This is a genomic window from Pseudomonas sp. BS3767 (assembly GCF_900099665.1).
In the GTDB taxonomy this organism is placed as follows: domain Bacteria; phylum Pseudomonadota; class Gammaproteobacteria; order Pseudomonadales; family Pseudomonadaceae; genus Aquipseudomonas; species Aquipseudomonas cerasi.
Genome location: NZ_FNCX01000006.1, coordinates 173,015 through 230,685 on the forward strand (window position 1 = coordinate 173,015; position 57,671 = coordinate 230,685).

The following is a 57,671-nucleotide window of genomic DNA, read 5'->3' on the forward strand; positions in this document are numbered from 1 at the left end:
ATTATCGTCAGCTGCTGGAACAGGTGGCGCTGAACCCCAAGCAGCCTGTCGGCGCACTGACGCTGATCAGCGATGCCGAACGTGAACAGATTCTGAATGAGTGGAACAGCCCGGCACCGCTGGCCCAGCCCGCCGACTGCGTGCATCGCCTGATCGAGGCTCAGGTCACGCGTCGGCAGGCCGAGTGTGCGGTCATCTTCGAAGGTCGATCGCTGAGCTACAGCCAGCTCAACAGTCAGGCCAACCGCCTGGCGCATCACTTGCTCACCCTCGGCGTCGGCCCGGACGTGCGCGTGGCGGTGTGTATCGAACGTTCGCTGGAACTGCCGGTGGCCTTGCTGGCGGTGCTCAAGGCCGGGGGCGCCTATGTGCCGCTGGACCCGGATTATCCGTCAGGGCGCCTGCGGCATATTCTCGATGACACGTCCCCGGTAGTACTGCTTGCCCAAGGGCCGACGCGCAAGATCCTGCGCGAGGCCCTGCAAGGTGCGGATTTCGAGGTGCCGATCCTCGACGTGCAGGCCGATGCCGTGCTCTGGGCCGAGTGCCCGTCGGACAATCCGCAGCCGCAGCGTGTTGCGGTGAACGCCGACCATCTGGCGTATGTGCTGTACACCTCCGGCACCACGGGGCTGCCCAAGGGGGCGATGGTCACGCATCGCGGGCTGAGCAACCTGCTGCTCTGGTGTCAGCGGTTCTGCGGCGAACGCGGGAGCATGCTGCACAAGATTCCATTCGGTTTCGACGCTTCGGCCTGGGAGATCTTCTGGCCGTTGCTCACCGGGGGCAGGCTGGTCATCGCCCGTCCCGGCGGGCATTTCGAGCCCGGTTACCTGGCGCAGGTGGTACGTGAACAAAGCGTCACCGCGATGGTGTTCGTGCCGGCCATGTTGCAACTGTTTCTGGAGGTCGAAGAGGTCAGCGCCTGTCACACCCTGAAGGATGTGTTCAGTGGCGGCGGGGAGCTGTCACCCGCAGTGGCCAGGCTGTTTCAGGCGCGTCTGCCACATGCCCGCCTGCATAACGTCTATGGTCCGACCGAAACCACAGTGATCAGCAGTGTCTGGACGCTGGAGCCCGGTGCCGACGTTCCGCCGCGCCAATTGCCCATTGGCCGGCCCATCGCCAACACCCGTTTTTACGTACTCGACGAGCGTGATGCGCCGGTGCCGGCCGGGGTCACCGGTCAGTTGCACATTGGTGGTGTCGGCGTTGCACGGGGTTATCTGGGGCTGGACGAGCTGACTGCCGCACGGTTTATCGATAACCCGTTCGTTGCCGGTGACCGGTTGTACCGCAGCGGCGATCTGGCGCGTTATCGTCCGGACGGTCAGTTGGAGTTTATCGGTCGCAACGACTTTCAGGTCAAGTTGCGCGGCATTCGCCTGGAACTGAGTGAAATCGAAGCGCGGCTCGACCTGTTCCCCGGTATTCGCACCAGTGTGGCGTTGATCGTCGGTGACAGCGCGCAGAACCAGCGCCTGGTGGCGTGCTGCGTCACCGACAGCGCAGTGGACGAATCCGCACTGCGTGCGCACCTGGCAACGACCCTGTCCAGCGCCGTCATGCCCAGCGCTTATCTGTGGCTGGACGCCTTGCCGCTGACGGTCAACGGCAAGATCGACCGTGCCGCCCTGGCGGCACTGGCCGATCAGGATCTGGCCGACCGGCAGGTCAACCTCGGCAGCCCCAGAGACCATATCGAGCTGACCCTGTATCAGATCTGGAAAGACCTGCTGCTGGTGCCGCAGATCGGCATTCGCGACAACTTCTTCAACGTCGGCGGGACATCGATTGCGGCTATCAAGATGGCCTACGAAATTGGCCGGGCGTTCAGCGTCGAGGTGCCTGTGCGTGTGATCCTCGGCCACCCGACCATCGAGGCGCTGGGCGGCTGGCTGCGTACCGGCGCCAGCCTGGCCGCGGCGCAGGACAACCTGATCGAATTCCGGCGCGGTGCCGGGCAACGCAACGTGGTGTGCATTCACCCGGCGGGCGGCACGGCGTTCTGCTACCTGTCGCTGGCCAAGGAGCTGCCGGAAAGCATCGGTGTGTACGGTGTGCAATCGCCGGGGTTGAACCCTGGAGAAAGCACCGAGCCGAGCGTTGAAGCGATGGCCGACGCCTATCTGCGGCGGATCGCGGCGTTGACCTCACAACCGCTAGTGCTCACCGGGCTGTCGTTCGGTGGTCTGGTGGCATACGAAATGGCCCGGCGTCTGACGGCTGCCGGCCATCGTCAGGTGACGGTGGTGCTGCTCGATACCCAGGGCTCGGATGACCCGGGGTTCCGGCAACAGATCGGGACGGTGGACATGGCTGAGTTCCGCGACAAGCTGGTGCGCTTCAACGGCATGTACCCCGGCATCGAAGACGCGCAGGTCGAGCGGTATTTCCATCTTTACAACCACAACCGTCTGGCTATGGCCGCTTACGAGTGTGCGCCACACGCCGGACGCATCGTGTTGATTCAGGCCCGTGAAGGCTTCAGCCGCACGCAGTTGCATGAGCTGCGCAGCTTCTGGCGTCGCCGCGCGGGTGACGGTTACAAGGCCCGGCTGGTGCACGGCGGGCACTGGGACATGCTGGAAAGTGCCGAGGTGCATCGTGTCTCGCAGACGCTCAGGCAAGAGCTGCAACGTTTCGACACGCAGGAGGCGCAATGATGAGTCGGCACGAGGAGAATATCGCCCGCAACTCCATGACCCTGCTGTCGCGTTTTGCCGAGCAGGTACGCCGTGATCCTCAGGCGCTCGCCGTAATCGACCGGCAGGTACGGCTGACCTACGCGCAATTGGCCAGCGCCAGTGAACGCATCGCCAAAGGGCTGCTGGCACAAGGCGCAGGCCCTGCGGAGCCGATTGCCCTGTGCATGCCGCGCGGCTGGCAATGGGTCGCCACGATAATCGCCGTGCTGAAAGTCGGGGCTGTGGTGGTGCCGCTGGATCGGGCCAGCCCGGCCCGGCGTCGACAGCTGATGCTCGACGACGGGGGTTGCGTCGGGCTGGTGACCCTCGGCGAAGACGCGGACACCCTGGCAGCGCCACAACGTGGCTGGTACGTCAGCGTCGAAACCCTGCTGGAATTCCCCGATCAACCGGCACTGCCGCTGCCCGAGGATTTCGCTGCGTCGAGTTTCCTGTTCTACACCTCAGGCACCACCGGCACCCCGAAGGCTGTGGAGGTGGGCGAGCGCGGCCTGTTGCGTCTGGCCCGGACCGACGGCTGCCTCGACATCCGCGCAGGCGAGCGCGTGGCCTGCCTGTCCAACCCGGCGTTCGATGCCTGTAATTTCGAACTGTGGGCACCGCTGCTCAACGGCGGTTGCTGCGTCATCATTGCCGACGCAGACCTGCAGGACGCGCAACAGCTGGCCAGCGTGCTGGAAACGCAGCAGGTCGACAGCCTGTTCATGACTGTTTCGCTGTTCAACACCTTGAGCGCAGATAACCCCACCTGTTTCGCCAGCCTGCGCCAGGTGCTGATCGGCGGTGAGCAGGTCAGCGCCGCGGCGGTGCGTGCCTGGTATCAGGCCAATCCCGACAGCCGCTGCCGGATTTTCAACGCCTACGGACCCACTGAATGCACCACCTTCGCCGTGTGCTATCCGATCCCCCGCGACTTTTCCGGTGATGCGGTGCCGATCGGTCGGCCATTGCCCGACACCAGCGTGCAAGTGCTCGACCCGCAACAGCGCCCGGTTGCTCAAGGCGAGGCGGGTGAGCTTTACCTGAGCGGCAGCGGGGTCGCACGCGGTTATCGCAACCGTCCCGCAGAGACCGCGCAGCATTTCCTGCGCCTGCCGACAATCGAGGCCGGTGACGTGCTGCATTACCGAACCGGCGATCAGGTGCGGGTCAATGCCGACGGGCTGATCGAGTACCTGGGGCGGATTGACCGTCAGGTGAAGGTCCGTGGTTTTCGCATCGAGCCGGGCGAGGTCGAGCAGCGTATTCTGGAGCACCCGAAGGTGGCGCAGGTGCATGTCTGTACGCGCAGGCAGGCAGCTGAAGACCACCAGTTGCTGGCCTTCATCGTGCCGCGCGAAGCGCTGGACTATCGCGATTTCGATCAGCACCTGCGCGAAAACCTCGCGGTATGGATGCGCCCGCATCAACTGTTTGTGCTGCAGCGCCTGCCGTTGACCCGCAATGGCAAGATCGATCAGCGTGCGCTGCTGGAACAGCCCTTGAAGCCGTGGCGACCACAGGCCGGTTCACGTCCTGACGAGCAACACTCGCCCACGCTGGACTGGCTGCTGACACAGGCCCGCAGGTTGCTGGCGCAACCTGAGCTGAACGGCGAGGATGACTGGCTGGGCAGCGGCGGCGACTCGCTCAAGGCCATGCGTTTGCGCTCTGCAATCCGCACACACTGGCGCCGGGAAATCACCCTGGGTGCGCTGCTGAGCGAATCGTTTTCGGCACTGGCCGAGCGCCTTGGCGATGATCAGGGTGCGGAATCTGCCTACCCGCCCGCGCCGCCCGTCAACCGTTCAGGGCGTGCGCCGGCCACTGCCGAGCAAAGTCGCCTGTGGTTGATGCAGCAGCGCGCGCCGCAGGCGACGGCCTACAACGTGCCAATCATCCTGCACCTGGCGGCAGGCGTGGAGCTGAACGCATTGGCCGACGCCGTGCAGCGCCTGCTGACTCGGCACAGCGGGCTGCGCACGGCGTTCGTGTCCGCTGCTGAAGGGCTGCATCAGCAGGTTCACCAACGGGACGCGGTGTGCCAGACCTTTGCCACAGGAGCGTTCAGTGAACAGACCTGGCGCAGCTTTGCAGCCCTGGTCTTCGACACACCGTTCGATCTGGCAACATCGGCGCTGTGTAAGGCCTGGTTGCTGCCGTTTGCCGATGGCAGCTGTCGCTTGCTGCTGAACCTGCACCACGTGGCCATCGACGGCTGGTCGATGAACCTGTTGTTCGATGATCTGGTGCAACTGTACGACGATGCGCTGCAGGGGCGGCCGAGTGCCGAAACCTCGCCCGGTCTGGGCACGCTGGAGTTCGCACTCTGGCAACGGCAATGGCGTGTCGACCCGCGTTACCGCGATCAGCGCCGCGCCCTGGCCGGGTTGCACCGTCAGCACCCGGCGCCTTCGCCCGCGCTGCTACCGGTTCGTGAGCCAGACCCGCAGGCACGGCTCTATCGTCAGCCGCTGGGAGCCACGCGCAGTGCTGCACTGGATCGGTTTTGCAGCCGCCAGCGTGTCACTCGTTATGAGGTGCTGTTCAGCGTCTATGCCTGGAGCGTGTACGCCCTGACCGGCCTCGAGCGGCCACGCATCGCCAGCCCGGTATCCAACCGTCCGCTGAGCGAATTCGAAGACGCAATCGGGATGTTCGCCAACACCGTGCTGATCCCCACGGCGTTCGACGGCGACAAGCCGCTTGACCAGCAGATGCATCAGCAAACCGCCACGGTGCGTGAGGTGCTGGCCTTGCAGGACGTCGCTCTGGCGGACCTGGTGGAAGACCTGCGGCTGTCGTCGAGCAGTGCGCTGTTCGATTTCATGTTCGTGCTGGAAAACACCGACTATGCCAGGCTGGCCCATACCGGCCTGCGGGCCACGCTGGAATTCAACGAGACGGTGCAGGCCAAGTGCCCGCTGACCTTGCTGGTGGTCGATGCCGGGTCCCAACTGGAATGCTGGTGGGAGTACCAGTGCAGTTATTTCGATGCGGCACAAATGATCGCCGTCAATCGGCTGTTGCAACAGGGGCTTGATCTGCTGCTGGAGAAGCCGTCGGCCACCCTTTATGCGCTGCTCACGCCTTACCGCTTCAGCCTGCCGCCCGCCAGTGAGGGCGACAGCGCTGAGCCGCCGTTCAACACCGTGGCCGACTGGTTCGCCTATCAGGTGAGTTGCACGCCGGATGCTCCGGCGCTGGTCGCCGATCAGCAGTGCATCAGCTACGCCGAACTGGATGCACTGGCCGACACGCTGGCGGCCACCCTGATCGAGCAGTGTCCGCTGCCGGAGGAAAATGGTGCGCCGCTGCAAGTGGTCCTGTACCTCGAGGCGTCGGTCGAGCACATCGTGGCCTTGCTGGCGCTGGCCAGGCTCAACCTGACGGCTGTGCCCCTCGATCCTGGCTATCCGCTGGCGGTGCAGCGTCAGGTCATGCAGCAGGCACAACCCGGCTGTGTGCTGTACAGCGCGGCCACCGAGGCGGCACTGGAGCAATTGAACGCAGACCGGCAGATCTGTCATCGGGTCGACCTGAGCGCTGCGGCACGACCGTTCGAGCGTCGCCGTCACGCGGGGCAACGACCGTTGTACACGCTGTTCACGTCCGGTTCGACGGGGACCCCGAAAGGGGTTCAGGTGCCGGACCGGACCCTTTGCAATCTGTTGCACTGGCAGCGCAATGAGGGGCAGTTGCCAGCGAAGTCAGTGACCCTGCAATTCTCCATGCTGTCGTTCGATGTGTCGTTTCAGGAGATTTTCAGCACCCTCTGCGGCGGGGGCTGTTACCACCTGATCAACCCGCGCTGGCGGCAGGATGCCCAGGCATTGCTGAGCTATCTGGTGCAGACGCGCATCGAGCGGTTGTTCCTGCCATGCGTGGCCTTGCAGCATCTGGCGCAGACCGCTGTCAGCCAGGGCGTGTATCCGCAGGCGTTGCGCGAAGTGATCACGGCGGGCGAGCAACTGCTGTGCACCGAGGCATTGCGCAACTGGTTCGGCGGCATGCCCCAGACACGGCTGTTCAATCATTACGGCCCGACCGAAACCCACGTGGTCAGCGCCTGGCGCTTGCCTGCGGCGGTTCAGGACTGGCCGCTGCGCGCGCCGATCGGGCGTGCAGTGAGCAATGCACGTCTGCTGCTGGTGGATGAACACGACCGGCCGGTGCCGCGTGGCAGTCAGGGCTATCTGCTGGTGGCAGGGCCGATGATTTCGCGCTGCTACCTCGCTGACCCGGTGCTGAATGCCGCGCGCTTTGTCGAGTTGCCGCAAGCTGAGGGCATGACCCTGTTCTATCGCACCGGGGATCTTGCGCGGGCTGATGAAAACGCCTGCCTGCACTACCTGGGTCGGGACGATCAGCAGATCAAGATCAGTGGCCAGCGTCTTGAACTGGGGCAGATCGAGGCCGCGCTGATGCAGGTCGCTCAGGTGAGCAACGCGGTGGTGGCCACGCAGGGTGAGCCGCCCCGGCTGGTGGCCTGGTTGCACAGCGAGGGTACGCTGCCCGATGCACAGCAGTTTGACCGACAGATCAGCCTGCAGCTGCCGGCGCATGTGCGTATCGACGAGTACCGGCGGGTTGTCACCTGGCCGCGCACGCCGAGCGGCAAGATTGATCGCAGGGCGCTGGGAGATCTGGGCGAAGTGTTGCAACGGCAGCGCACCGGGCTGCCTGCGGCGCCGTTGAGCGCACTTGAACAGCAACTGAGCGAGTTGTTCGTGGCGGTCATCGGTCGCGACATCGAGCCTGAGCAGACCTTCTTCGAAGCCGGCGCCACCAGCCTTGGCCTGATGCGCCTGCACGCCCGTTACAACGAAGCACTGCCGCAGCCGGTGGCAATGGCAGCGTTGTTCGAGCATGTCAGTGTGCGTCGCCTGGCGCAGCATTTGTCCTTACCAGCAGGGCAAATGCCCGCGGCTGCTGAGGGCAATGAGCGAGGTGCCAAGGCTGGCGAACAACCCATGGCGATCATCGGCATGTCGGTGAATGTGGCCGGGGCGAGCAACCTCGCCGAGTTCTGGGCGATGGTCCAAGGAAACGGGTTGGGCATCGAGCAGTTCGACGCCGCCGAAGGGCTGGTCGGAGCGCGCAGTCAACTGACCGGCCTGCTGGATTTCGATCCCGAGTATTTCGGCATCAGCCTGCAGGAAGCACGGTTGATGGACCCGCAACAGCGGCACCTGCTGATGGGCTGTGTGCAGGCACTGCAACATGCCGGGCTCACGCCCAAAGCCGACGGTCCGCGCATCGGCCTGATCGCCAGTTGCGGCGAAACCACGTATTTCCAGCAAATGCTGCGCGAAACTGCTGAGGGTGATCTGCCGGACGGCTTTCAGATGGCGCTGCACCACGACAAGGACTTTCTGGCCACCAAGGCGGCTTACCACCTCGACCTCGGCGGCCCGGCACTCAGCGTCCAGGCGGCATGCGGCAGCTCACTGATTGCCGTGCACCTGGCGGCGGCGATGCTGCGTCAGGGCGACAGCGACGTGATGCTGGCCGCCGGGGTGTTGATCGACCCGACTCTGACCGATGGCTACCGCTATCGTCCACAGCACATTTTTTCCCGCGACGGGCTGTGTCGCCCGTTCAGTGACGACGCCAGCGGCACCATCGGTGCCAGCGGTTATGGTGTGGTAGTACTCAAACCGCTGGACCGTGCACAGGCCGACGGCGACCGTATCTACGCACTGGTCGAAGCCTCTGCGCTGAACAACGATGGCCGCGCCAAGATGAGTTACACCGCGCCGTCGGTGGCGGGGCAGAGTGCTGTGATCAGCGAGGCGTTGCGCAAGGCCGGGGTCAGTGGCGCCGACATGGGCTACATCGAGGCCCACGGTACCGGCACACTGTTGGGCGACCCGATTGAAGTGGCTGCCTTGACCAAGGCGTTCGGCGCGGCGCCGGCCGCCAGTTGCGCACTGGCTTCAGTGAAAAGCCAGGTGGGTCATCTGGGCGCGGCTGCCGGCGTGGTCGGGTTGATTCGCGCGACGCTTGCCGTGTTCCACGGAGTGATCCCGCCCAACCTCGGCTTTGCCCGAATCAATCCGCAAATCGATCTGCAGCGCTCGCCATTCTACATACCCAGCACCTCACGGCCCTGGCCCGAGGGGCGTCGGCGTCTGGCCGGGGTCAGCAGTTTCGGCATCGGCGGCACCAACGCGCATGTGATTGTCGGCGCCGCGCCGCAGCAGACAGACCGCGTCGAGGATTGCCCGGCGTGCCTGCTGCTGTCAGCGCACAGCCGTACTGCCCTGGAGCGGGACATGCTGGCGATTGAAGCCTGGCTCAACGCCTTTCCCGAGCAGCAGGCCGCGTTGCTGCGTTACCTGCAAAACGGTCGACGCGCGTTGCCCTGGCGCTTCGCGATGATCTGCCCGCCCGGTCAGACGCCGCGCCTGCAAGCCTCGTCGATCCAGGAGGTGAAGCTTTCTGACGTGCGAGTAAACGCCAGCGAGCATTCGCCGCAGGCCCTGCTGGACGCCTGGTATGCGGGGGCCAGTATCGAAGGGTCGACCGGTTCGGCGCCGCCACCCTGGGACTTGCCACCGTCGGCATTCGATCTGCAGACCTTTCGCTTCAAAGCGGCCGCTCGCACCGAACTGCAGAAATCGTCAGTCGTCGAGCGCCAGCCGCTGGCGGACTGGTTCTATCAGCGTCAGTGGCAGCGGGTAAACCGTCTGCGTACAAACCCGACTGGCGAGGGTCGTGAAGTGCTGGTGGTGTGCAGCCATGAGCGTCTGGATGCCACCACGCTTGGCAGCCTGCAGAGCGTCTATCGGCACGTCATTGAGGTGCAGGCCGGCAATGGCTACCAGCAGCTTGGCCCGAATCGTTATGAGCTCGACCCGCTGGACCCTGTGGCGTTGGGTCGATTGATCAGTGCGCTCGATCAGAGTGGGCAGACGGCGAGCGAACTGGACTGGCTGCATGCCTTGCCGCTGTCGGTGGGCGGGGCGGTTGACGAGCAAAGCCTGGCGGCCGCGCAATGGGCCTGTCTGGATACGCTCAGCGCGTTGTTGCAGGCCTGGGGGCAGAACGCACAAAAGACCGCCCTGCGGCTCTGGCTGCTGTCCTGGCGAGCGTGCCCGGTGAACGGCCAGGTCATGCGTCCGGAACTGGCGGCGCTGGCCGGTATCACCGAAGTGGCGCCGCAGGAATACCCAATACGCTGTCACTGGCTGGACCTGCCCACGGCGCAGTTGAGCACCCAGGCTCCGCACCTCGCGGCGCTGCTTGCCGAACCGGTGTTGCTGCCGCGGCGCATGGCCATTCGTGACGGTTATCTGTGGCAGCCTCAGCTGCTGGCCAGTCCGCTGGCAGCTCCAACGGCGGCTTCGAATCTGCTGCCGGCGAACGGCACGTTCCTGGTGCTGGGCGGTACAGGCGGCATCGGTCGTACCTTGTGTGAACACCTGCTGCGATCCAGCCAGCGCCGGGTAGTGCTGCTGTCGCGAGGTGGCGGGTGCCCGAAAGAACTGGACGCCTATGCTTCGCGCATCGACAGCATCGCTGCGGATATCGCCGACCTGGCGCGCTGGCCCACGGTGCTGGAACACTTGCGTGAGCGTTATGGGCACTTTGACGGCGTGATTCACGCGGCTGGCACCGGAGCGGGCAGCCTGATCCGTCAGCGCGATGCTCAGGTGCTGTCTGAGGCGATGGCCAGCAAGACCCGCGGCATGCTGGCGGTTGAAGCGTTGATCGAGCAGATGACGCCGGGGTTCGTGCTGTACAGCTCTTCGATGTCGGCACTGTTCGGCGGCGCCGGGCACCTGGACTATGCCGCCGCGAGTGCCGTGCTTGACGGTTTCACCCACTACCGTGCACACGCCGAAAATGGCTGTGTGCGTCTGGGCATCAACTGGGACATCTGGCGCGATGTCGGCATGGCCGCTGCCAGTGGCGTCGGGGATGACGCGCATCAGCGACACCTGGCGGTCGGCATGTCGGCACAGGAGGGTTGCCGGGTGTTCGATGCAGCCATGACGGCTCAACTGCCGCAACTGCTGATCTCGACCACCGATCCGGACACGGCGCGACAGTTTTACCCGGTTCGCCACAGCGCAGGTTCGACGCTGGCCGATACTGCGCCAGTGCTGACGGCAGACACTGCAGCGCCGGACCGTCTGCCCGAGCATCTGCATGACTGCCTGTGCAAATGGCTCGGCGTGAGTGCGCTGCAGCCGGATGCCTCGCTCTATGAGCTGGGCGCCGATTCTCTGACCCTGCTGGACCTGATCGACGAACTGCAGGCCGCGACTGGCGTGGTCTTCCAGTTGTCGCAGTTCAGCCACAAGGTCAGCCTGGCCGAGGTGCTGGCGCTGGTGCGGACGTCAGTGCCCGAACCGGCTGCGGACGAAAACCAGTGGGCTGATGCAGTGAGGATCGATCAGTGGCATGCGGGCGCGGGCCGCGAGCGCCTGTATCTGATTCACCCGGTGGGTGGCGACGTGCAGGCGTATCGCGAGCTGGCCTCGGCGCTGCACCCTGATCTGGGCGTGTGGGTGATCGCCGATCCGGCCTTGCGCCTGCCCGAACTGCCGAACATCAGCGTGGATGAGCGCGCGCAGCTGTATCTCAAGGCGTTGCAGGCCCATCACCCCGACGGCACGGCATGGCGTCTGGCTGGCTGGTCGTTCGGCGCATGGGTGACGCAGGCGATGTGCAGCCTGCTGACGGAGGATTGCGAGCAGCCGTTGTTGTACCTGATCGATCCCCCCGCGCCGGATGCGGGTAACGAGCTGGCGCAGATCGGTGAAGCGCAGATTCAGCAGGTCTTCCAGCGCGAGTTTTCTGCACGGCGCGGCCTCAACACAGCCACCGGCACGACCAGCGAAGACACATCGCGTTACCTGCAAAGCCTGATTGTCTGCTGCCAGAACAACATGGCGAGCATGGCGGGCCACCGGCCCGTGGCGTTGTCGCGCACTCCCGTGCGGCTATTCATTGCCACGCAGCCCAATCCTTATGGCATGGGCAGCGCCTGGCGGATGGCCGATCTGCAGCGGGCCTGGCAAGGGCTGTTGCCGCACCTGCTGAGCTGGCAAGCACTGGACACCGATCACTACGGCATTGTCGCAGCGCCCTGGGCGCAGGTGATGGCCGAGATGATCAATGCCGATCTGTCGGCGGAGCAGGGCTGAACGTCAGCGGCAGGCTTTTCAGGCGGGGCTTATGTCCCCGCAAACGAACCACGGGCATGGTGATCGGCCATGCCAACAACCTGAAGGTGAGGGATCATGGATCAAATGGCACTCAAGGCCATAGAAGGCATCGCAGGCGCCGTGCGTGCGCCGTATCAGAGCATCACGGTCGACCGCCTGACACCGATCATCGGTGCCGAGGTCAGCGGTGTCGATCTGTCGCAGCCACCCAGTGCGGAGCAGTTGACAGAAATTCGCCGGGCCTTTCTGGAAAATCATGTGCTGGTGTTTCGCGATCAGCACCTGACGGTCGAACAGCACAAGGCGTTCGGTCGACTGTTTGGTCCGTTGCGCGCCTTGCCGGTGGACAGCATCGATGGCGATGACCCGGAACTGGTCGTGGTGCGCGCCAACGCGCAATCGCGTTTCGCTGCGGGCGAGCTATGGCACACCGACGGCACCGCTGATCTGGAGCCGTCGATGGGCTCGATGCTGTACGTCAAGGAAACCCCCGCCATCGGCACCGGCGGCGACACACTGTTTGCCAACATGCACCTGGCCATTGAAATGCTCTCGCCGGCGATGCAGCAGTTTCTCGGCGGGCTGACAGCCATTCACGATGGCGAGATTCCGTGGAAAGGCTATCAGCCGCCCGCCAACCTTCCGAAAAGCGAACACCCGGTGGTGGTTCGCCACCCTGAAACCGGGCGCCGCAGCCTATTCGTGAATTCCGGGTTCACCTCGCATATCGTGCAACTCTCGCCCGGCGAGAGCCGCACCGTGCTGAATATGCTGTTCGATCTGATCGCCCGCGAACCCTGCCTCAGTTGCCGCGTGCGCTGGGAACCGAACACGCTGGTGTTCTGGGATAACCGCTGCACCCAGCATCACGCGGTGTGGGATTACTTCCCGCACTCGCGCTATGGCGAGCGAGTGACGATTCTCGGAGGGCGGCCCCAGGCCTGAAGGTGTTTGCGATTGACCGGCGAACGCCGGTCAGTTGCTTCATCAGCGCAGTGGCAGGTGGTATATCAGGTCGTCGAACCACTGATCGCCGATTTGATAGGCCTGCGGGACACGGCGCTCGAAGGTAAAGCCGCATTTCTCCAGAACCTTGCAGGAAGCGATGTTGCCGTCGGTCACGGTCGATTCCAGTGAATCCAGGCCGATGGCAGTTGCGTAGTCGATGATTGCGCGGCGTGACTCGGTGCCGAAGCCCTTGCCTTGATGTTCCGGCAGTAACAGACAGCCCACTTCGGCATGACCCGGCGACAGGATGCGAAAGCCGCTGACCCCCAGCTCTGCATCGTTTTGTGTGTCTGTGACCACTAGGCACAGCCAGTGATCGGACTCCGGCGTCCAGTCGGGGAGGCGATGATCGAAGCCTTTGCGGATCTGCGCTTCTTCGATTTCTCCGAATACGTAGCGCATGGTCTCGGGCTCGGAGTGCAGCCTGAAAAACAGCGGCCAGTCGCTGGCGAGCAGGGTCCGCAGATAAAGTCGTTCGGTGTGTAGTTCCAGCATCCGTTGCTCCCGGGACAATCAAAAAAGGCACAGGGTTTTGTACCCGGCCTGCGGCCAATGATCAATAATGCACGCGCATTTCATTGCCATTGCTCACGGCAATCGTGGCGCAACGAGGCAGGGTCACATCCTTCTGCAGGTCAGGGACGAGTCAATGGCATTTCGCGTATTGGTCATCGGCGGCTACGGCAACTTCGGCAGCCTTATCTGCAATCATCTGGCGATGATGCCGGACATCGAACTGGTCATCTCCGGTCGCGACCCGCGCAAGCTGGCGGAAAAGGTTGCCGCACTGCAAACACTGGCTGGCAGATTCTGCGAGAGCTGGTGCGTGGACATCATGCAGGACGGCGCGGGCAGTGAGCTGGGTGAATTGGGCATTGATCTGCTTATCCACACGGCGGGGCCTTTTCAGGGGCAGTCGTATGCCGTGGCCCGGCATTGCATCGAGGCGGGTGTAAATTATTGCGACCTGGCGGATTGCCGGGCGTTTGTCGCCGGTATCGCCAGCCTCGATGCCCAGGCGCGTGAGGCAGGTGTCAGCGTGTTGAGCGGTTGCAGCTCGGTGCCGACGCTTTCGGCGGCCATCATCGATCAGCATCGCCAGCGTTTTCTGCGCATCGATTCGATAGAGCATGGCATCTCCTCGGCAGCGAAAATGCCCGGTCTGTCGACCGTGCGTGGCGTACTGGCCAATGCCGGGCGGCCGATCAGGCAACTGCGCAACGGCAAGGTCCACGAAGTCCATGGCTGGATGGACCTGACCCTGCGCCGGATGCCCGGCATGGGCACACGGCTGGTGGCCAATGTCGACGTCCCGGACCTGGATGTATTCGCGACACGTTATGCCGCGCAGCATCTGAGCTTCAAGGCCGGCTCCGCGCTCAAGGCCGGCGGCATCGCGACCTGGCTGCTGGCGCTGGCGATTCGCTGTGGGCTGCTGCGCGATCCTGCGTCGTGGGCCGAGCGCCTGTACCGTTGGGGCGCGCGCTTTGAACAGTGGGGTGATCGAAAGAGCGCGATGTACATCGATGTCGATGGCGTCGACCTCACCGGCCAGCCGTTGCACATGCGTGCGCAATTGACTGCACTGAACGAAAAGGGCCCGGAGATCCCCGGCAGTGCTGCCGTCGCGCTGAGCAGCAAAATGGCCGGTGGCTATCGCCCACAACCGGGCGCACGGGCCTGCGTCGGAGAAATCACCGTAGACGAGTACCTGGCAGCGATCAACGAGCCGGAAAACATCCGGCTGGATGTTCATTTCACCGACCGCAACGTCTGACGCTGTTGCCAATCTCCGATGGCTCCGTACAGGCGAAGATCAAGGCAGTTTCATTGCGTGATCTTCCGGTTTCGCGCGGTGCCAATCATCGGAAAAATTCTGCTCAGGCGATTTAAATAAATATTCATCATCGCGCGCCGGCCCCGTAATTCATGGGCTTCAGGGTGCCTTCGATTGGCGCGTGCGTGATTCCGATAACGTTAACTATCAAGTTAAATCTTTCAGCGCCGACTCACGGGTATTCCGAAAAATCAAAGGCACACATGCAATGAGCGCAAAATGGTTGGACAATCTGAAAGTCAGCAAGAAGCTCGGGGTGGGCTTTGCCGCTATTTTGCTCGGAGTACTGACCGTCACCGTCATTGGCTACTCCAGCACCAACCTGCTGATCGAGCGCATGGGCAAAAGCAGCAAGGTCGCCGAGATCAAGGCTGACGTCCTGAATGCCCGGATTGCTGCGCAAGCCTATGCGACCGGCCCTACCGCCGCAGGTGTGCAGAATTACGCCAGCGCGCTGGATACCTTGAGCCGCAGTGTCGATCAGGGCCTGCAGGTGTTCGTGATCTCGAGCAACCTCGCCAAGCTGCGCGAGATCAAGGAGCAGGTGGGCGGTCTGAAGCAGACCTTCGACCAATTGGTCGGCATCAATCAGAAAGTCGACGAGGCGTTGAAACCGATCATCAAGGTGTCCGATGACGTCAGCGCGACCTTCGAGAATCTGCTGAACAAGACCATTGACGACACCTTGCGCTCGCCAAATGAAACCGGCATCAGGCAGGTCAAGATCGCTGGCGACCTGCGTAACGGCATGACCAATTTCCGTCTGGTGTTTCGCCGCTATCTGAGCGTTCCGAATGCCGACAACCGTCAGGCCACCTATAAGGCCGCCGACGCCCTGATCGCACAAGTGGACGCCGCTCGCAGCCAGTTGCCTGTCGAGGCAAATGCTGCAGTGGATGCCGCGCTGGTGGCGTTGAAACAATACAAGGTCCTGATGTCGTCGATTTCGGACATGCTTCAGCAGACCGAGCAGATCCGCAACGATCTGCAACAGCAATCCGTAGCGACCGCAGCCCGTGCCGATGATCTGGCAGCGCTGCAGGTCATCAGTGCCAAGAAGGAACAACAAACCGCTGTGGTGCAATTGCTGAGTGTGGCGCTGGTCGTGCTGCTGGTCGGCATCTTTGCTGCGTTCCTGATCACGCGTCAGATTACCGTGCCGTTGAACAGCACCGTAATTGCGGCGCGCCGGATTGCCGACGGTGATCTGACCCATGACAGCAGCACCACCCGCCAGGACGAACTGGGCCTGCTGCAGAACACCATGCAGCACATGACTGTTTCGCTGCGCGGCCTGATCGGTGGCATCGGCAACGGTGTTACGCAGATCGCCACGGCGGCCGAACAATTGTCTGCCGTCAGCGAGCAGACCAGCGCGGGTGTCACCCTGCAGAAAAACGAAGTCGATCAGGTCGCCACTGCCATGAACGAAATGGCCTCTACCGTACAGGAAGTGGCGCGCAACACCGAAGACGCTTCGCAAGCCGCCAAACAGGCCAGCGAGCGCGCTGCTCACGGTAGCAGTGTGGTGCAGCATGCTACGCGCGAAATCGGGCAATTGGCCGGTGAAGTGCAGCAATTGGGTGAAGCCATGCAGCGTCTGACCGAAGACAGCGGCAAGATCGGCAGCGTGATTGACGTGATCAAGGCGGTCGCCGAGCAAACCAACCTGCTGGCGCTCAACGCAGCCATCGAGGCCGCAAGGGCAGGCGAGCAGGGTCGCGGTTTTGCCGTGGTGGCTGACGAAGTTCGCTCGCTGGCTCAGCGTACGCAGAACTCCACAACCGAAATCGAAGCGCTGATCCAGGCGTTGCAAAAAGGTACAGGCGCCGCCTCGGGCCTGATGGACGCCAGCCTGCAGCGCACTGAAGGCACCGTGGTGCTGGCTCGTCAGGCCGAACAGGCGCTGGTGGAAATCAACCAGTCCATCGGCACCATCGAACAGATGAGTCAGCAGATTTCCGCCGCGGCCGAGCAACAGAGCGCCGTGACCGAAGAAATCAACCGCAGCGTACTCAGCGTTCGCGACATTGCCGATCAGTCCGCTTCTGCCACTGAGCAAAGTGCTGCGTCGACTGTCGAGCTGGCCCGTCTGGGCAGCGATTTGCAGAGCATGGTCGCGCGTTTCAAGATTTAACCTGCGCCAGGCTCTGTACGAAAAGTCGGCGAGCGAAGGTCAGGCGAGGCAAAAACAGGCGAGGAACGGCCGGGGTCGCGTTCGACTCTACGTGTTGTAAATGAGCATTCCGATTGGACTCGCCTCCGAGCCTGTTTTTAACGAAGCATCACCGAGCGCAGCCACTTTTCGTACAGAGCCTAAGCAAAGTCGGCCTCCTGACCCCATCAGGAGGCCGACTGCCGTTGTTCCGCCCGCACCACCATCCACACGCCGATACCTGACACCGCCATGCCTGACGCCATCTGCCAGGACAGCGGTTCGTCGAACATTGCCCAGGCCCAGAGCATCGTCACCGGTGGGCTGAGGTACAGCACGCTGGCGACGCGGGTCGCCGTCGCGCGGCGCAGACACACCCAATACAGTCCGTACCCGCCCAGGGTTGCCAGCCCCACCGTCCATAGCACGCTCAGCGCAAAGCCGGTACTGGCTACAGGCGCCAGGCTGCCCTGTGTGCCCTGAATAATCGCGAAGGCCATGCTGGAAACAGCGCATTGCAGCCACAGGTTAGGCAGCAGTGCCATAGGCTGTGCGGTGCTGGACTGTTTCTGCCACAGCGTCGCGATGGCCAGTGACAACATGCCCAGCAGCGGCAGGCCGTAGGCCCACAACGGTGCGTCACCTACCGCCAGCGCGCTGTAGGTCACCAGCACTACACCGATCAGCCCGACCAACAGTCCCGCCCAGATTTGCCAGGCCAGCCGTTGTCCGAGCACCACTGCCGCCAGGAGCGCCATGCCCATGGGCAACAAATCGGCAAACAGTGCGGCGAGTCCGGCGGGCACGCCCAGCGCAATGCCCTGCGTGACACCGGCGACGTAGCCGGCCATGGCCAGCAGGCCGATACCTGCGTTTTTCAGCAGCGTGGCCGGCGCGATCGATCTCAGTTGCCTGGCGACAAAAGGCAGCAGGATCAGGGTGACCACCACACAGCGCCAGAACACCACCAGCAGCGGCGGCGCATGTTCCAGCGAAAAGCGTGCGCCGACGAAGCCCGAACTCCAGGTCAGAACCAGCGCAGCTTCAAGCAGGGGCAAGGGAATGGCCTGGTGCCAGGCAGGCCGCGAGACGCTCGGAGCAATCGACAGGTATGGGTTCATGGACGCAGGTTACGAAAACGGCGTAGTCTAATAAATCAAAATTAAATGCATGACTTATTCAGGAAATCTGAATCATGACGGCCATTCTCGACATCGAACTGGTGCGCACCTTCCATGCGGTGGCGCGGATAGGAAAGTTTTCGGCGGCTGCCGAACAACTTCATAAAAGCCCGGCAGCAGTAAGTGTGCATATCCAGCGCCTCGAGGCCGTAGCGGGCGGGCGCTTGCTCAACCGTGACAACCAGGCGGTGTCGCTGACGCCACTGGGCAAGCGCCTGCTGTTGTCGACGACAGAGTTGCTGTCCACGCATGACCGGGTGCTGGCGGATCTGCAAGGTACTCATCTGGCCGGACGCATCACGCTGGGGGTTCCGGATGAGTACGCCGTGCATGTCATTCGCGACATCCTGCCAGTGTTCGCGGCCGCGTGGCCCAATGTCGTGCTGGAGTTGAAATCCGCACCCAGCTACGCCCTGCGCGAGCAGGTTGCGCGCGGCAAGTTGCAGACAGCAGTGATCGCGCAACCCAAAGGGCAGCTGAGTGCTGATACGCAGTTTCTGGTATCGACCAAGCCGGTCTGGGTCGGGCCGGCCAGTGCCGCACTGGGATCTGCGGACCCGTTGCCGCTGGCGATTCACGCAGCGCAATGTCCTTATCGTGAAGCCATGCTGGCCTCACTCAAAGACAACGGCCGCAAAACCCGTGTAGTTCTCGAAAGCCCGTCCAACCAGGCGATCAAAGCCTGTGTGGAAACGGGTCTGGCGATCAGCCTCATCGATCGGAGCGGGGTCACGGAAGCCATGCAGATTCTTGATGACCTGCCTGAAATACCCGAGCACGAAATCGTCTTCCTGCGCTCGCTGTCGTCGCAGAACGACGAGGCGGTGAGCCTGCTGGCGCAGGCGCTACAGAAGTATTTTCGGGTTTAGCCGGGAACACTGCAGCCGAAGTGTGTTATCGACTGCAGGAACGCTTTCGGCTCAACCGTCCTTGAACAGAAAGCTGTAGGCATTCAACGCCGGCACGCCGCCCAGGTGGGCGTAGAGCACTTTCGAGCCTTCGGGGAATTCGCCGTTGCGCACCATGTCGATCATGCCGTGCATGGATTTGCCTTCGTAGACCGGGTCGGTCAATACGCCCTCCAGGCGGGCGCAGAGGCGGATGGCTTCGAGGGTGCCATCGTTCGGCAGGCCGTATTCCGGGTAGGCATAGCGGGTGTCGAGCACCACGTCTTCGGCGGTGATTTCGCGGCCCAGCTCCACCAGTTTTGCGGTGTTCTGAGCGATACGCAGAACCTGCGCGCGGGTCTTTTCCGGTTTGGCCGACGCGTCGATACCGATCACACGCTGTGCCCGGCCATCGGCAGCGAATCCCACCAGCATGCCTGCGTGAGTACTGCCGGTTACCGAGCAGACCACGATGTAGTCGAACTTGAAGCCCAGTTCTTCTTCCTGCTGGCGCACTTCATCGGCAAAACGCACGAACCCCAGGCCGCCATAAGGGTGCTCCGAGCAGCCCGCTGGAATCGGAAACGGTTTGCCGCCGCTTTCCTCGACGTCGGCCATGGCCTTTTCCCAGCTCGGGCGAATGCCGATATCGAAGCCTGCCGAATCCAGGCGCACATCGGCGCCCATGATGCGCGACATCTCGATATTGCCGACCCGGTCGTACAACGCGTCGGAATAGTTGACCCAATTCTCCTGAACCAGCACGCACTTCATGCCCAGATGCGCCGCGACGGCTGCCACCTGACGGGTCTGGTTGGACTGGATGCCACCGATCGACACCAATGTGTCGTAGCCGCCGTCGATGGCTTCCGGCACCAGGTATTCCAGTTTGCGGGTCTTGTTGCCGCCGAAGGCCAGACCGCTGTTGCAATCCTCGCGCTTGGCATACAGCTCGACCTTGCCGCCCAGATGCTCACTCAAGCGTTTCAGTGGGGTAATGGGCGAGGGGCCGAAGGTCAGAGGGTAGCGCTTGAACTTGCTCAGGTTCATATCGGGTCTCCGTTGATAAGTTGATCCGGGCATTGAAGGTGGAACTCGATGTGTTTATCGAGCGGCCCGGCATGGCTCCCATCATAGGAAAACTGCGAATAATCGTGGTTGCAAAGAATTGTCTATCTACAAAATAAGCGTTAGCCTGAACACATCTAAACAGACTTTTATTGTGTGAATTTCATTATGAAAGCAATAAATGAACGCACTAAAAAGTCCGGTGCTGACATGACGCCGCTGCTGGACAGGATTGACCGCGCCATCCTCAAGACCCTGCAACGTGACGCGTCCATTTCCAATGTGGCACTTGCCGAGAAGGTCAAACTGAGTCCGCCTGCGTGCCTGCGGCGCGTCGAGCGGCTGAAAGAGGCGGGCGTGATCAAGGGCGTGGTGGCGTTGCTCAATGGCGATGTTCTGGACGCAGGCATGGTGGTGCTGATCGGTGTCGTACTGGACCGCTCGACACCGGATTCATTTGCTCAATTCGAAGCCGCCGCGCAGAAGGTTTCCGGCTGTATGGAGTTTCATGTCGTCACCGGCGAGTTCGACTACTTCATGTTGCTGCGCACCAGGGACAGTCAGAGCTTCAACCGCCTGCACGCCGAACAGTTACTGTACTTGCCCGGTGTCAGACAGATCCGTTCGTTCATGGGGCTGCGTCAGGTCGTTTCCACGACACAGTTGCCCATTTGACGGGTTTCGGCGTGGCCTGTTTGCTGCATGCAGCGTCAAACGTTCACGTCTGACCAAGGTCAGAGTTGCTGACTGCCACACGATTGACTCTGGCGCATGCTTCAATCAGCGCCGTTTCCTTTTTTTACTTGCTCAAGGATTTTCATTTTGGCCGCTGGAAGCTTGCTTACCCTGCTTGACGATATTGCGACGTTGCTCGATGACGTGGCGCTGGCCACTAAGAAGACGGCGGGTGTGCTGGGTGATGATCTGGCGCTCAATGCCCAGCAGGTCACCGGTGTTTCAGCGGATCGCGAATTGCCGGTTGTCTGGGCCGTGGCCAAGGGGTCGCTGCTCAACAAGGCCATTCTGGTTCCGGCAGCGCTGTTGATCAGCGCCTTCGCACCCTGGGCGATTCTGCCGTTGCTGATGATCGGCGGTGCGTTTCTGTGCTTCGAGGGGTTCGAGAAAATCGCCCATAAATGGCTGCATCCCGAAACCGGTGAAGAGCATGAGCAGCGCAAGCAGGCGTCGACGGATGCGTCCGTGGACATGGTGGCGTTCGAAAAGGAGCGCGTAAAAGGCGCGATTCGCACGGACTTCATTCTTTCCGCGGAAATCATCGTGCTCGCGCTGGGCGTGGTCTCGGCCAGACCCTTCATGGATCAGGTCGGTGTGCTGGTCATCGTCGCAGTGCTGATTACCGTGGGGGTCTACGGGCTGGTGGCCGGTATCGTCAAACTCGACGACCTGGGCCTGTACCTGAAGAAAAGCGCAGCTTCGGTGTCACAAAAGATCGGTGCCGGCCTGCTGTGGCTGGCACCGGTGTTGATGAAAGTGCTGTCGATCGTCGGTACTGCCGCCATGTTCATGGTCGGCGGCGGGATCCTGGTCCACGGTCTGCCGTTCGCTCATCATTGGGTCGAAGGCGTGACTGAAGCGGCAGCCGGTACGGTTGGCGGTCTGTCGATGATCGTTCCGACGCTGATCGATGCTGTTGCCGGGATCATTGCCGGTGCCGTGCTGGTGCTGGTCGTGACGCTGGTTGGCAAGGTCTGGAAAGCTACGAAGGAGTGAGTGGAGCCGGTCATCCACACTTCTGATCCAGGGCCGTGGGCGCGAGCCGGGTGACGCTTGGCTTGCTTGCGAAGGGGCTGGTACAGCCAACCGAAGGGTGTCTGAAACACCGCCTTCGCGAGCAAGCTCGCTCCCCAGAGACCTATGTAACGTAGAGCTTGGGAGTGAGCGTCATCACCGTCAAACAACGTGCTTAGAAGAACACCTTCACCAGCAAACTCGCGGTGTTCTGATCGGTGTCGAAGGAGCTGGTGTCCTTGATGCCGTATTTGTTGGTCCAGTAGTCGTACTCAATACCCACGTAGAGCTGCCGCTCCGGATAATTCAGTGCCTTGCCCAGGTCATACTTGATCTGCGGGTTGAAGTGCAGGTTGGAGTGGTAAGTGCCACGCGAGGTTTTGTCGTTGTCGACCACCCAGTCCATGAAGCCGTCGATCAGCACATCCGATTTGCCCACCGGGATGGTGTAGGACCACACCGGAGTGATCTGCCACACGCCGTCGCCCGGGCGATTGCCTTCGGTCTGGCGCTTGTAGAAGTTAAGCTGGAAGTAGTCGAAACCCGGTATCTTCAGGTCGAACGCCGGACCGATCAGGTACGACTCGTTATCGCCTTCACCGAACTCGTAAGTTGCGGCAATCAGCACATCGCTGATCGGCCCGAACTCGAACTTCTGGCCGAAGATCTTGCCCAGCGACAGGCGTGGCGAGAACTCGCCGTAATAGGTGTTATCGCCAGCGGTTGCGTCTTTCTTGCCGTTGTAGAAGATCTTGTCGACGAAGAAGAAGTTGTCGCCGTACTTCCAGCTGTCCGCGTGCTCAAAGGTAAAGGTCTGCTGATTTTCCGGGTTGACAGCAAAGTCTCGTCCATTGAGATAGGTCAGGCTATTACTCTGCCACTGGAAGATATCCCCTGCCATGGCGGGTGCGGCAGCCAGCAGACTGCTGGCCAGTAATGCACTGGAAATCATACGGTTCATGCGGTGAGCCCCTTGATGTAGATCGTGATTTTTTTCGGACTGGCGCTCTATGCGTGACGCCTTGTCGGTGGTTGCAATAATTTGTCTGTCTGGTCAGCTTTGTGTTGTTAGCAAGAGCTGCGCCAATCAGTGAAAAAAAGTTTAAGTAACCCTTCAAACCGATATCGAAGTGTCGATTTCAGGTCTTTTTTTCCAATGCACAGCGTTCTGCGTGCCGTTCAGCCAGTGGGCCGCCCGGTCGGGTTCAGTTAGCGGGAAAGTGGTGGGCGGGTTGGCAGCGGCGGCGGAGGATACTGACTCGCGTCGCCGTGCTCAAGTGCTCCAGAGCAGGGCGTCTGGAGCGAAAACAGGGCAATGCCCGTTGCTTCAGTTGATGTGCGCGCCCTGATCGATCCAGGCGCCTACCAGATCACGTTCCTGCTGGGTCATCTGGGTAATATTGCCCAGCGGCATGATCGGCGCGGTGATCGCCTGCGCCTTGATACGCGGCGCCTGTTGCTGGATCTGCTCAGGCGTATCGAACATCACGCCGGCCGGAGCGACGCTGAACAACTGGCTGGTAGGCGTGGCCGAGTGACAGACCGAGCAACGTTGCCGAATGACGTCGTGCACCGTGTTGAAGTCTGCACCTGCCACCTTGGCAGGTTCGGGCTGGGCAGACGCTGCCTGGGCAGGCGCAGCGGCGGGTTGCGCAGGTTGCTCATCAGCCCGATGACCGCCGACCGCTGTACCGGGCAGTGGCTGATAGACGATCCTGGCCGGTGGTTGCGCAGGGCCGGTGACATACGCCAGGCACAGCATGCCCAGCGCCGCGACCGGCAGGGTCCAGGCGAAGCGGTGGCTGTTGTGCCGCGTATTGAAGTAATGGCGGACCAGCACGGCCAGCAGCGCGATGCCTGCGAGAATCAGCCAGTTGTACTCACTGCCGTAAGTGCTTGGAAAGTGATTGCTGATCATGATGAACAGCACAGGCAGAGTGAAGTAGTTGTTGTGCCGTGAACGTAACAGGCCCTTTGCCGGCAGGCTTGGGTCCGGCGTACGGTTCTCGGCAATGGCGGCTACCAGCGCGCGCTGGGCCGGCATGATGATGCGGAACACGTTGCCGACCATGATGGTGCCCATGATCGCGCCCACATGCAGATAGGCACCGCGACCGCTGAACACTTTGCTGAACCCGTATGCCGCCGCGACCAGCAGCACGAACAGGACCACGCCCAGCAGGGCAGGGCGCTTGCCCAGTGGCGAGTCACACAGAAAGCTGTAGATGAACCAGCCGACGAACAACGAACCCAGGCCGATGTGCACGCCCTCGGCACCACTCAGGCTGCTGCCCGGTGCCAGCAGGTACAGCGTCGGGTTGGCGTAGAACACCACGCACAACAGCGCGACCCCTGACAGCCAGGTCGAATAGGCTTCCCATTTGAACCAGTGCAGATTCTCCGGCATGGTCGGCGGTGCGAGCTTGTACTTCTCCAAGTGGTAGATGCCGCCGCCGTGGATCGCCCACAGATCACCCGACAGGCCTTCACGCGGGTTACTGCGGTTGAGGTTGTTCTCCAGCCAGACGAAGTAGAACGATGCGCCGATCCAGGCGACGCCGACAATCATGTGAATCCAGCGCACGCCCAGATTCAGCCATTCCATCATATGTGCCAGCACGGTGTTTACCCTTCCAGTGGGTGGGGATCGAGAACCAGCAACTGGCTCTCGGCAAAGTAATGCTCGTCGCAGTTGTTGCCTTCGCCACTGCGATCAACCACCAGGAAGTCATCCCGCTTTTCGATCGTCAGCACCGGATGGTGCCAGACGCCGCGATGGTAATTGACACCCTGCCTGCCGTTCGACACGAAGGCGCGGGTCAGCTCTGATTCAGGCACATCGCCAACCGGCGCGACCACGATCAGAAAGGGGTTGCCGAGCAACGGCACGAACGCCTGACTGCCCAGCGGATGACGCTCCAGCATGCCGATGGTCAACGGCATCGGCAGCGCTTCGGCGCGGAAGATGCTGATGATCGCCTTGTCTTCCGGCTGCGCGGTCTGCACATCAGCCAGACGATGAAAGCGCATGGTCGAGCCGTTATTGATCATGAAGTGATCGCTGCCGTCGGTTTCAATCACATCACCGAATGGCGCAAAGGCTTCCTTGGTCAGTGGCTCGATTATCAGTTTGCGCATGCGGGTTCTTCTTCAATGGTTTTGAGGGTGGGTCGTTTGCACATTCGTATTGATGACTATCGTGCCAATGCTCTGCGTTGGCATGCATTTCGTGACGCTCTGCGTCACAACTCTACGCCGCGCCACACAGACTCAAGACTGGACGCAGAGCGTCCGGAACTGCATTCCCACGCAGAGCGTGGGAACGATAGCCTGTTGCCTTCTGCTGACTTCCGACGCGTTGTTACCTGGCCACCTTGCCCAGTACTCGCAGGCGGCTCACGCCCCCGTCCGGGAATACGTTCAGGCGGATGTGGGTGATCGGGCCGATCGCCTTGATCTGCTCGGCAAACTCGTGTTCTGCGTGCATGGTCAGCTTCTGGCTGGGCAGCAACTCGCGCCAGAACAGGCTCTGGGTTTCGATCTGGCTGTCGGTGCCACCCTTGACCAGAGCGCCCTGAATCGAGCAGCTGTCCGGGTAGTTACCTTTGAAGTGCAGGGTATCGACGATGACTTTCTCGACTTCGCCCTTATGCCCGAGTGCCACAATCACCCAATCGTTGCCGGGTGTGCGGCGGCGCGCGGTTTCCCAGCCGTCGCCCATGTTCACACCGCGCCCAGGGTTGAGGATATTGCTCATGCTGCCGTAATGTTCATCGGAGCAGGCAATCGATCGGCCGCCATTGAGCGCTGCAACCAGATCGATCTGCTCGTCCTCGCTGACTTTCGACCAGTCGCGATGCGGCACACCGTACACGCGCAGACGCGCGACGCCGCCATCCGGGTAGATGTTGAAGCGCAGGTGGCTGAACGCCTGATCGTTGCTGATCTCGTGGTAATGATGGCTGTTGCCTTGCAGCTCCACAGACGGCAGCACTTCGGTCCATGCAGTGTTTTCATCGGGCTCGCCCGACGCCAGGAAGCACGCCTCCAGCGACGCGGAAGGCGGGAAGTTGCCGGTGAAAAACGAGGTGTCGATGTCCACACCCTTGATGGTTCCTGCCACACCGAGGCGAATCACTGCGCTGTCGTACCCTTCGAAACGCTTGCGGCGCGACTCCCAGCCGTCCATCCACTTGCCGTTGTCGTCGAACACGCCTTCTTTCCAGACGGCCGGGGTCGGCTGGAACAGCCGGTTGGCGTCGGCGAACCAGTCATCGGTGACCGAAAGGATTTTGGTGCCCAGACGTGCGTCGGCCAGGTTCACGAACTTCTCGAACGGTGCGGCGTAAACTTTCATGCTCTTTGTCTGCCTTCTGAATACGGTTATGACTGCGACGCTCAAAGCGCCTGTAGACGAAACAGTGCGATCTTGTTGATCTCGGCCAGGGCGCAAGCAAACTCGGCCTCGGGCGAGTGGTGGATGCGTTGTTCGAACGCTGCCAGAATTTTGTGCCTGTCGCTGCCCTTGACCGCCATGATGAACGGAAAGCCGAAGCGGGCCTTGTAAGCCTCGTTCAGCTCGGTAAAGCGCTGGAACTCCTCAGGCGTGCAGTGGTGGATACCGGCGCCGGCCTGTTCATCGGTACTGGCCTGAGTCAGCTCGCCCTGGACGGCAGCCTTGCCTGCCAGATCCGGGTGGGCATTGATCAGTGCCAGTTGTTGCTCGTGTGTGGCACCCAGCAGGATCTCGCTCATGCGTGCGTGAAGGGTCTCGACCTGATCGAGATGCGCGCCTGTGCTTTGGTCGAACGCTTGCTGCGCGACCCACGGTGAGTGTTCGTAGATATCGGCAAAGGCCGCGATGAACGCCTCCCGGCCCAGGCTTGAAGGTGTCAGTGTCTTGAACGTGCTCATTGCTCGGCCTTGCCGGTAAACGGATGTTCAGTGTGCCAGTGCCGGGCGATATCGACACGACGGGTAAACCACACCTGCTCATGGCCTTTGGCGTACTCGATGAAACGCTTGAGTGCGGCGAGGCGGGCGGGGCGGCCGATCAGGCGGCAATGCAGGCCGATGGAAAGCATCTTCGGTGCGTCTTCGCCTTCGGCATACAGCACGTCGAACGCATCCTTGAGGTACTGAAAGAACTGCTCGCCATTGTTGAAGCCCTGCACCTGGGTGAAACGCATGTCGTTGGTGTCCAGGGTGTACGGAATCACCAGATGAGGCTTACCGGTCGGGTTGTTCGGCTCCCAGTACGGCAGGTCGTCGTCGTAGGTGTCGCAATCATAGAGAAACCCGCCTTCCTCCATGACCAGGCGCCGGGTGTTGGGGCCGGTGCGCCCGGTGTACCAGCCCAACGGCCGTTCGCCGCTGATGTCGGTGAGGATCTGGATCGCCTGGCGCATGTGCTCACGCTCCTGGGCTTCGTCCATGTTCTGGTAGTCGATCCAGCGATAGCCGTGGCTGCAGATCTCATGACCTTCGGCGACCATGGCGCGGATCACCTCCGGATGACGCTGCGCGGCCATGGCCACGGCAAAAATGGTCAGGGGGATATCGAACTGCCTGAACAGCTTGAGAATGCGCCACACACCGGCGCGGCTGCCGTACTCGTACAGCGACTCCATGCTCATGTTGCGCTGGCCCTGGAGTGGCTGCGCGGCAACCATCTCGGACAGGAAGGCTTCTGATTCCTTGTCGCCATGCAGAATATTGCGCTCGCCACCTTCCTCGTAATTCAGCACGAAAGACAAGGCAATGCGCGCATTACCCGGCCAGCGTGGGTGAGGCGGGTTGTTGCCGTAACCGATCAGGTCGCGTGGGTAGTCAGCGCTCACTGCAAGCTTCCTTTTTCTACATGGGGTGCGTTGGATGCGTTAAGTCAGGTGCAATGCCAAGAGCGGTCAAGGCACTGTTGGGTCAAGATTGTATACAATTTTGTTTTCAGCTTGTAACCCTGTACGTTTCTGCACCGAAGCGTCTCGGTAAGCGTAAAACAAGCAAGAAATCTGCCTGACTGGTCAGCTAATCGTTAAAAACCTGATATTTTTCCTCTGCTTCCTATATCTCTGGCCAATCCTGCGCCCAGCCGGCGTCCTGGCCACGGGCTGTTGAACGATCAGGAATTTATTGTGTACAGCTTTTCCCGAAAGTGTCTTAATCGGTCGCAATCGCACGATGTAGAGCACCTCATTGGTGCGCTGCTTGACCATGGCCGGATGTGAGGAGTGAAGTTTTGGGAAAATTGACCACACATGTACTGGATGCCGCCCACGGCTGCCCAGGCAGCGCCATCCGCATCGAGCTGTACCGGGTCGAAGGCCAGCAACTGCTGCACGTTGTCAGTGCGCTCACCAATAGCGACGGGCGTTGCGATGCGCCGCTGCTGCAGGGTGAGGCCTATCAATCCGGCGTCTATCAGTTGCACTTCAAGGCTGGCGATTATTACCGCGCGCGGGGCGTGGCCCTGAATGAGCCTGCCTTTCTCGATGAGGTGGTGCTGCGCTTCGGCATTGATGCAGGTCAGGAACACTTTCATGTGCCGCTGTTAATCTCGCCATACAGCTACTCGACGTACAGGGGCAGCTGAATACCTCTTGCCCGCCCACACTGCGGGCTTTTTTTTGCGCGTGTCTGCGCTTTTGCCCTGTGTACAATGCGCCAGTCCCGATGCCGTCATCCACCTGCGCACGAGTGCCCATGAACGACCAGTCCCTGCCCCTCAAGAAACAGCCGCGCAGCCTTGGCTCAAGCCGTAACGTCACGCAGGACGATGTCGTTTACGAACATGTCTTCGATGCCATTCTGGAACAGCGGCTGGCGCCGGGTACCAAATTGAGTGAAGAGGCGCTGGGCGAGATTTTCGGTGTGAGCCGTACCATCATTCGTCGCGCCCTGTCGCGGTTGGGCCATGAGGGCGTCGTGCTGCTGCGCCCCAACCGTGGCGCGGTGGTCGCCAGCCCCAGCGTTGAAGAGGCGCGGCAGGTGTTTTTCGCCCGGCGTATGGTCGAGAAGGCAATCACTGAACTGGCGGTCGAGCACGCCACTGCCGAGCAACTGGCCGAGCTGCGCCAGATGGTCAGCGACGAGCGCGACAGCTTCGCCCGCGGTGATCGGGGTGCCGGTATTCGTTTGTCCGGCGAATTCCATCTTCAGTTGGCCGTGGCCGCTAGAAACGCGCCGCTGATCAGCTTCCAGCGCAGCCTGGTGTCGCAGACCTCGCTGATCATTGCCCAGTACGAAACCGGCAATCGCACGCACTGTTCCTACGATGAGCACAACCAGTTGATCGACGCCATCGAAGCCCGCAATGCGGCACTGGCCGTCGAATTGATGATGCATCACATGGACCACATCGACAGCAAACTCAACCTTGACGAAGACAGCGCCACGGATGATTTGCATGCGGTGTTCTCGCACGTCATGGGCCGGAAAAAACCGGGGCGTTGAGGCTGTGTGGATGAACAATTATCGTGCGACGCAGAGCGTCGCGACCTGCATTCCCACGCGGAGCGTGAGGAACGATCATCTCAACTATCGTGCTGATGTCCTGCGTCGGTCTGAACAGACAATCCGATTATCGTGCGACGCTCCGCGTCGTCATGCCGTTCCGGACGCTCTGCCTCCTCTTGGCGACGCAGAGCGTCGCGACCTGCATTCCCACGCGGAGCGTGAGGAACGATCATCTCAACTATCGTGCTGATGTTCTGCATCGGTCTGAACAGACAATCCGATTATCGTGCGACGCTCAGCGTCGTCATGCCGTTCCGGACGCTCTGCGTCCTCTTGGCGACGCAGAGCGTCGAGACCTGCATTCCCACGCTGGAGCGTGAGGAACGATCATCTCAACTATCGTGCTGATGTTCTGCGTCGGTCTGAACAGACAATCCGATTATCGTGCGACGCTCAGCGTCGTCATGCCGTTCCGGACGCTCTGCGTCCTCTTGGCGACGCAGAGTGTCGAGACCTGCATTCCCACGCTGGAGCGTGAGTGGCGAGAGTTGTCCTGAGAGCAGGTTCAACTCCGCTCATGCACCAATCGCCCACCTGACCAGGTCTGCTTCACAGTCCGGTCATCACCAATCGTCATCAGCACGAACAGAATCTCTTCGATGCCTTTGGCTTGCTTCAAACGATACGACAGCAGCGGGGTGGCGTTGTAGTCGAGCACCAGGAAGTCAGCCTCGTTGCCTGGCTTCAGGCTGCCGACCTTGTCTTCCAGGCGCAGCGCCCGCGCGCCGCCCAGCGTCGCCAGGTACAGCGACTTGAATGGATTGAGCCGCGCGCCCTGCATCTGCATGACCTTGTAGGCCTCGTTCAGGGTCTGCAGAATCGAAAAACTGGTGCCGCCGCCCACGTCGGTGCCCAGACCGACATTCACCTTGTGCTTCTCGGCCATCGGCAAGTTGAACAGGCCGCTGCCCAGAAACAGGTTGGAGGTCGGGCAGAAAGCAATCGCCGAACCGGTCTGCGCCAGTCGGGCGCATTGTTCGTCGCACAGGTGCACGCCATGGGCGAACACCGAGCGCTCGCCGAGCAGGTTGAAGTGATCGTAGACGTCCAGGTAATGCTTGCGCTCCGGGAACAGCGCCTTGACCCACTCGATCTCCTGAAGGTTCTCGCTGATGTGGGTCTGCAGGTACAGGCCGGGGTATTCGGTCAGCAACTGGCCGGCCAGACTCAACTGCTCCGGGCTACTGGTTGGCGCGAATCGTGGGGTCACTGCGTAGCTCAAACGCCCTTTGCCATGCCAGCGCTCGATCAACGCCTTGCTGTCGGCATACCCGGATTCTGGCGTATCGACCAGATAGTCCGGCGCATTGCGGTCCATCATCACCTTGCCGGCGATCATGCGCAGATCAAGTGCCTGCGCCGCGCTGAAAAACGCCTCGACCGATTCCTTGTGCACGCTGCCGAACACCAGTGCCGTGGTTGTACCGTTACGCAGCAGTTCCTTGATGAAGATGTCGGCCACCTGTGCTGAATGCGCGGGGTCGGCGAACTGGCTTTCGCAGGGGAAGGTGTAGGTGTTGAGCCAGTCCAGCAACTGCTCGCCGTAGGAGCCGATCATGCCGGTTTGCGGCAAGTGAATATGGGTGTCGATGAACCCCGGTGTGATCAGTGCGTCCGGGTACTCGATCAGCTCGACATCGTCGTCGAGGCGCTCCAGCAGATCGGCAGCGTGACCCACCGAAACGATCTTGCCGTCCTCGACCAGCAGCAAGCCGTCGGCAAAGTATTCACAGGATGCCTCCAGCGCCACTTCGGCCGGGTCGGCGAGGCTGTGAACGATGGCGGCGCGGTAGGCTTTACGGCGGGAAACTGAACTCATGGCACTCTCGTTGTGACTCATTGCGACTGACTGCGGCGCGATGCAGGCAGCAGTCTGGCGATAGGTTCGGCGTTGGCGGTGTGTTGGCCAAAGCTGACATTGTAAGTGGCGATTATTTCCGCGGCGATCGACACCGCGATCTCGATGGGCAGCTTGCCTTTGACCTCGGCCAGGCCCATCGGGCAACGCATGCGTTGCAGCAGACTGGCGTCGAAACCGCGTTCCCGCAAGCGATGTTCGAACTTGACCCGTTTGGTTTTCGAGCCGATCAGTCCGAAGTAACCGAAGTCACCACGCCCGAGGATGGCGGCCGTCAGTTCCAGATCCAGTTGATGGTTGTGGGTCATCACGACGCAATAGGTGCCCACAGGCAGTTGCGCGACCTCGTCGACCGGCTCGTCATTGACGATCTTCATCACGCCACCGGGCATCGACTCGGGGAATTCATGCTCGCGGCTGTCGATCCAGCGCACCCGGCAGGGCAGGCTGGCCAGCAGCGGCACCAGCGCGCGGCCGACATGACCGGCACCGAACACGGCGATCTGCGCGACGGGCTCGCCCATCGGTTCGAACAACAGCACGTTCACGCCGCCGCAGCACTGGCCCAGGCTTGCACCCAGGTTGAAACGTTCCAGGCGCGTCTGCCGTGTGCCGCTGGCAAGCATCTCGCGGGCGATCTCCATGGCCTTGTATTCCAGGTGGCCGCCACCGATGGTGTCGTGGATGCGCTCGGCGCAGACCACCATTTTCGATCCGGCATTGCGCGGCGTGGAGCCCAGCTCCTCGATGATCGTCACCAGAATGCCGGGTTCACCACGGGCCTGCAGCTCGGCCAGGGCGCTGATCCAGTTGTTCATTTCTGCTCCAGGACAGAGTGATCCAGGCCAGGCGCCTTCGCGAGCAAGCTGGCTCCCACGGGGGCATCCTGAATAGGTAAGTGCGAGCCTGGCGAAGCTTCACTTGCCCGCGAAGAGGCGGAAACAATCGGCTCGGCGCCTTCGCTGGATGCGCGACGCGCGACGCTGTTCTGGCGCATCTGTTCACAGCCCCACAGCACTTTTTCCGGCGTCGCCGGGGCGTCGATGTTTGGTTGATGACGGTAGTCACCCAGGCTCGCCACGGCGTCCTTGATCGCGCACCAGGCGGCGATGCCGAGCATGAACGGCGGCTCGCCAACGGCCTTGGAATGAAACACCGTGTCTTCCGGGTTCTTGCGGTTCTCTACCAGCTTGATGCGCAGATCGAGCGGCATGTCCGCCACTGCCGGGATCTTGTAGGACGCCGGGCCGCTGGTCATCAGCTTGCCCTTGTCATTCCACACCAGTTCCTCGGTGGTCAGCCAGCCGGCGCCTTGAATGTAGCCGCCTTCGACCTGACCGATATCGATGGCCGGGTTCAGCGACGCGCCGACGTCGTGCAGGATGTCGGTGCGCAACATCTTGTATTCGCCGGTCAGCGTATCGACGATGACTTCCACGCAGGCTGCGCCAAAGGCGTAGTAATAGAACGGCCGGCCACGCGCCTGGCTGCGGTCGTAAAAAATCTTCGGCGTCTTGTAATAGCCGGTGCTGGACAGCGACACCTGGCCCATCCATGCCAATTGCGCCAGTTCGGCGAACGGCAGGAACAGCTCGCCGATCCGCACATGGCCATTGCGGAACTCGACGTCCTCTTCTCTCACCTGATAGTGCCTGGCGGCAAACTCCACCAGCCTTTGCTTGAGGATTTCAGCGGCATTCTGTGCCGCCTTGCCGTTCAGGTCCGTACCGCTCGAAGCGGCAGTGGGCGAGGTGTTGGGCACCTTGTCTGTGTTGGTCGCGGTGATCTGGATGCGCTCGATGTCCACCTGGAACACTTCGGCCACGACCTGCGCAACCTTGGTGTTCAAGCCCTGGCCCATTTCGGTGCCGCCATGGTTCAGGTGGATGCTGCCGTCGGTGTAGATATGAATCAGCGCACCGGCCTGATTGAGAAAACTGGCGGTAAACGAGATGCCGAACTTGACCGGCGTCAGCGCCAGGCCTTTTTTCAGCACCGGGCTGCCGGCATTGAACGCACGAATCGCTTCGCGGCGCTCGGCGTACTGGCTGCTTTGCTCGAGGTCGGCGGTCATCTCTTCCAGCAGGTTGTGTTCGACCGTCTGGTAATAGTGGGTGACGTTACGCTCGGTCTTGCCGTAATAGTTGGCCTTGCGCACGTGCAGCGGGTCCTTGCCCAGGAAACGTGCAATGCAGTCCATGACCTCTTCGATGGCGACCATGCCCTGCGGGCCGCCAAAGCCCCGGTAGGCGGTGTTGGAGGCGGTGTGCGTCTTGCAGCGGTGGCCGTTGACGGTGGCTTCACCGAGGTAATAGGCGTTGTCGGCATGAAACATGGCGCGGTCGACGATGGACGCCGACAGGTCCGGCGAATAGCCGCAGTTGCCGGCCAGATCCAGTTGTATGCCCTGCAAGCGACCGTCATCATCGAAACCCACGTCGTACTCGATGTAGAACGGGTGGCGCTTGCCGGTCATCTGCATGTCTTCGAAGCGTTGCAGGCGCATCTTGGTGGGCTGGCCGGTCAAGCGGGCAATCACGGCGCACAGGCAGGCCGGGCTGGCCGCCTGGGTTTCCTTGCCGCCAAAACCACCGCCCATGCGCCGCATGTCGACCACGATGCGGTTCATCGGCACGCCCAGCACCTCGGCCACCAGCTTCTGGATTTCCGTGGGGTTCTGGGTCGAGCAATAGACGATCATGCCGCCGTCTTCGGTCGGCATCACCGACGAGATCTGGGTTTCCAGGTAAAAATGTTCCTGGCCGCCAATGTGCAGGTTGCCCTGCAGGCGGTGGGTTGCGCTCGCCAGCGCAGCGGCAGAGTCGCCACGCTTGTGCGTATGGCTGTCGAGCACGAAGTGTTTCTGGCGCAGGGCCTGGACCACATCCAGCACCGGTTCCAGGTCTTCGTATTCGATGATCGCCGCCATGGCCGCCTGGCGTGCAATGTCCAGGTCGCGAGCCGCCACGGCGAGCACCGGTTGCCCGACGAACTCCACCTTATCGATGGCCAGCAGTGGGTCGCCGGGCAGCAACGGCCCGATGTCCTTGAGCCCCGGAATATCCTGATGGGTAATCGCGATGCGTACACCTTCGAAGGCGTAGCAGGGCGAGGTATCGATGCTGACGATACGCGCATGGGCACGGTCGGAAAGACGTGCGTACACGTGCAACTGGTTGGGAAATTCCAAGCGATCGTCAATGTACACCGCTTCGCCGGACACGTGCTTGTCGGCACTGTCGTGCTTGACGCTGCGGCCGACGCCGGTGTTCAGGCCTTGTTGAAATACTGCAAGCATCTCGGCCTGGGTGAGGTGTGGGGAATGCTCAGACATAGTCAGTCACCCGCGTTGGAACGGCTGGGGTCTGTAACTCGATGAAGTACTTGCGCAGCAGGTTTTGCGCGCTCAACAGGCGGTATTCCTTGCTTGCACGGAAATCCGACAGCGGAGTGAAATCCTCGCTCAGTGCAGTGCAGGCGCGTTCGACGGTTGCATGGCTCCATGGTTGCCCGATCAGCGCCTGTTCGCAGGCCGCTGCACGTTTCGGAATCGCCGCCATGCCGCCGAACGCTACGCGAGCCTCGTGGACCACGCCATCTTCCAGGGTCAGGCGAAAAGCCGCGCAGACCGCCGAGATGTCGTCATCCAGCCGCTTGGAGACTTTATAGGCGCGGAAGATCTGCCGCGATGTGGCGGTGGGCACGATGATCTTTTCGATGAACTCGCTTTCCTGGCGGGCCGTGACCTTGTAGTCGATGAAATAGTCTTCCAGCGCCAAAGTACGCTGACTGTTGCCTTTGCGCAGCACGACCTGCGCGCCAAGGGCGATCAGCAGCGGCGGGGAATCGCCGATGGGGGAGGCGTTGCCGATGTTGCCACCCAGCGTGCCCTGATTGCGGATCTGCAACGAGGCGAAGCGCTGCAGTAACTCGCCAAAGTCCGGGTACTCGGCCTTGAGTGCGGCATAACAATCGGTCAGCGGAGTCGCTGCGCCGATCTCCAGGCGGTCGTTGAAACGCTTCACGCCCTTCATCGCGTCGATGTGTCCGACGTAAATCATCACCGGCAACTGTTTGTGAAACTGCGTGACTTCCAGAGCCAGATCGGTGCCGCCGGCCAGCAGGCGCGCCTGCGGATGGCTGTCGTAGAGGTCCGCCAGATCCGCCACGGTCAGCGGAATGAAGCAGCGTTTTTCGCCGTCATTCAGTTCATCGGTGCCGGCCGGAGCGATGGCGCGCAAGCGTTCGACGGTCTGCGCCTGGCGCTGATCGAACTGATCCGGCAGGCGCTGCGCGCAAGACTGCTCGGCAGCGGCCAGAATAGGGCGGTAGCCGGTGCAGCGACACAGGTTGCCGGCCAGGGCTTCGTGGGCCTGATGGGCATCGGCTTCGCTGCTGTTCTTTTGCAGGGCAAACAGCGACATCACAAAGCCCGGGGTACAAAAGCCGCATTGCGAGCCATGACACTCGACTATCGCCTTCTGCACGCTGTGCAACTGGCCCTGATGCCTGAGGTCTTCGACGCTGATCAATTGCTTGCCGTGCAGCGACGCCATAAATGTCAGGCACGAATTGAGGCTGCGATAACGCAGCGTTTGCTCGCCGTCAGCGTCACTGTGCAACTCGCCCACCACGACGGTGCAGGCGCCGCAGTCACCACTGGCACAACCTTCCTTGGTACCGGGCTTGTGTGCCTGCTCACGCAGGTAGGTCAGCACGGTCATGTTCGGATTCAGGCTGCGCTCGGTTTTTAGCTCTTGGTTCAAAAGGAACTGAATCACGGCGCAAAGCCCTCACGTTTATTGTCATCAGACATGTCGATGAATCTATCAGCTCTGTTTATTGGGTCAATTTGTTTCTGACTTCGGAGTCAGGAAATTGAGTTTTTCGACGATCTGCCGATCAAGCAGCCTCTGGTTCTTGAATCGCCTGCCGGGTGTATTCAAGGTTTTGCGTATTTCGTGCCAGTTTCCGTGTTTATGGCCCTGCGCCACCCGTGCCGGTTGCGATACACTCCGCGACTTGCATGCTGAACTGGTTTTTTCTGAAGGATAGTCATGACGTTCAAGGCCCCGGACAGCCTCGCTGAGCAAATTGCTCATCATCTTGCCGAGCGGATCATTCGCGGTGAGCTCAAGCCTGGAGAGCGTATTCAGGAGCAGAAAGTCACGCAGGCGTTGAACGTCAGCCGTGGCTCCGTGCGCGAAGCACTGCTGATTCTGGAGCGCCGCCACCTGGTGGTGATCCTGCCGCGTCGTGGCGCGCAGGTCACGGTGCTCAACGCCCATAACGTCACCAGCCTGTGCTGCCTGATGAGCGAGCTTTACATTCTGCTGGCCAATGCGGTGGTCGAGCGCTGGAAGACCGAGGACGATCTTGCGCCGTTTCTGCAGATACAACAGCGTCTGCAGGGCAGTTTCCAGCAGCAGGACGTCAACGCATTCGTCGAAGAGAGCTTCAATGTGATGCGCGCGGCCTATCCGTTCGCCAACAACCCGTACCTCGAGGAAACCGTCGAGAACCTGCAGCCTTCCATGAGCCGCAGCTATTTCCTCGCGCTCGAGCAACGCAAGGCCGATATGGGCGACTACCTGGCATTGTTCGACGAACTGCTTGGCGCAGTGGTGGCGCGGGACATACCGAAGATTCGTGTCGTGCTGGTCAGCTACTGTCAGCGCAGCTGCCAGCTGGTGCTGGCCGCCCTGGCAAAGGGCTGACGCCGTGCGCCTGAAGTGCATCAAGCTGGCGGGGTTCAAATCTTTCGTCGACCCCACCACGGTGAACTTCCCCAGCAACATGGCGGCTGTCGTCGGCCCCAATGGCTGTGGCAAATCCAATATCATCGACGCCGTGCGCTGGGTGATGGGCGAAAGCTCGGCCAAGAACCTGCGCGGCGAGTCGATGACCGACGTCATCTTCAACGGCTCCACCAGCCGCAAACCGGTCAGCCAGGCCAGCATCGAACTGGTCTTCGACAACTCGGACGGCACGCTGGTCGGCGAGTACGCGGCGTATGCGGAAATCTCCATTCGCCGCAAAGTGACCCGCGACAGTCAGAACAGCTACTACCTCAACGGCACCAAATGCCGCCGTCGCGACATCACCGATATCTTTCTCGGCACCGGCCTGGGGCCGCGCAGCTATTCGATCATCGAACAGGGCATGATCTCCAAGCTGATCGAAGCCAAGCCCGAAGACCTGCGCAACTTCATCGAAGAGGCCGCAGGGATTTCCAAGTACAAGGAGCGGCGCCGGGAAACCGAAAACCGCATTCGTCGCACCCACGAGAACCTGGCGCGTCTGACCGACCTGCGTGAAGAGCTCGAGCGTCAGCTGGAGCGTCTGCACCGACAGGCTCAGGCCGCCGAGAAGTATCAGGAATACAAGGCCGAAGAGCGTCAGTTGAAAGCGCAATTGTCGGCCCTGCGCTGGCAGGCGCTGAATGATCTGGTGGGGCAGCGCGAGGCGGTGATCGGCAATCAGGAGGTCGGCTTCGAGGCGCTGGTGGCCGATCAGCGCAGTGCCGATGCGAGTATCGAAAGGCTGCGCGACGGCCACCATGATCTGTCCGAGCGCTTTAACCTGGTGCAGGGCCGCTTTTATTCGGTCGGCGGCGACATTGCCCGCGTCGAGCAGAGCATTCAGCACGGTCAGCAGCGGCTGCGCCAATTGCAGGATGACCTGCGCGAAGCCGAGCGTGCCCGCCAGGAAACCGAATCGCACCTTGGGCACGACACCACCTTGCTCGCCACCCTCGGCGAAGAGCTGGAGATGCTCGAGCCCGAGCAGGAAATGACCAGCGCCGCCGCCGAGGAGTCGGCCATCGCTCTGGAAGACGCCGAAGCGGCCATGCAGGGCTGGCAGGAGAAGTGGGACGTCTTCAATCAGCAATCCGCCGAGCCGCAGCGTCAGGCACAGGTCCAGCAGTCACGCATTCAACAGCTGGAACAGAGCATCGAACGCCTTGCAGAGCGCCAGCGGCGGCTGGCCGAAGAGCGTCAACTGCTGGCCGCTGACCCGGAAGATGCGGCCATTCTGGAATTGAGCGAAGACCTCGCCGCCCGTGACATGACCCTTGAAGAGCTGCACATGGGCGAGGAGCAGGCGGTCGAGCGTCTTGAACAATTGCGCGAAGCGTTGCAGCACGCCAGCCAGGCGCAACAGCAGGCGCAGGGCGAGCTGCAACGTCTCAACGGCCGGTTAGCGTCCCTGGAAGCGTTGCAGCAGGCGGCACTTGACCCGGACACCGGCACTGCCGAGTGGCTGCGGGATCAGCAACTGGCCGAACGGCCGCGTCTGGCCGAGGGGCTGAGCGTCGAAGCCGGCTGGGAACTGGCCTTGGAAACCGTGCTTGGCGCGGATTTGCAGGCCGTGTTGGTGGATGACTTCGACGGGCTCGATCTGGCCGGTTTTCAGCAGGGCGATCTGCGCTTGATCAGTGCGGGTGCCGACACGGTTCGCGCGCCCGGTAGTTTGCTGGAAAAGGTCGACAGCACGGTTGATCTGTCCGCCTGGCTGGGTCAGGTGATACCGGTGGAGAACCTGGACCAGGCGCTGGCGCGGCGTGCACAACTCAGCGCCGGGCAAAGCCTGATCAGCCGTGACGGCTACTGGGTGGGGCGGCACTTTTTGCGTGTACGCCGCGCCAGCGAAGCGCAGAGCGGGGTGCTGGCGCGCGGTCAGGAATTGCAGCAGCTGGGTCTGGAGCGCGACGAGCGCGAAGCGACTCTGGCCACCCTGGAAGAGCAGTTGCTGGTCTTGCGCGAGCAGCAGTCGCAGCAGGAAGACGCTCGTGAGCAGTTGCGCCGTCGCGTGCAGGACGAAACCCGTCAGCAAAGCGAACTGAAAGCGCAGTTGTCGGCGGTCCGGGTAAAAGTCGAGCAGTTGACCCTGCGGCGCTCTCGTCTTGATGAAGAATTGGCCGAGTTGGGTGAGCAACGCGCTGTCGAGCACGAGCACCTCGGCGAATCGCGCCTGCAATTGCAGGATGCACTGGACAGCATGGCGCAGGATACCGAGCAGCGCGAGGTGCTGCAGGCCCAGCGTGATGCGCTGCGTGAGCGTCTGGACCGGATACGTCAGGATGCGCGGCAGCACAAGGATCACAGTCATCAGTTGGCGGTGCGTCTCGGCTCGATCAAGGCGCAATACGATTCGACCCGTCAGGCGCTGGAGCGCCTGCGCATGCAGTCCGAAAGGCTGACCGAGAAGCGCGAGCAACTGAGCCTGAATCTGGAGGAGGGCGAGGCACCGCTCGAAGAACTGCGCCTCAAGCTTGAAGAATTGCTGGAGCGGCGCATGGTGGTCGATGACGAAATGCGCATCGCCAAGAACGCACTCGAAGACGCTGACCGCGAATTGCGCGAGGCAGAAAAGCGCCGCACTCAGGCCGAGCAGCAATCGCAGCTGCTGCGTGGCCAGCTGGAACAACAGCGTCTGGAGTGGCAGGCGCTGACGGTGCGTCGCAAAGCCTTGCAGGACCAGTTGCATGAAGACGGCTATGACCTGCATGGCGTGCTCGCGACACTGACGCCGGAAGCCAGCGAACAGGCTGCCGAGCAGCAACTGGAAAGTATCGCCGGGCGTATTCAGCGCCTGGGCGCGATCAACCTCGCGGCCATCGACGAGTATCAGCAGCAGTCCGAGCGCAAGCGCTATCTGGATGCGCAGGATGCCGATCTGGTCGAAGCGCTGGACACTCTGGAAAACGTCATTCGCAAGATCGACAAGGAGACCCGAAACCGCTTCAAGGATACCTTCGATCAGATAAACAGCGGAATTCAGGCACTTTTCCCAAAAGTTTTCGGTGGCGGCTCCGCTTATTTGGAACTGACGGGCGAAGATTTACTCGATACTGGGGTGACAATCATGGCGCGTCCCCCCGGCAAGAAGAACAGCACCATTCATTTGCTGTCGGGTGGTGAAAAAGCCCTGACGGCGCTGGCGCTGGTTTTTGCCATTTTCAAACTCAATCCTGCGCCGTTTTGCATGCTTGACGAAGTGGATGCGCCGCTGGATGACGCCAACGTGGGTCGCTATGCACGTTTGGTGAAAGAAATGTCACAAACGGTGCAGTTCATCTATATCACCCACAACAAGATCGCCATGGAAATGGCTGATCAGCTGATGGGGGTAACGATGCACGAGCCCGGTTGTTCGCGGCTGGTGGCGGTGGATGTGGAGCAGGCGATGGCGCTGGTGGATGCCTGATTCGACGCCTCGTTCTGCGGGCAAGTGGCTGTCCACAGGCCTGAAAACGAGACGCTGGTACATGAGATGGCAACTTGGGCGGCGAAGAGACGTAACAGACGGTGTAAAGTTACCTTTGGTCGTGCTAGTTTAGTGACCACTTTTTATTTTCGCGTGGGCGAATTGCCAGTCAGAACATGGACTTGGCACCACGTATTAAAGGGGTTTAGGCCCTTATTTTCAGATTTCTTCATTAGAGGCACTGGATTACATGGAAATCGGTCTGCGCGAGTGGCTGATCGTCATCGGCATAATAGTCATCGCCGGTATTCTCTTTGATGGCTGGCGCCGTATGCGCGGCAGCAAGGGTAAATTGAAATTCAGACTGGATCGGAGCTTCTCCAACCTTCCGGATGAAGAAGAGACCACGTCTGCCGAACTGCTCGGGCCGCCTCGTGTGCTGGATACCCACAAGGAGCCGCAGCTCGACGAGCACGATCTGCCGTCCATGAGCGCCAGCCCGCGTGAAGGCAAGCGTGGCAACAGCGAGAAGCGCAGTGACAAGAAGCGCAAGGATGAGCCACAGCAGGGCGACCTGAACCTGGATCTCGACGGCCCGAGCCTGTTTACCGCACGCGACGACGATTTCCCGGACGACAAGCCGACCCAGCGCATCACCGAAGACAAGGACCTGCCTCCGGTAGAGGAAGTGCTGGTCATCAGCGTGATTTCGCGCAGCGAAGGCGGTTTCAAGGGCCCGGCGCTGTTGCAGAACATTCTGGAAAGCGGCCTGCGTTTCGGTGAGATGGATATTTTCCACCGTCACGAGAGCATGGCTGGCAACGGCGAAGTGCTGTTCTCGATGGCCAATGCGGTCAAGCCCGGCGTGTTCGACCTGGACGATATCGACCATTTCAGCACCCGTGCAGTGAGCTTCTTCCTCGGCTTGCCAGGCCCTCGTCATCCCAAGCAGGCATTCGACGTGATGGTTGCCGCCGCTCGCAAGCTGGCTCACGAGCTGGATGGCGAACTGAAGGATGATCAGCGCAGCGTCATGACCGCGCAGACCATCGAGCATTATCGCCAGCGCATCGTCGAGTTCGAGCGTCGGGCGTTGACCCAGCGTCGCGGTTGAGCGAACCCTTGGGCAGGTCTCCGATCATGAGCGTGCTGCGGCCCGCTCTGGCGGGGCCTGACATGAACAGAACAGAGCCAACAGATTAAGCAGCCTCGGCTGCTTTTTTGCTTTTTGAGAGAACACCGTATGAAGGCCGTCGAAACCCGAATCCTGGAACTGCGTGCACAGCTGGATGAGCACAACTACCGCTACCACGTTCTGGATGAGCCGAGCATTCCGGATGTCGAGTACGACCGCCTGTTTCACGAGCTCAAGGCCCTGGAGGCGGAAAACCCTCATCTGGTCACTCCCGATTCGCCGACGCAGCGGGTCGGAAGCGCGGCCTTGTCGGCGTTTACCCAGGTGCGCCACGAAATGCCGATGCTCAGCCTGGGCAACGCGTTCGAAGAAAACGACATGCTCGAATTCGATCGCCGGGTCACCGAGGGGCTGGATCTGCCGGCCGGCGACCTGTTTGGCGAAGGCAGCAAGGTGCAGTACAGCTGCGAGCCCAAGCTGGACGGTCTGGCAGTCAGCCTGCTGTATCGCGACGGCGCGCTGGTGCGGGGGGCGACACGCGGCGACGGCACCACCGGCGAAGACATCAGCGTCAATGTACGCACAGTGCGCAACATCCCGCTCAAGCTGCAGGGCAAAGGCTGGCCGGATGTGCTGGAAGTGCGCGGTGAAGTGTTCATGTCCAAGGCCGGTTTCGAGCGCCTCAACGCCAGTCAGCTGGAAATCGGCGGCAAGACCTTCGCCAACCCGCGCAACGCAGCGGCAGGCAGCCTGCGTCAGCTGGATTCCAAGATCACGGCCAACCGGCCGCTGGAGTTTTGCTGCTATGGCCTGGGCCAGACGTCGGCGGAAATCGCCGACACTCATATTGGCGTGCTTGAAACGTTGAAAAAATGGGGCATGCCGGTCAGTCGCGAGCTGAAACTGGCGAATGGCGTCGAGGAGTGCCTGGCCTATTACCGCGATATCGGTGAGCGACGCCTGACGCTGACTTACGAGATCGACGGCGTGGTGTTCAAGGTCAACAACCTGGCAGCGCAGCGCGAACTGGGCTTCCGCGCCCGTGAGCCGCGCTGGGCGATTGCCCACAAATTCCCCGCCATGGAAGAACTGACCGAACTGCTGGATGTCGAGTTCCAGGTAGGCCGCACGGGCGCAGTAACGCCGGTCGCGCGGCTCAAGCCGGTCAAGGTGGCAGGCGTCATGGTCGCCAACGCCACGCTGCATAACATGGACGAAGTGGCGCGGCTCGGCCTGATGATTGGCGACACGGTAATCATCCGGCGTGCCGGTGACGTGATTCCGCAGGTAGTGCAGGTGGTTGCCGAGCGCCGCCCCGAGGATGCCAGGGCGGTGCAGGTTCCACAGACCTGCCCGGTGTGCGGCTCGCATGTCGAGCGCACGCAGCTGATCAAACGCAGCAAAGGCAAGGAAACCGTCACCGAGGGCGCGGTGTATCGCTGTGTCGGGCGTCTGGCCTGCGGTGCGCAACTCAAGCAGGCGATCATTCATTACGTATCGCGTCGCGCCATGGACATCGAAGGGCTGGGTGACAAGACCATCGAGCAACTGGTCGATGAGAAACTCATCGGCTCGCCTGCCGATCTGTACAAACTGAAATACGAACAGATCATCGACCTGGAAGGCTTCGCGGAAATCTCCAGCAATAAACTGCTCAAGGCCATCGCCGACAGCCGACAGCCGACCCTGGCGCGTTTCATCTATGCCTTGGGCATTCCCGATGTGGGTGAGGAGACGGCCAAGGTCCTGGCGCGTTCGCTGGCGTCGCTGGAGCGTGTCCAACAGGCCTTGCCGGAAGTGCTGACCTACCTGCCGGATGTCGGCCTGGAAGTCGCATACGAGATTCACAGCTTCTTCGAGGACGAGCACAACCGTAGCGTCATCGATGCGCTGCTCGGTGAATGCGGTTTGCAATTGCAGGACCAGGGCGAGCTGGGCGCCGAGTTCGCGGCCAGCACCACGCTGGAAGGGATGATCGACAAACTGAACATTCCGTCGGTAGGGCCGGGTGCTGCGCAGAAACTGGCGGACCGGTTCGGTACGCTGGAAGCCATCATCAGTGCCGACTGGCTGGACATGCGTCAGGCACTGCCGGAGAAGCAGGCCAGGTCGGTTCGCGATTTCTTCGACGACAGCGCAAACGCCGAGCGCGCCCGCGCCATCGAAGCCCAGCTCAAGGACTTCGGCATGCACTGGCGCAGCGAGAAAAAAACCGTCGAAGGTTTGCCGCTGGCTGGCCAGACCTGGGTACTGACCGGCTCGCTGGAGCGCATGAGCCGCGATGTCGCCAAGGAAAAGCTCGAAAGCCTCGGTGCCAAGGTGTCCGGCTCGGTCTCGGCCAAGACCCACACCGTGGTTGCCGGGCCGGGTGCCGGCTCGAAGCTGACCAAGGCCAACGAACTCGGCCTTACCGTGCTGGACGAAGATGCACTGCTCAAACGCTTGGCCGAGCTGGGTGTGGCGGTTGATTGAGGAAGACCGACGCTCCGTATGCCCTGATTATCGTGCGACGCTCCGCGTCGCATGCAGTTCTGGACGCTCTGCGTCCGGTCTTGAGTGTGATGGTGCGGCGTAGATCTTTTGCGCGCAGCGTCACGCACTGCATTCCCACGCTGGAGCGTGAGGAACGATAATCCCGACTACCGTGCGACGCACCGTTTTGGCCCATGAACACGCCGTAAGCCTCATCATCCATGCCGCTCGATAATATTTTGAACCCCTGAAGCGTCGGTATGATCTAGTCCATGCAAGGTCAACGGGAGATCGCCATGTATCGCTTTTTCGAGCAACTGAGTTCACGCATCACCGCCCCATTTGTCGGCGAATCCAAACGTAACAGCAAGGTCTGGCAGTGCACCTGTGGCCAGTCGGTGTTTTTCCCCAATACCCAATGCCTGGCCTGTTCTGCAGCGCTGGGCTACCTGCCTGAGCAGGGGCGTGTCGCTACGCTCGAAGCGGGGCCTGAGCCTACTACCTGGCGCCTGAGCGATGAGCCGGGTGCCGGGTTGTATCGGCGTTGCGCCAACCTCGGCACCCCGGCAGCCTGTAACTGGCTTTTTCCAGAGCATAATTCCGGCGAATTCTGTGTTGCGTGCAGCCTCAATCACACCATTCCCGACCTGTCGGTGGTTGAAAACGGCGAGCGCTGGCGCAAGGTCGAGACCGCCAAACGGCGTCTGGTCGCGCAGCTGATTTCCCTGGGCCTGCAGGTCATTCCCAAGACTGTCGACGAAGAGACCGGCCTGGCCTTCGACTTCGTCGGTGTCGATCTGGAGGGCAACCTGCCAACCACAGGCCATGCCAACGGCCTGATCACCCTGAACATCGAAGAAGCCGACGACGCACACCGTGAAGCGATGCGCGTGCAGCTGCACGAACCCTATCGCACCTTGCTTGGCCATTTCCGTCATGAAGTCGGCCATTACTACTGGGATCGGCTCATCGCCAATACCCACTGGCAGGACAGTTATCGCAACCTGTTCGGCGACGAGCGCGCCAGCTACGCCGACGCGCTCGATCATCACTACCAGAACGGTGCGCCGGACAACTGGCAGGAAAGCTTCGTCAGTGCCTACGCGACCATGCATCCGTGGGAAGACTGGGCCGAAACCTGGGCGCATTACCTGCACATGATGGATGCGGTCGACACCGCGCTGGGGTTTGGCATGAGCGCTCGCGACATGGAGCTCGATTACCAGCCGTTTCCGCTGGAAGTACTTTACGACCCTCAGCATCCGGGCGGCCCGGCGTTCCTGTCGTTCGTCAATGCCTGGATTGAGCTGGCGAGCATGCTCAACGAGTTGTCACGCAGCATGGGGCAGCCGGATTTCTATCCGTTCGTGCTGCCTCAAGCGGTCATCGCCAAGCTGCACTTCATCCACTTGGTGATTCAGGATGCCGGTGGCAAGGCCGATGAGGTTTTGCAGGCCCAGTAACGCGGGCCATGCCTGACACGCTTCGGCTGCGTGTCAGGCCTTTGTGCAAAAGCGGCTCAAAGCGTCAGGGTCAGCCTGCGCTCGAAACCGATCCGCCCGCGATACGCCTCACCGGTATCGACCCAGCCCTGGCCGGTATAAAGCCCGATGGCGGCCGAGTTGTCCGCATCCACCGACAGCATCAATTGAGTGATGTCCGGCCATTTCAGGCGCAACGCCGCAGGCAACGCTTGCAGGCACGCCTTGCCCAGTCCCTTGCCCTGTTCACGGTGATCGATCTGCAACGCATGCAGTGTCGCCGTCAGAGCCTCCTGAGCCCAGTGCGGCAGACAATCATCGCGCTTGAGCAGGAAGAACCCCACCGGCTTCTCGTCACCGAGCAGCGCGAAGCCGCAAATATTCGGGCTGGGTCTGACCAGAAGCGTATTGAGCGCGGTGTAGATGTCGCCGGAGAACTGTATCTGTTCCTGCGTAACCTCGAGGTATCCGAGCTGTTGGCGTTGAGAGGCGCTGAGGTCGTGGTAGTCGACCAATCGAGTCTGCATGAGCAACCTGCTGGCTGATTATGGTTGAGGCGGGCAGGGTACAGGATCGAACGGGGCCGTTTCGAGGATTTGTAACGCTGATGACCGGCACGGATTTGCCTTTCAGCCCCGGCACACAAGTGCTTGAGCCCCCTCGAAATTTTTATCCGCAGCAACGGTTGTAAACTCGCGCAAGACCGGTACAATGGCGCGGCTCGCCAACTGGTGAGTGTCGTTATGGTGACCCCATCGGTCCCCCCGCAACGATTACCCGTGAACCTGGTCAGATCCGGAAGGAAGCAGCCACAGCGGGAACATTGTGTGCCGGGGTGTGGCTGGTGGGGGCACCACCTATCTCAAGGTCCTTTTCTGAAAGTGGCCTGCTCGTAAAAATGAAAGCCTATTCCTGTTTCGACGGTGCCCTGCGCTGGCGAGAACTTCGTGCGTCTGTAAAAACAGTCTGCCCGGCACGGAGATAACCGCCGGATGTCTCCAGGCCGGCGGTTAATCCTGCATTGCCTGCCTTACTGCCATCGTGCCAGGAAGATGGAGCGACCACTCTGATGGGGCGAGCGGTGTACAAGTTTGGGAATGCTGTCTTCGCAAATACCTTTGCCCGCAAAGAAATAGAAGCGGTCTTGCTTGGCTTCTCTGGTTCTCTGCTCGACCGCCCTGGCATCCAGAGGCGTCATTTTCCCAAAATGCCCCGCTTCAAATATTCCTTCTGATTCTGCGCGCTTCACGTATTCCGTGCCGCGCCCCTCGATGGTGGCGATGCAGATGACCTTTTTCGGCCCCTTATCCTGATGCCATTGGTCTGCGCCCTGATTTTTGGCCCTTCGCAGTTGGAACTCATGAGGTCTCAATTGTTGCCGTTCCCCGGTGAGCGTGGTTGCAATGTCCTTCGCTACGGCCGTTATTGACCGTTCGTAGTCGGTTGCTTTCAGATCAATAACCTTTCCAACGGTCTCCTGTCTCCAGGCGGGGTTACTGAGACTGCTTTGCTCATGCAAAAAACGTCTTGTAGGTTCTGCTATGGGAACGGTGAAATACCCTTTCTCCATGAGTTTTGCCGTCTTTTCCTGAATCTGTTCCGGCTTCAGCTTCAACTCATCAAAAGGCTGGGGCTGGGTGTAGTAAGCCGATGTGCCAACTCCGCCGCGAATGCCGTAGGTCACGGATATTTTCCTCTGGTTGAATGTGGTGTTAACCACGAATTGGCCTTTTGGGCCGCTTGAGCGCTTGGGGCTTGGTAGCCCGTCGCTCGGGGCCGTGAGTGGTAACTCATTGAGGAGAGGTTCCATGCTGTCTGATCAGTTTCGACGAGCAGTGAAAACTCGGTGTGCGTTCAGGTGATCGATCAATAGCCAATTCAACTGAACCCTCACTTCCACACACCCCCTAACTCCTTACGCGTCGCTTGAAACCGTTTTACGGCAAGGGGCAATTCAAGTCGCTGCGGGTGTCACGGGCTTTTCGGTCAGGCGTCTCGCAGCAGTGGAGCCGGGGGCCGGATGGAACAGGACATCATCAGATTTTTCACAGACTCGCAATTTCTGGGCATATCGCTCGCCAACTGGATACTGGCTATTTTCGCCTCGACCCTGAGTTTTATTTTGGTCAGGGGCGTGATCGGTTTTGTGCTCAGAAAGATGCGCTCGCGTGCGGATGCGCCCAGCACGCATATGCGATACATCGTGGTGCAGGTGCTGTCGGGCACCAGTAATACGTTATTGCTGCTGGCTTCCATTCTGATCGGCATCGGCATGCTCGATCTGCCGGAGCGCTGGCTCGGGCGGGTCAGCAGTCTGTGGTTCGTGGTCGCCGCATTACAGGTCGGGCTGTGGGCGAACCGGGCAATCGCGCTCGCCTTGCAGCGCTACTTCGTGCGTCACAACGCTGGCGGCACCTTTCAGGGCAGCGCGCTGGCTACGTTGAGTCTGTGGGGGGCGAAGGTGCTGCTGTGGGCCACGGTGGTCATGGCGATGCTGTCGAACGTCGGGGTCAATATCACCGCGTTCGTCGCCAGCCTCGGGGTCGGCGGCATTGCGGTCGCACTCGCGGTGCAGAACATTCTGGGCGACGTGTTTGCTTCGCTGTCCATCGCCGTGGACAAGCCTTTCGAGGTTGGCGACTTCATCGTCGTCGGTGCGTTGTCCGGCACGGTCGAGCACGTGGGCCTGAAGACCACGCGGATCCGCAGCCTGGGTGGCGAGCAGATCGTGATGGCCAACGCCGACATGATCAACAACACCATCCAGAACTACAAACGCTTGCAGGAGCGACGCATTGTCTTCGAATTCAGGCTGACCTATGACTGCTCGGTCGATCAGATAAGGGAAGTGCCGAAGAAAGTCGAAGCGATCATCAACGCGCAGAAGCTGGCGCGTTTCGACCGTTCGCATTTTCGGGGGTTTGGCGAGACATCGCTGGAGTTCGAGACCGTTTTTATCGTGCTCGACCCCAGCTACAACGTCTATATGGATGTGCAGCAGGCGATCAATCTGGACATCATGGAAGCCTTTGCCGAACTGGACGTGCGTTTCGCGTTCCCGTCCCGCACGGTGTACGTGGCATCCCTGCCACCGGTTAAAACCGCTCGTCCGACTGCGCTGGAGGCTGCCGACGCGACCACCTGACGGGATCAGGCCGGAAACTGCAGCGCGTTGGTCAGGTCGCCCATCGGCGCCTGGCCACGCGCGATCATGGCCTCGTCACGGCGTTTCAGACCGTCGAGTTTTTCCAGGCCATGCACGCGGGTGATCAGGCGCAGGATCGAGGCGGTGTCGTAAACCGTGTGGTCGACCTTGCCCTTGCGGGCGAAAGGGGAGATGACCAGAGCGGGAATGCGCGTGCCGGGCCCGAAGCGGTCGCCTTTTGGCGGCGCGACATGGTCCCACCAGCCGCCGTTCTCGTCGAAGGTGAGGACGATCACCATGTTGTCCCACTGCGGGCTCTTGCGCAGCACCTTGATCACCCGGTCGATGTGCCGGTCACCCGAAGCAACGTCGGCGTAACCGGCGTGCATGTTCAGGTTGCCCTGGGGCTTGTAGAAGGTTACCGCAGGCAACTTGCCCGCTTCGGCATCGGCGAGAAAGCGATTGGTGCTCGACTCGTCACCCAGCCCGCCGTCACGCAGGCGCTTCTTACGCTCTTCAGGGTGCTGCGGCCCCTGCTGCTTGAAGTAGTTGAACGGCTGGTGATGGTATTGAAAGTTGGGGATTTTCGGGATCCCGGTGGAGTCCTTGAATTCATCCAGCGTCACTTGCCAGGCACCGGCGTACCACGCCCAGTCAACATTCCTTTTCGACAGCTTGTCACCGATGTGCTCGTGGCTTTGCGGAACCAGCACGTTGGGCAGATCCGGTTTCGAGTAATCAGGGTTTTGCGGGTCACGCAGCCAGGTTGGCCAGTAGGGCGGGGCCATGGTGTTGACGGCGTAGTTGTCCGGCGTGATGGCGCTGGGGCCGAATTGTGGCGGTCCGTCCATGGCGCTGGCCGGCGACTTGTCGAGCGGTTTGAGGCGCGGATCCTGCGGGTTGAAACTCTGCAAGGTAGCGATTTGCGACTTGGCAGGAGATTCGGCGGCGTTCGGGTAAACAGGCGCGGTGGCTGAAATCAGGTACTGGTGATTGAGGAACGAGCCGCCGAAAGCACCCTGAAAGAAGTTGTCACACAGCACGAACTCCTCGGCCACGTCCCACAGGCGCAGCGAGTACTGAGTCTGTGCATAGTTGCCCATGGTCAGGCCGCCCGCATCCGCCCAGGCCACGAAGCGATCGTTCTTGCCGTCGTTGATCTGCATCTGGTTCTGGTAAAACACGTGCCACAGATCGCGGGTCACCAGGCTCAGCGGCAGGTCTTCACCGTTCGGTCCCTTGAGCGGGAACGGCGCGTTGGGCAGGTCTTGCTGAAACTGCTCGCCTACCGGATAAGTCACGCCATCGACGGTTTGCGGTCCTACCTGCAGCACGCCTCCCCAGGCAGGTGGCAGTTTGGACAATCGCGTGCCGTCGCGGTCGCGCTGCTCGTAATCGGAAGGCCTGAGCGAGGAGAGCGGCTTTTCGACACCGGGGAAATCGCCGAACAGGTTATTGAAGCTGCGGTTCTCGGCGTAGATCACCACAATGGTTTTCACATTTTCGCGCAAGGCGCGATCCAGCGCGGGTCCGGCAAGGTGATGATGCCGTTCGTTGTCGCCGGGCGGCTTCTCGTGGGCGGAAACGTAGCTGCTAAGGGTGACACCTGCACCCAAGGCAGCCATCCCGCCCAGAAAACGACGGCGGCTGGGGTTTTCGTTGGTATCTTCGTCGTCTGGTCTGTCGCTCATCGCCAAATACTCGCGCTGGTTAATGTGTTACCAAAGATTTCACGCGAGCGTAACCATGGAATATGACGCTATTGCGACAGCGCAGATGAAGGATCAGGGGGCCGTGGCCGTTGTGTAGTGATCGATGATCTTCTGGATCTCGCCCGACAGACGCATCTGCACCAGCGTGCGCAAAATTCTGCCCACTGGCAGGTCGGGGTTATTGCGGATCAGGCAGGCGGCTGGTTGTTCGGCGACCAGTGATATCGGCTTGAGCCTCTTGCCGACAGGCAGGTTCCGGTTGGTCCATTCGAGGATCAACTGATTGGTCACCGCGTAGTTGTAGCGCCCGGCCATCAGCTTGCCGAGCGTCTGATTCTGGGTGCGCGCGTCTTCACGGACCAGTTTGTGATTCTCGAAAAGGTGCTCCAGGGCCGGGTAGTTGTAGCCCAGCACGGTGCCGACGGTTTCGTTGTCGAACTGCTCGGGGTAGGGGCCGGCAGCCGTCGCCGCCGAAGCGACCAGCCAGTCGCGCTGATAGAGAATCGGCAGGCTCCAGAGATAATCCCCGGACAAGTCCGGGTACCACGCCTGGGCGCTGTAGCAGTGCATATCGACTTCGCCGCGCTCCAGCGCCGACTGGATGCGCAGGCGCGGCATTACGTGATAACTGGCCTCGAGGCCCACGTGGTGCGCAAGGCTTTGCATGATGTCGAACAGAATGCCGGATTCGGGACGAAAGTCGGTGATGTGCATCATCGGCATGGTCCAGCCTTCATTGACCGCAAAGCTCAAGGTCCTCTGCGCCGCGCTGCCGTTTTGCGGCACCAGCAATAGCAGGCAGGCCGCCGCTGCACGAGGCAGCCGCGGCGTGGTGAAGGCCCGAATAAAGCGCGTCAATAGAGTCATTTGCACAGCTTAGCCACAATAGAGACGGACACCAGATGCAATTTTGCCCCTGCTCGGCTAGCATTGGCGGTCTTCCGCTTACCAGTTGCGACGGTTTTAAATGAGTTATCAGGTTCTTGCACGTAAATGGCGTCCGCGCTCGTTCCGCGAAATGGTCGGCCAGGCTCATGTGTTGAAGGCCCTGATCAACGCGCTGGACAGCCAGCGCCTGCACCATGCCTATCTGTTTACCGGCACACGGGGCGTCGGCAAGACGACTATCGCGCGGATCATCGCCAAGTGCCTGAACTGTGAAACCGGCATCACCTCGACGCCCTGCGGCACCTGCTCGGTGTGCAAGGAGATCGACGAGGGCCGTTTCGTCGATCTGATCGAAATCGACGCCGCCAGCCGTACCAAGGTCGAAGATACGCGCGAGCTGCTGGATAACGTGCAGTACGCGCCGAGTCGCGGTCGCTTCAAGGTCTACCTGATCGACGAAGTGCACATGCTGTCCAGCCACTCGTTCAACGCCTTGCTCAAGACGCTTGAAGAGCCGCCGCCCTACGTCAAGTTCATCCTTGCCACCACCGATCCGCAAAAGCTGCCGGCGACCATTCTTTCGCGTTGCCTGCAGTTCTCGCTGAAAAACATGACGCCTGAACGCGTGGTCGAGCATCTGACCCATGTGCTGGGCGTCGAGAACGTACCGTTCGAAGACGACGCGCTGTGGTTGCTCGGGCGCGCCGCCGACGGTTCGATGCGTGATGCAATGAGCCTCACCGATCAGGCCATTGCCTTCGGTGAAGGCAAGGTCATGGCTGCCGATGTACGTGCCATGCTTGGCACGCTGGACCACGGCCAGGTCTTCGATGTACTGACCGCATTGCTGGAAGGCGATGCGCGTGGCGTGCTGGAGGCGGTACGCCACTTGGCCGAGCAGGGCCCTGACTGGAACGGCGTGCTCTCGGAAATTCTCAACGTGCTGCACCGTGTGGCGATTGCCCAGGCGTTGCCGGAAGGCGTCGACAACGGTCATGGCGATCGTGACCGGGTGCTGGCCCTGGCGCAGGCCCTGCCTGCCGAAGACGTACAGTTTTACTACCAGATGGGCTTGATTGGTCGTCGTGACCTGCCGCTGGCCCCTGATCCGCGTGGTGGCTTCGAGATGGTCCTGTTACGCATGCTGGCGTTTCGTCCTGCCGACAGCGAGGACGCGCCGAGGCAGCCGCTAAAGCCAGTGGGGATCAGCCAGGCCACGGTTGATTCCCGAAAAGCAGTGGCTGATGCGACACCTGTTGCATCGGCAGCGCCTGCAGTGTCGACCGCCCCGGTGATGGCTGCACCTGATCCGGCCTTCGAAGCGCTGCCGCCTGCAGCGGCTCCGATGCCGGCCGCCGTCCGGCCAGCGCCCGCGGTACAACCGGAATCGAAGCCAGAGCCACAAGCCGCGCCGGTTGAAGACCTCGACCTGCCGTGGAACGAGCCGAAATCCCCGGCTGCCGAACCCGCCGCCGAAACTGCGCCTGATACCGAAGCCGCTGCCGAGCCAGTAGCCGAGCCGGTTCTGGAGACCGTTTCCGAGCAGCCCGACCTGACGCCCATGCCGACGCCTGCGCCCGCCAGCCCGGTGCCGGCCGCACCTGAAGCCGAACCGGCGCAGCCGGTTGCCGAGCAACAGGACACGCCGGCAATGCTCGAAGCCATCCCGGACTCTGCGTATCTGTCCATGCACACCGATTCGATGTCTTCCGACTCCGGGCCGATGGGCCGTGATGACGAACCGCCAGCGGACGACGATTACGTCGAGCCGGACATCGATATAGATCCGGCGTCCTACAGCTATCTGGATGAGCTGGCCCACGAAAGTGTCGTCGAACTTGAAGCCGTCGAGCCGGAGCCCGCTCCTGCCGCCAAACCGGCCACCGGTCTTGCGGCCGAATGGCTGGACGTGTTTCCCAAGCTGCCGATCTCCGGGATGACCGGCAGCATCGCGGCCAACTGCACATTGATTTCAGTCGATGGCGACCACTGGCTGCTGCACCTGGACCCTGCGCACAGCGCGCTGTTCAACTCGACGCAGCAGCGGCGCCTGAACGATGCGTTGAACCAGTATCATGGGCGCACGATCAATCTGAGTATCGAGCTGATCAAGCCCGAGCAGGAAACCCCTGCGCAGGCTGCTTCACGGCTGCGGGCCGAGCGCCAGCGCCAGGCCGAAGCCTCGATCCAGGCCGACCCGTACATCCAGCAGATGCTGCAACAGTTTGGCGCTGTGATCCGGGAAGACACGATCAAGCCCGTTGACACACCTGCGGCGCAGGCTCAATAACTGAACACAGGGCGCCGCTGGCGCCACGCAAACGAACCATCCATTTTCGAGGAGATATCCCATGATGAAAGGTGGCATGGCTGGCCTGATGAAGCAGGCGCAGCAAATGCAGGAAAAAATGGCCAAGATGCAGGAAGAACTGGCCAACGCGGAAGTCACCGGTCAATCGGGCGCAGGCCTGGTGAGCGTGGTGATGACCGGTCGTCATGACGTCAAGCGCATCAATCTGGATGACAGCCTGATGCAGGAAGACAAGGAAGTGCTGGAAGACCTGATCGCCGCCGCCGTCAACGACGCCGTGCGCAAGATCGAGCAGGCCAGCCAGGACAAGACGGCTTCCATGACGGCTGGCATGCAGTTGCCGCCCGGTATGAAGCTGCCGTTCTGACGCTCGCCCGGGTCATGATCAGTGCCAGGCCCTGTGCCTGGCATTTTTCTTTCTGCTGTCTGGCCGCGCGCCGCCATTCGGCGCTGGTATAACCATCAGCATTTGGCCTGACCGACCGAATTGAGCGACAATCGTCCCCCGTCTCTGGAGTGCCCCATGTCTGAGCCCATTGAAAACCTCACTGTCGACGCCGAGCTGGACGCCGTCGGGCTATTTTGTCCGGAGCCGGTGATGATGTTGCACCAGAAGGTGCGTGACCTGCCCGCGGGCGGTCTACTCAAGGTCATTGCAACCGATCCGTCCACGCGTCGCGATATCCCGAAATTCTGTGTATTTCTCGGTCATGAACTGGTTGCGGAGCAAGCCGAAGAGGGTACGTTCCTGTACTGGATCCGCAAGAAGTCCGACTGATCACCACATCGCTGCAACCCGCGCCTGTTCACGACGCACCTGTTCCCGATTCGAGCAGGTCCCTGTTCGCCAGACCCAGAGAGTCTTCCATGCGCATTGTTGCTGACGAAAATATTCCCCTGCTCGACGCTTTTTTTGCTCATTTCGGTGAGATTCATCGCTTGCCGGGCCGCGCCATGGACCGAGCTGCTGTAGCGGATGCCGACATCCTGCTGGTTCGCTCGGTCACCGCCGTGACCCGCGAACTGCTTGAGGGCAGCCCGGTGCGTTTTGTCGGGACCTGCACCATCGGCACCGATCACCTGGATCTGGACTGGTTTCAGCAAGCCGGTATCCAGTGGGCCAGCGCTCCGGGCTGCAATGCGCGCGGCGTGGTGGACTATGTCCTAGGCAGCCTGCTGACCCTGGCTGAAATCGAAGGGGTCGATCTTGCGCAGCGCACCTACGGTGTGGTCGGTGCAGGGCAGGTGGGTGGTCGGCTGATCAGCGTATTGAAGGCATTGGGCTGGAACGTGCTGGTCTGCGATCCGCCACGCCAGGCTGCCGAAGGCGGCGACTTCGTCAGCCTTGACGAGATCCTGCAGCGCTGTGACGTGATCAGCCTGCACACGCCTCTGAACAAAACCGGGGCGTCACCGACCTGGCACTTGCTCGACGACGCGCGTTTGCGTCAGCTCGGCCAGGGTGCCTGGCTGATCAATGCCAGCCGTGGCGCCGTAGTGGATAACGCGGCGTTGCACGACGTGCTGCTTGAGCGGGAAGACCTGCAGGCCGTACTGGATGTGTGGGAGGGCGAGCCGCAGGTCAACGTCGCGCTGGCTGACTTGTGCGTTCTGGGTACACCGCATATCGCCGGTTACAGCCTGGATGGCAGGCAGCGCGGTACTGCACAGATCTATCAGGCGTTGTGTGGCTTTCTTGATCAGCCTGCGACGATCGAGCTGGACGATCTGCTGCCAAAACCCTGGCTGGCGCAGGTCAGTCTCGACGCGGCCTGCGACCCGGTCTGGGCGCTTAACATGTTGTGCCGCGGCGTGTATGACCCGCGACGTGACGATGCGGATTTCCGCCGCAGCCTGACCGGTGACACCGCCAGCCAGCGTCTGGCCTTCGATGCATTGCGCAAGCAGTACCCGCCACGCCGGGAAATCGAAGGGCTGAAGGTTCATCTGGAGGGAGAATCCGAGGCATTGGCACAACTGGTGCGGGCGCTGGGTGCAGTGCTGGTCTGATCGCCAGCCGGGTCATCAGGCAATAAAAAACCCGACCAAGTGGTCGGGTTTCAAATATCTGGTACGGCTTGGTTTTATTTTTCCGGGGTTACCCAGTGCTTGTCGCATTCCTGGCAGGCAGCCTGAACCATTTCTTCGGTGATCAGGACTTCTTGTCCGTGCTGGTCAAGAATGGCACCGCCAACCGGCAGATTAGGCGTGGCTCGAACAACCTGAACTTCATTGCTGCGCTCTTGCGGGTTCATGGTGTTTCTCCTTTCATCAGGTAACGGCGTTAAGTTAACCGCGCTTGATGACCGGTCCGTGACAGGTACTGTCAGCCGCTCAAACGCGCTGCAAGTGCAACAGATATGATGCAAATCTGCCAGCAGGCGCTTAGATCGATGTCTTATAGCGGCCTCTGTAAAGCAGTCATAACCTGACTCTGCAAGCCAGCCGCAAGTTCATTCGAAATGATGTTCGGCGCCCCGGCCACACAGGTGTAGGCTTTGCAACTCAGACAGATCGGGCACACAGGCAGGTTCATCGTTCATGATTTCACGGATTACCCGACGTCATCGCCAGGCCTTGCGTCTGGCTGCGAGCTTCATCGCGCCGTATCGCTGGCAGGCGCTCGGCGCGTTGTTGGCATTGGTCATCACCGCAGGTATCACCCTGTCGATCGGGCAGGGCATCAAACTGATGGTCGATCAGGGTTTCATGACCCGCTCACCGCAACTGCTCGAGCGCTCGATCGGGTTTTTCATGCTGCTGACGGTCGGCCTCGCCGTCGGAACCTTCGCCCGCTTCTATCTGGTGTCGTGGATCGGCGAGCGTGTGGTTGCCGACTTGCGCAAGAAAGTATTCGATCACCTGATCGAACTGCATCCGGGCTTCTACGAGAACAATCGCAGTTCGGAAATCCAGTCGCGACTGACCGCCGACACCACGCTGTTGCAGTCGGTCATCGGCTCGTCACTGTCGATGTTCCTGCGCAACGCGCTGATGGTCATTGGCGGCATCGTGTTGTTGTTCATCACCAACCCCAAACTCACCAGTATCGTGGTGGTGGCGTTGCCGCTGATCATCGCACCCATTCTCATGTTCGGGCGGCGGGTACGAAATCTGTCGCGCGAAAGTCAGGACCGGGTCGCCAATGTCGGCAGTTACGTGGCCGAAGCCCTGGGGCAGATCAAGACAGTGCAGGCGTACAACCATCAGCAGCAGGACAAGCAGCGTTTTTCGCATACGGTGGAGCAGGCGTTCGAGACCGCTCGTAAACGTATCCTGCAGCGCTCATGGCTGATCACGCTGGTGATCGTTCTGGTGCTGGGTGCCGTGGCGGTGATGTTGTGGGTCGGCGGTATGGACGTGATCAGCGGCCGCATCTCAAGCGGTGAGCTGGCAGCGTTCGTGTTCTACGCGCTGATGGTCGGTATGGCGTTCGGTACGTTGAGCGAGGTGATTGGCGATCTGCAGCGCGCCGCCGGTGCCGCAGAGAGGATCGGCGAGCTGCTTCAGGCACGCAGCGAGATCAGTGTGCCGACCACGGATCTGCAGAGCCTGCCGCAGCGCATCAGTGGGCGTCTGGCGCTGGAGAATGTCACCTTCGCCTACCCATCGCGTCCTGAGCGCAATGCGCTGGATAACCTGACCCTGAGCATCGAGCCCGGTGAAACCCTGGCGCTGGTCGGGCCCTCCGGTGCGGGCAAGTCGACCATTCTGGATCTGCTGTTGCGTTTTTACGACCCGATTCAAGGGCGCATTCTGATCGAGGGCGTGCCGATCGCGCAGCTCGATCCCCATGATCTGCGCCGCTGCTTCGCGCTGGTTTCACAATCGCCCGCCCTGTTTTTCGGCAGTGTCGAGGACAATATTCGTTACGGTAACGCCACTGCGAGCCTTGAGCAGGTACAGGCGGCGGCGCGCATTGCCCATGCGCACGAGTTCATTCTCGACATGGCCAACGGCTACGGTACGCATCTGGGTGAGGGCGGGGTGGGATTGTCCGGCGGACAGCGTCAGCGTCTGGCGATTGCCCGTGCCTTGCTGGTCGATGCGCCGATTCTACTGCTGGACGAGGCGACCAGTGCGCTGGACGCGCAGAGTGAGCACTTGATTCAACAGGCCCTGCCGAGCCTGATGCAGGGGCGTACGACGCTGGTCATCGCCCACCGGCTGGCCACGGTGCAGAATGCCGACCG

The 57,671-nt window shown here is 61.2% G+C and carries 39 protein-coding genes, 1 other RNA gene and 1 pseudogene (2 of these 41 running past the window's edge); 23 read left to right on the forward strand and 18 right to left on the reverse strand.

Annotation, left to right across the window (positions count from 1 at the left end):
- The 3 genes from BLR16_RS18265 to BLR16_RS18275 form a co-directional block, all read left to right on the forward strand.
- On the forward strand, positions 1 to 2,666 hold the 3' portion of the coding sequence (locus tag BLR16_RS18265) for a non-ribosomal peptide synthetase (protein WP_074807975.1). 1,447 nt of this gene lie to the left of the window's left edge; only the last 2,666 of its 4,113 coding nucleotides appear in the window; its start codon lies beyond the left edge, outside the window; the stop codon is at positions 2,664 to 2,666.
- Positions 2,663 to 11,845 carry a hybrid non-ribosomal peptide synthetase/type I polyketide synthase gene (locus BLR16_RS18270; RefSeq protein ID WP_074807978.1) on the forward strand — a complete coding sequence of 3,061 codons (9,183 nt, stop codon included), beginning with the start codon at positions 2,663 to 2,665 and terminating at the stop codon, positions 11,843 to 11,845. The genes BLR16_RS18265 and BLR16_RS18270 overlap by 4 nt, the downstream gene beginning before the upstream one ends.
- A gap of 96 nt (positions 11,846 to 11,941) precedes the next feature.
- Positions 11,942 to 12,811 (forward strand): TauD/TfdA dioxygenase family protein, encoded by an 870-nt coding sequence (locus tag BLR16_RS18275; protein WP_003371417.1) that lies wholly within the window; start codon positions 11,942 to 11,944, stop codon positions 12,809 to 12,811.
- 42 nt (positions 12,812 to 12,853) lie between these two features.
- Here the strand turns inward: BLR16_RS18275 and BLR16_RS18280 are convergent, their stop codons facing one another.
- Positions 12,854 to 13,369 carry a GNAT family N-acetyltransferase gene (locus BLR16_RS18280; protein WP_003371419.1) on the reverse strand — a complete coding sequence of 172 codons (516 nt, stop codon included), beginning with the start codon at positions 13,367 to 13,369 and terminating at the stop codon, positions 12,854 to 12,856.
- Positions 13,370 to 13,523: 154 nt separating this feature from the next.
- Here BLR16_RS18280 and BLR16_RS18285 point away from each other — a divergent pair, with 154 nt between their 5' ends.
- The 3 genes and pseudogenes from BLR16_RS18285 to BLR16_RS29335 all read left to right on the forward strand — a co-directional run bounded on the left by BLR16_RS18285 (position 13,524) and on the right by BLR16_RS29335 (position 16,848).
- Positions 13,524 to 14,651 carry a saccharopine dehydrogenase family protein gene (locus tag BLR16_RS18285; RefSeq protein ID WP_092194469.1) on the forward strand — a complete coding sequence of 376 codons (1,128 nt, stop codon included), beginning with the start codon at positions 13,524 to 13,526 and terminating at the stop codon, positions 14,649 to 14,651.
- A gap of 397 nt (positions 14,652 to 15,048) precedes the next feature.
- Positions 15,049 to 15,942, forward strand: a pseudogene (locus BLR16_RS29330) (methyl-accepting chemotaxis protein); the annotation flags it as partial.
- 201 nt (positions 15,943 to 16,143) lie between these two features.
- Entirely contained in the window at positions 16,144 to 16,848 is a 705-nt protein-coding gene (locus tag BLR16_RS29335; RefSeq protein ID WP_371124565.1) for a methyl-accepting chemotaxis protein, read from the forward strand.
- Between the two features lie 206 nt (positions 16,849 to 17,054).
- Here BLR16_RS29335 and BLR16_RS18295 read toward each other — a convergent pair whose 3' ends face one another.
- A complete protein-coding gene (locus BLR16_RS18295) occupies positions 17,055 to 17,987 on the reverse strand; it encodes a DMT family transporter (protein WP_003371426.1) in 933 nt (310 codons plus the stop codon).
- A gap of 74 nt (positions 17,988 to 18,061) precedes the next feature.
- On the opposite strand from BLR16_RS18295, the gene BLR16_RS18300 reads away from it, so the two are divergent.
- Positions 18,062 to 18,916, forward strand: coding sequence for a LysR family transcriptional regulator (locus BLR16_RS18300; RefSeq protein ID WP_074807984.1), 855 nt, complete (start codon positions 18,062 to 18,064; stop codon positions 18,914 to 18,916).
- 51 nt (positions 18,917 to 18,967) lie between these two features.
- Here the strand turns inward: BLR16_RS18300 and BLR16_RS18305 are convergent, their stop codons facing one another.
- Positions 18,968 to 19,984, reverse strand: coding sequence for a 1-aminocyclopropane-1-carboxylate deaminase (locus BLR16_RS18305; RefSeq protein ID WP_002552793.1), 1,017 nt, complete (start codon positions 19,982 to 19,984; stop codon positions 18,968 to 18,970).
- A gap of 186 nt (positions 19,985 to 20,170) precedes the next feature.
- Here BLR16_RS18305 and BLR16_RS18310 point away from each other — a divergent pair, with 186 nt between their 5' ends.
- Both BLR16_RS18310 and BLR16_RS18315 read left to right on the forward strand, forming a co-directional pair.
- Complete coding sequence (locus tag BLR16_RS18310) at positions 20,171 to 20,677, forward strand: Lrp/AsnC family transcriptional regulator (RefSeq protein WP_058397692.1); 507 nt, start codon at positions 20,171 to 20,173, stop codon at positions 20,675 to 20,677.
- A 147-nt stretch (positions 20,678 to 20,824) separates the two neighbouring features.
- Positions 20,825 to 21,733: a DUF808 domain-containing protein gene (locus BLR16_RS18315; protein WP_060708848.1), complete on the forward strand. Its 909-nt coding sequence runs from the start codon at positions 20,825 to 20,827 to the stop codon at positions 21,731 to 21,733.
- 193 nt (positions 21,734 to 21,926) lie between these two features.
- On the opposite strand, the gene BLR16_RS18320 is transcribed toward BLR16_RS18315, so the two are convergent.
- From BLR16_RS18320 to puuE, 6 genes are all read right to left on the reverse strand, one after another.
- Entirely contained in the window at positions 21,927 to 22,712 is a 786-nt protein-coding gene (locus BLR16_RS18320) for an outer membrane protein OmpK (RefSeq protein ID WP_074807987.1), read from the reverse strand.
- A gap of 366 nt (positions 22,713 to 23,078) precedes the next feature.
- On the reverse strand, positions 23,079 to 24,371 hold the full coding sequence (locus BLR16_RS18325; RefSeq protein ID WP_004413965.1) for a urate hydroxylase PuuD: 1,293 nt from the start codon (positions 24,369 to 24,371) through the stop codon (positions 23,079 to 23,081).
- A gap of 5 nt (positions 24,372 to 24,376) precedes the next feature.
- A complete protein-coding gene (locus tag BLR16_RS18330; RefSeq protein WP_003371439.1) occupies positions 24,377 to 24,889 on the reverse strand; it encodes an ureidoglycolate lyase in 513 nt (170 codons plus the stop codon).
- Positions 24,890 to 25,112: 223 nt separating this feature from the next.
- Positions 25,113 to 26,108 (reverse strand): allantoicase, encoded by a 996-nt coding sequence (gene alc, locus BLR16_RS18335; protein ID WP_003371441.1) that lies wholly within the window; start codon positions 26,106 to 26,108, stop codon positions 25,113 to 25,115.
- Between the two features lie 41 nt (positions 26,109 to 26,149).
- A complete protein-coding gene (gene uraD, locus BLR16_RS18340; protein ID WP_002552800.1) occupies positions 26,150 to 26,665 on the reverse strand; it encodes a 2-oxo-4-hydroxy-4-carboxy-5-ureidoimidazoline decarboxylase in 516 nt (171 codons plus the stop codon).
- On the reverse strand, positions 26,662 to 27,591 hold the full coding sequence (gene puuE, locus BLR16_RS18345; RefSeq protein ID WP_060708850.1) for an allantoinase PuuE: 930 nt from the start codon (positions 27,589 to 27,591) through the stop codon (positions 26,662 to 26,664). The genes uraD and puuE overlap by 4 nt, the downstream gene beginning before the upstream one ends.
- Before the next feature lie 398 nt (positions 27,592 to 27,989).
- Here puuE and uraH point away from each other — a divergent pair, with 398 nt between their 5' ends.
- Both uraH and BLR16_RS18355 read left to right on the forward strand, forming a co-directional pair.
- Positions 27,990 to 28,343 carry a hydroxyisourate hydrolase gene (gene uraH / locus BLR16_RS18350; protein ID WP_044308606.1) on the forward strand — a complete coding sequence of 118 codons (354 nt, stop codon included), beginning with the start codon at positions 27,990 to 27,992 and terminating at the stop codon, positions 28,341 to 28,343.
- Between the two features lie 110 nt (positions 28,344 to 28,453).
- Entirely contained in the window at positions 28,454 to 29,203 is a 750-nt protein-coding gene (locus tag BLR16_RS18355) for a GntR family transcriptional regulator (RefSeq protein WP_004413961.1), read from the forward strand.
- Between the two features lie 568 nt (positions 29,204 to 29,771).
- On the opposite strand, the gene guaD is transcribed toward BLR16_RS18355, so the two are convergent.
- The 4 genes from guaD to xdhA are packed head-to-tail and all read right to left on the reverse strand — an operon-like array spanning position 29,772 to position 35,905.
- A complete protein-coding gene (gene guaD / locus BLR16_RS18370; RefSeq protein WP_058396613.1) occupies positions 29,772 to 31,085 on the reverse strand; it encodes a guanine deaminase in 1,314 nt (437 codons plus the stop codon).
- 17 nt (positions 31,086 to 31,102) lie between these two features.
- On the reverse strand, positions 31,103 to 31,942 hold the full coding sequence (xdhC, locus tag BLR16_RS18375) for a xanthine dehydrogenase accessory protein XdhC (RefSeq protein WP_074807997.1): 840 nt from the start codon (positions 31,940 to 31,942) through the stop codon (positions 31,103 to 31,105).
- Positions 31,939 to 34,458: a xanthine dehydrogenase molybdopterin binding subunit gene (gene xdhB, locus BLR16_RS18380; RefSeq protein ID WP_074808000.1), complete on the reverse strand. Its 2,520-nt coding sequence runs from the start codon at positions 34,456 to 34,458 to the stop codon at positions 31,939 to 31,941. The genes xdhC and xdhB overlap by 4 nt, the downstream gene beginning before the upstream one ends.
- Positions 34,451 to 35,905, reverse strand: a complete 1,455-nt coding sequence (gene xdhA, locus BLR16_RS18385; RefSeq protein ID WP_058396611.1) for a xanthine dehydrogenase small subunit — start codon at positions 35,903 to 35,905, stop codon at positions 34,451 to 34,453. The genes xdhB and xdhA overlap by 8 nt, the downstream gene beginning before the upstream one ends.
- Before the next feature lie 276 nt (positions 35,906 to 36,181).
- Here xdhA and BLR16_RS18390 point away from each other — a divergent pair, with 276 nt between their 5' ends.
- The 5 genes from BLR16_RS18390 (at position 36,182) to BLR16_RS18410 (ending at position 45,404) form a co-directional block, all read left to right on the forward strand.
- On the forward strand, positions 36,182 to 36,841 hold the full coding sequence (locus BLR16_RS18390; RefSeq protein WP_003371456.1) for a GntR family transcriptional regulator: 660 nt from the start codon (positions 36,182 to 36,184) through the stop codon (positions 36,839 to 36,841).
- Positions 36,842 to 36,845: 4 nt separating this feature from the next.
- A complete protein-coding gene (gene smc / locus BLR16_RS18395) occupies positions 36,846 to 40,334 on the forward strand; it encodes a chromosome segregation protein SMC (RefSeq protein WP_072364471.1) in 3,489 nt (1,162 codons plus the stop codon).
- 250 nt (positions 40,335 to 40,584) lie between these two features.
- Positions 40,585 to 41,448: a cell division protein ZipA gene (zipA, locus tag BLR16_RS18400; protein ID WP_004413951.1), complete on the forward strand. Its 864-nt coding sequence runs from the start codon at positions 40,585 to 40,587 to the stop codon at positions 41,446 to 41,448.
- Positions 41,449 to 41,577: 129 nt separating this feature from the next.
- The gene (gene ligA / locus BLR16_RS18405; RefSeq protein ID WP_074808003.1) at positions 41,578 to 43,941 is read left to right on the forward strand and encodes an NAD-dependent DNA ligase LigA; all 2,364 of its coding nucleotides are present in this window, start codon (positions 41,578 to 41,580) and stop codon (positions 43,939 to 43,941) included.
- A gap of 296 nt (positions 43,942 to 44,237) precedes the next feature.
- Positions 44,238 to 45,404 (forward strand): zinc-binding metallopeptidase family protein, encoded by a 1,167-nt coding sequence (locus BLR16_RS18410; RefSeq protein WP_003371461.1) that lies wholly within the window; start codon positions 44,238 to 44,240, stop codon positions 45,402 to 45,404.
- Between the two features lie 56 nt (positions 45,405 to 45,460).
- On the opposite strand, the gene BLR16_RS18415 is transcribed toward BLR16_RS18410, so the two are convergent.
- Positions 45,461 to 45,949 (reverse strand): GNAT family N-acetyltransferase, encoded by a 489-nt coding sequence (locus BLR16_RS18415; RefSeq protein ID WP_044308597.1) that lies wholly within the window; start codon positions 45,947 to 45,949, stop codon positions 45,461 to 45,463.
- A gap of 226 nt (positions 45,950 to 46,175) precedes the next feature.
- Here BLR16_RS18415 and ffs point away from each other — a divergent pair.
- An RNA gene (gene ffs, locus BLR16_RS18420) (signal recognition particle sRNA small type) lies at positions 46,176 to 46,272 on the forward strand.
- A gap of 180 nt (positions 46,273 to 46,452) precedes the next feature.
- Here ffs and BLR16_RS18425 read toward each other — a convergent pair.
- Positions 46,453 to 47,106, reverse strand: coding sequence for a DUF1826 domain-containing protein (locus BLR16_RS18425; RefSeq protein ID WP_074808086.1), 654 nt, complete (start codon positions 47,104 to 47,106; stop codon positions 46,453 to 46,455).
- A 336-nt stretch (positions 47,107 to 47,442) separates the two neighbouring features.
- Between BLR16_RS18425 and BLR16_RS18430 the strand changes: the two genes are divergently transcribed.
- Positions 47,443 to 48,567, forward strand: a complete 1,125-nt coding sequence (locus tag BLR16_RS18430) for a mechanosensitive ion channel family protein (protein ID WP_003315176.1) — start codon at positions 47,443 to 47,445, stop codon at positions 48,565 to 48,567.
- A 5-nt stretch (positions 48,568 to 48,572) separates the two neighbouring features.
- Here BLR16_RS18430 and acpA read toward each other — a convergent pair whose 3' ends face one another.
- The gene (gene acpA, locus BLR16_RS18435) at positions 48,573 to 50,258 is read right to left on the reverse strand and encodes an acid phosphatase (RefSeq protein ID WP_074808006.1); all 1,686 of its coding nucleotides are present in this window, start codon (positions 50,256 to 50,258) and stop codon (positions 48,573 to 48,575) included.
- 93 nt (positions 50,259 to 50,351) lie between these two features.
- Positions 50,352 to 51,146 carry a substrate-binding periplasmic protein gene (locus BLR16_RS18440; RefSeq protein ID WP_054081138.1) on the reverse strand — a complete coding sequence of 265 codons (795 nt, stop codon included), beginning with the start codon at positions 51,144 to 51,146 and terminating at the stop codon, positions 50,352 to 50,354.
- Between the two features lie 100 nt (positions 51,147 to 51,246).
- Between BLR16_RS18440 and dnaX the strand changes: the two genes are divergently transcribed.
- The 4 genes from dnaX to pdxB all read left to right on the forward strand — a co-directional run bounded on the left by dnaX (position 51,247) and on the right by pdxB (position 55,488).
- On the forward strand, positions 51,247 to 53,457 hold the full coding sequence (gene dnaX / locus BLR16_RS18445) for a DNA polymerase III subunit gamma/tau (RefSeq protein ID WP_003436746.1): 2,211 nt from the start codon (positions 51,247 to 51,249) through the stop codon (positions 53,455 to 53,457).
- A gap of 61 nt (positions 53,458 to 53,518) precedes the next feature.
- Positions 53,519 to 53,845 carry a YbaB/EbfC family nucleoid-associated protein gene (locus tag BLR16_RS18450; protein ID WP_002552818.1) on the forward strand — a complete coding sequence of 109 codons (327 nt, stop codon included), beginning with the start codon at positions 53,519 to 53,521 and terminating at the stop codon, positions 53,843 to 53,845.
- Between the two features lie 156 nt (positions 53,846 to 54,001).
- On the forward strand, positions 54,002 to 54,256 hold the full coding sequence (gene tusA / locus BLR16_RS18455; protein WP_003371482.1) for a sulfurtransferase TusA: 255 nt from the start codon (positions 54,002 to 54,004) through the stop codon (positions 54,254 to 54,256).
- A gap of 89 nt (positions 54,257 to 54,345) precedes the next feature.
- Positions 54,346 to 55,488 (forward strand): 4-phosphoerythronate dehydrogenase PdxB, encoded by a 1,143-nt coding sequence (gene pdxB / locus BLR16_RS18460; protein ID WP_003436743.1) that lies wholly within the window; start codon positions 54,346 to 54,348, stop codon positions 55,486 to 55,488.
- A gap of 74 nt (positions 55,489 to 55,562) precedes the next feature.
- Here the strand turns inward: pdxB and BLR16_RS28635 are convergent, their stop codons facing one another.
- Positions 55,563 to 55,733, reverse strand: coding sequence for a PA1571 family protein (locus BLR16_RS28635; RefSeq protein WP_003371488.1), 171 nt, complete (start codon positions 55,731 to 55,733; stop codon positions 55,563 to 55,565).
- A 286-nt stretch (positions 55,734 to 56,019) separates the two neighbouring features.
- Here BLR16_RS28635 and BLR16_RS18470 point away from each other — a divergent pair, with 286 nt between their 5' ends.
- Positions 56,020 to 57,671: the 5' portion of an ABC transporter transmembrane domain-containing protein gene (locus tag BLR16_RS18470; RefSeq protein WP_024663020.1), read on the forward strand. It continues 118 nt past the right edge of the window; 1,652 of the gene's 1,770 nt are visible here — the first part of the coding sequence; it begins with the start codon at positions 56,020 to 56,022; its stop codon lies off the right edge, out of view.

Coding starts and splice junctions, on each gene's coding strand:
- BLR16_RS18270 (WP_074807978.1), top strand. CDS start 2,663: ATGATGAGTCGGCACGAGGAGAATATCGCCCGCAACTCCATGACCCTG.
- BLR16_RS18275 (WP_003371417.1), top strand. CDS start 11,942: ATGGATCAAATGGCACTCAAGGCCATAGAAGGCATCGCAGGCGCCGTG.
- BLR16_RS18280 (WP_003371419.1), bottom strand. CDS start 13,369: ATGCTGGAACTACACACCGAACGACTTTATCTGCGGACCCTGCTCGCC.
- BLR16_RS18285 (WP_092194469.1), top strand. CDS start 13,524: ATGGCATTTCGCGTATTGGTCATCGGCGGCTACGGCAACTTCGGCAGC.
- BLR16_RS29335 (WP_371124565.1), top strand. CDS start 16,144: ATGGCCTCTACCGTACAGGAAGTGGCGCGCAACACCGAAGACGCTTCG.
- BLR16_RS18295 (WP_003371426.1), bottom strand. CDS start 17,987: ATGAACCCATACCTGTCGATTGCTCCGAGCGTCTCGCGGCCTGCCTGG.
- BLR16_RS18300 (WP_074807984.1), top strand. CDS start 18,062: ATGACGGCCATTCTCGACATCGAACTGGTGCGCACCTTCCATGCGGTG.
- BLR16_RS18305 (WP_002552793.1), bottom strand. CDS start 19,984: ATGAACCTGAGCAAGTTCAAGCGCTACCCTCTGACCTTCGGCCCCTCG.
- BLR16_RS18310 (WP_058397692.1), top strand. CDS start 20,171: ATGAAAGCAATAAATGAACGCACTAAAAAGTCCGGTGCTGACATGACG.
- BLR16_RS18320 (WP_074807987.1), bottom strand. CDS start 22,712: ATGAACCGTATGATTTCCAGTGCATTACTGGCCAGCAGTCTGCTGGCT.
- BLR16_RS18330 (WP_003371439.1), bottom strand. CDS start 24,889: ATGCGCAAACTGATAATCGAGCCACTGACCAAGGAAGCCTTTGCGCCA.
- alc (WP_003371441.1), bottom strand. CDS start 26,108: ATGAAAGTTTACGCCGCACCGTTCGAGAAGTTCGTGAACCTGGCCGAC.
- uraD (WP_002552800.1), bottom strand. CDS start 26,665: ATGAGCACGTTCAAGACACTGACACCTTCAAGCCTGGGCCGGGAGGCG.
- BLR16_RS18355 (WP_004413961.1), top strand. CDS start 28,454: ATGAACGACCAGTCCCTGCCCCTCAAGAAACAGCCGCGCAGCCTTGGC.
- guaD (WP_058396613.1), bottom strand. CDS start 31,085: ATGAGTTCAGTTTCCCGCCGTAAAGCCTACCGCGCCGCCATCGTTCAC.
- xdhC (WP_074807997.1), bottom strand. CDS start 31,942: ATGAACAACTGGATCAGCGCCCTGGCCGAGCTGCAGGCCCGTGGTGAA.
- xdhB (WP_074808000.1), bottom strand. CDS start 34,458: ATGTCTGAGCATTCCCCACACCTCACCCAGGCCGAGATGCTTGCAGTA.
- BLR16_RS18390 (WP_003371456.1), top strand. CDS start 36,182: ATGACGTTCAAGGCCCCGGACAGCCTCGCTGAGCAAATTGCTCATCAT.
- zipA (WP_004413951.1), top strand. CDS start 40,585: ATGGAAATCGGTCTGCGCGAGTGGCTGATCGTCATCGGCATAATAGTC.
- ligA (WP_074808003.1), top strand. CDS start 41,578: ATGAAGGCCGTCGAAACCCGAATCCTGGAACTGCGTGCACAGCTGGAT.
- BLR16_RS18410 (WP_003371461.1), top strand. CDS start 44,238: ATGTATCGCTTTTTCGAGCAACTGAGTTCACGCATCACCGCCCCATTT.
- BLR16_RS18415 (WP_044308597.1), bottom strand. CDS start 45,949: ATGCAGACTCGATTGGTCGACTACCACGACCTCAGCGCCTCTCAACGC.
- BLR16_RS18430 (WP_003315176.1), top strand. CDS start 47,443: ATGGAACAGGACATCATCAGATTTTTCACAGACTCGCAATTTCTGGGC.
- acpA (WP_074808006.1), bottom strand. CDS start 50,258: ATGAGCGACAGACCAGACGACGAAGATACCAACGAAAACCCCAGCCGC.
- BLR16_RS18440 (WP_054081138.1), bottom strand. CDS start 51,146: ATGACTCTATTGACGCGCTTTATTCGGGCCTTCACCACGCCGCGGCTG.
- dnaX (WP_003436746.1), top strand. CDS start 51,247: ATGAGTTATCAGGTTCTTGCACGTAAATGGCGTCCGCGCTCGTTCCGC.
- BLR16_RS18450 (WP_002552818.1), top strand. CDS start 53,519: ATGATGAAAGGTGGCATGGCTGGCCTGATGAAGCAGGCGCAGCAAATG.
- tusA (WP_003371482.1), top strand. CDS start 54,002: ATGTCTGAGCCCATTGAAAACCTCACTGTCGACGCCGAGCTGGACGCC.
- pdxB (WP_003436743.1), top strand. CDS start 54,346: ATGCGCATTGTTGCTGACGAAAATATTCCCCTGCTCGACGCTTTTTTT.
- BLR16_RS28635 (WP_003371488.1), bottom strand. CDS start 55,733: ATGAACCCGCAAGAGCGCAGCAATGAAGTTCAGGTTGTTCGAGCCACG.